Source organism: Achromobacter sp. SX5, assembly GCF_056711425.1.
The window spans coordinates 4,211,116-4,268,301 of sequence record NZ_CM160041.1 but is presented as its reverse complement, the minus strand read 5'-3'; the positions used below and the strand labels follow the sequence as shown (position 1 = coordinate 4,268,301).

Genomic DNA, 57,186 nt, shown 5'->3' with positions numbered 1-57,186 from the left:
CCGACGGCAAGCTGGGCATCGAAGAGATGACCGGCGGCACGTTCTCGATCTCCAACGGCGGCGTGTTCGGCTCGATGCTGTCCACCCCCATCATCAACCCGCCGCAATCGGCCATCCTGGGCGTGCACGCCACCAAGGAACGCCCGGTGGTGGAAAACGGCCAGATCGTCATCCGCCCGATGAACTACCTGGCGCTGTCCTACGACCACCGCATCATCGACGGCCGCGAAGCCGTGCTGGGCCTGGTCGCCATGAAGGACGCCCTGGAAGATCCGCAGCGTCTGTTGCTGGACCTGTAATCTCGACGCCCCGGCCCGGCGCCCGCGCGGCGCCCGGGCCCGGCTTGCAGCCGGCCCGCAGGGCGGGGCGTGTTTCACTCCCTTCCTCACCGCGAGAACACTATGTCCCAACAATTTGACGTCGTCGTGATCGGCGCCGGCCCCGGCGGCTACATCGCCGCCATCCGCGCGGCCCAACTCGGCATGTCGGTGGCCTGCATCGACGCCTGGCAGAACGGCCAGGGCGGCCCGGCTCCCGGCGGCACCTGCACCAACGTCGGTTGCATCCCCTCCAAGGCGCTGCTGCAGTCGTCCGAGCACTTCGAACAGGCCAACCACCACTTCGCCGAACACGGCATTGAGCTCAAGGGCGTCAGCCTCAAGCTCGACACGCTGATCGGCCGCAAGAACACGGTGGTCAAGCAGAACAACGACGGCATCCTGTACCTGTTCAAGAAGAACAAGGTCACCTTCTTCCACGGCAAGGGCGCCTTCGCCGGCCAGGTCGACGGCGGCTGGTCGATCAAGGTCACCGGCACCACCGAGGCCGACCTGGTCGCCAAGCACGTCGTGGTCGCCACCGGCTCCTCGGCGCGCGAGCTGCCGGGCCTGCCGTTCGACGAAAAGGTCGTGCTGTCCAACGACGGCGCGCTGGCCATCGGCGCCGTGCCCAAGACGCTGGGCGTGATCGGCGCCGGCGTGATCGGCCTCGAAATGGGCAGCGTGTGGCGCCGCCTGGGCTCCGAAGTCACCATCCTGGAAGCGATGCCGGAATTCCTGGCCGCCGCCGACCAGCAAGTGGCCAAGGAAGCCCTCAAGGCCTTCACCAAGCAGGGCCTGAACATCCAGATGGGCGTCAAGATCGGCGAGATCAAGGCCACCGCCAAGTCGGTGACCGTGCCCTACGTCGACGCCAAGGGCGCCGAGCAGAAGCTGGTGGTCGACAAGCTGATCGTCTCGATCGGCCGCGTGCCGTACACCGGCGGCCTGAACGCCGAAGCCGTGGGCCTGAAGCTCGACGAGCGCGGCTTCGTCGCCGTCGACGGCGACTGCAAGACCAACCTGCCCAACGTCTGGGCGGTGGGCGACGTGGTGCGCGGCCCGATGCTGGCGCACAAGGCCGAAGAAGAAGGCGTGGCGGTTGCCGAGCGCATCGCCGGCCAGCACGGCCACGTCAACTTCGACACCGTGCCGTGGGTGATCTACACCTCGCCGGAAATCGCCTGGGTCGGCAAGACCGAGCAGCAGCTCAAGAAGGAAGGCCGCGAGTACAAGGCCGGCAGCTTCCCGTTCCTGGCCAACGGCCGCGCCCGCGCGCTGGGCGACACCACCGGCTTCGCCAAGGTGATCGCCGACGCCAAGACCGATGAAGTCCTGGGCGTGCACATCGTCGGCCCGATGGCCTCGGAACTGATCTCGGAAGCCGTGACCATCATGGAATTCCGCGGCGCCGCCGAAGACATCGCGCGCATCTGCCATGCGCACCCGACGCTGTCGGAAGCCGTCAAGGAAGCCGCCCTGGCGGTGGACAAGCGCGCGCTGAACTTCTGATCGGCGCGCAGCCGATGCAAGACGAGGGCGGGTTCTCGGATCCGCCCTTTTTTCATGTTGCTTCTTAACCGCTTTCCCACATGAACGTCAGCGAATACTACGAACACGCCTTGGCCGAGCGCGGCTACAAGCCCGACGCCGCCCAGAAGAAGGCGATCGACCGGCTGCAGCGCTATTACGACGACTGGGTCAGGTTCAAGTCGATGCGCTCGAACGCGCTGAAGAAACTGCTGAACCGGCCGGACGTGCCGCGCGGCGTCTACCTGTGGGGCGGAGTGGGGCGGGGCAAGAGCTTCCTGATGGACGCCTTCTACGCCACCGTTCCGGTGGTGCGCAAGACCCGCCTGCACTTCCACGAATTCATGCGCGGCGTGCACCGCGAGCTGGAAGAAGTCAAAGGCATGCAGGACCCGCTCGACGAAGTGGCCCGCCGCCTGGCCAAGCGCTACCGCCTCATCTGCTTCGACGAGTTCCACGTCTCCGACGTGGCCGACGCGATGATCCTGTACCGCCTGCTGCTCAAGCTGTTCGAGTACGGCACCTCGTTCGTGATGACCTCCAACTACGAACCGTCCACGCTGTACCCCGACGGCCTGCATCGCGACCGCATACTGCCCGCCATCGCGCTGATCGAATCGCGCATGGACGTGCTGAACGTGGACGCCGGCATCGACTACCGCCGCCGTTCGCTGGAGCAGGTGCAGTGCTACCACACGCCGCTGGACGAACACGCCCGGCAGGCGCTGCAAAAGGCCTTCGACACGCTGGCCGACACGCCGCCGCAGGAACCGGTGCTGCACATCGAGCACCGCGAGATCCGCGCGCTGGCGCTGGCCGGCACCGTGGTGTGGTTCGACTTCGCCACGCTCTGCGGCGGCCCGCGCTCGCAGAACGACTACCTCGAACTGGCCAACCGCTTCCACGCGGTGATCCTGTCCGGCGTGCCCAAGATGGGGCCGCGCCAGGCCTCCGAGGCGCGCCGCTTCACCTGGCTGATCGACGTGTTCTATGACCACCGGGTCAAGCTCATCATGTCCGCCGAATGCGAGCCCGAGGAGATCTACACCGAAGGCGCGCTGGCCAACGAATTCCATCGCACGGTCTCGCGCATCCTCGAAATGCAGTCGCGCGAATATCTGGAATCGGAGCGCCGGTTGACGGTGTCGCTCTAGGGGAGGGCGGGGGGCGCCGCCTGACGGGTTTCCCAACGCCACATCGTAGTGAGAATGGTTATAATTCACGGCTCTGATTGAGCAAACCCGGCCTGGCCGGTCGTGAATCAAACCCATCTTGGCGTCCATACCCCAGTGAAAGCTCCCGCTGCCGGCGCAGGCATGATGCGCTACCGATTTGCCGTATTGTCCCGGGCCGCGGCCGCCATCCTGGGCGGTTATCTGCTGGCCTCGGCCGCGGCGGCCTGCCTGGCCGTGTGGCTGCCGCTGCAGCGCGCCGACGCCGTGGTCACGGCCCAGATGCTGTCTTTCGTGTTCTACACCTGCGGCGTGATCTGGGTTTTCGCCACGCGCAATGCGTGGCGCGCCTGGGCGGGCCTGCTGGCGCCGGCCGCGCTGCTCGGCGCGCTATTCCTGGCCGGGCGCGCGATGGGGGCGGCATGAAGGCGGCCAAGGCGCCGGGCCAGGAGGGCCTGCGCCAGGCCATGTCGTGGCTGCACACCTGGTCGGGGCTGATCTTCGGCTGGGCGCTGTTCGCGATGTTCCTGACCGGCACCCTGGCGTTCTTCCGCCCCGAGATCACGCGCTGGATGCAGCCCGAGATCGACGCGCAGCCGGTGCCGGCGGTCCAGGCGGTGGCCCTGGGGCAGCGCTACCTCGAGCAGCACGCGCCCGACGCCACGCGCTGGTTCATCACGCCGCCGTCGCGGCGCGAGCCGACGGTCCAGCTGCTGTACCAGCAGCCCAAGCCCAAGCCGGGCACGCGCGGTTTCGTGCGCGTCAAGCTCGACCCGGCCACCGGGCAGGCGGTGAGCGCGCGCGAGACGCGCGGCGGGGATTTCTTCTACCGCTTTCATTTCGAACTCGAAATGGCGTTTCCGTGGGGGCGCTGGCTGGCCAGCATCGCCGGCATGTTCATGCTGGTGGCCATCATCAGCGGCATCATCACCCACAAGAAGATTTTCGCCGATTTCTTCACCTTCCGGCCGCGCAAGGGCGGCCAGCGCGCCTGGATGGACGGGCACAACGCGCTGTCGGTGCTGGGGCTGCCGTTTCACCTGATGATCACCTTCAGCGGCCTGGTGCTGTTCATGACCATGCTGATGCCGGCCGGCATCCAGGCCGTCTACGAAAACCCGCGCCAGTACACCGACGAAGTCTTCAAGTCGTTCAAGATCACGCCGGCGCGCAATGCGCCCGCGCCGCTGGCCGAACTGGCGCCGCTGGTCGAGCAGGCCCAGCGCCATTGGCAGGGCCGGGTCGGCCGCGTGATCGTCAATCACCCCGGCGACGCCGGCGCGACCATCACGCTGGTGCGCGACGCCGCCGACGGCGTGTCGTTCGGCCGGCTGGCGCCCTATGTGCGGCTCGACGGCGTGAGCGGCCAGCGGCTCGAAGGCGAGGACGACCTCAGCGCCGCGGTGCGCACCGCGGGCGTGGTGACCGGCCTGCACCTGGGCCTTTTCGCCGAGCCCCTGCTGCGCTGGCTTTACTTCCTGGTCAGCCTGGCCGGCACCGGCATGGTCGGTTCGGGCCTGGTGCTGTGGATCGCCAAGCGCCGCCAGAAGGCGCGTCCCGGCGCGCGCGAGGCGTTTTCGCTGCGGCTGGTGGACGCGCTCAACGCCGGCACCGTCGCCGGCCTGTTCCTGGCGGTCGCGGCCTTCTTCTGGGCCAACCGCCTGCTGCCCGCCGACCTGCCCGGCCGCCAGCTCTGGGAAGTGCGCGCCTTCTTCGCCGGCTGGGGCCTGTCGCTGGCCTATGCCTTCCTGCTGCCGCGGCGCAAGTGGCGCGACCTGCTGGCCGCCGCCGCCACCGCGCTGGCGCTGGTGCCGGTGCTCAACGCGCTGACGACCTCGCGCCACCTGGGCGCGTCGCTGCCCGCCGGCGACTGGGTCATGGCGGGTTTCGACCTGACCTGCCTGGCCGCAGCCCTGCTGCTGGCCTGGATGGCCCGCAGAGCGGCACGCGCCGGCGCGGCGCAGTCCGCCAGGCGCGCTCCGGCGCCGGCCGCTCCGACCCAACAGGCGCCGGCCCTCGGCGCCTACGAAGCAAGAGGTGATACGCCATGACGCTAGCCGCCTTCTGCCTGGCCTACGCCGGATTCTCCGCCTTGTGCCTGGGCATGGACCGCCACTACGAAGACCTCTTCAACCGCGCGCTGACGCGGCGCCATCGCGTGCCGCTGCGGCTGTTCGGCTGGGCCGCGCTGGCCCTGTCGCTGTGCGCGTCTGCGGCGGTCTGGGGCTGGAGCTACGGTACGGTCGAATGGATAGGCATACTCAGCATCGCCGGCCTGCTGCTGATCTGGTTCCTCACCTTCCGCCCGCGCGCCGCGCTGACCGCCGGCGGCCTGTGCGCGCTGGCCGCGCCGGTGCTGGCCGTACTGTAGCGGCGGCGGGCGCGGCGCCCGTCCGGCACGTTACACTGGGCGTTTTCCCCCAACGCCTTTTCGCCTCATGAATACCCGCGTCCTCACCGGCATCACCACCTCTGGAACTCCCCACCTCGGCAATTACGCGGGCGCGATCCGTCCCGCCGTCCAGGCCAGCACCCAGCCCGGCGTGGACGCATTCTTCTTCATGGCGGACTACCACGCGCTGATCAAATGCGACGATCCCGTCCGCGTGGCGCGTTCGCGCCTGGAGATCGCCGCCACCTGGCTGGCGGTGGGGCTGGACCACGAGCGCGTGACCTTCTACCGCCAGTCCGACATCCCCGAGATTCCCGAGCTGACCTGGATGCTCAACTGCGTCACGGCCAAGGGCCTGATGAACCGGGCGCACGCCTACAAGGCCGCGGTGGACCAGAACGAGGCCAAGGGCGTGGAGCCGGATGACGGCGTCACGATGGGGCTGTTCTCGTATCCGGTGCTGATGGCCGCGGACATCGTCATGTTCAACGCCAACAAGGTGCCGGTGGGCCGCGACCAGATCCAGCACCTGGAGATGGCGCGCGACATCGCGCAGCGCTTCAACCATCTGTACGGCCGCGATTACTTCACGCTGCCGGAAGTGGTGATCGAGGAAGAAGTGGCGACGCTGCCGGGCCTGGACGGCCGCAAGATGTCCAAGAGCTACAACAACACCATTCCGCTGTTCGAGGGCGGCGCCAGCGCGCTGCGCGCCTCGGTGATGCGCATCGTGACCGATTCGCGCCAGCCCGGCGAGCCCAAGGACGCCGAGAACTCGCACCTCTACACCATCTACCGCGCCTTCGCCACGCCGCAGCAGTCCGCCGCCTTCCGCAAGCAGCTCGAAGAAGGAATGGGCTGGGGCGACGCCAAGCAGGCGCTCTACGACCATCTGGAGAACCTGCTCGCGCCCATGCGCGAGAAGTACTTCGACCTGATGGCCAACCCCGGCCGCATCGAAGACATCCTGCAGGCCGGCGCCGCCAAGGCGCGCAAGCTGTCCACGCCGTTCATGCAGGAACTGCGCCAGGCCGTGGGCCTGCGCAACCTGCAGGTGGCCAGCGCCGCGCAGGGCGCGCCGGCCAAGAAGGAAAAGGGCAAGGGCGCGCGCTTCGTCAGCTTCCGCGACGAGGACGGCGGCTTCCGCTTCCGCCTGCTGGCCGCCGACGGCGAGGAACTGCTGCTGTCGCAGCGCTTCGCCGATCCGAAGGAAGCCGGCGCCTTGATGCGCCGCCTGCAATCGGAGCCGGCCGACGCGGTGCTGCAGGCCGACGGGCAGGGCTATGCCGCCGTGATCGACGGCGTGGCCGTGGCGGCCGCGCCGGCCGGCGCGCAGGCCGAAGCGCTCGAGCGCGCACGCGCGGCGCTGGCTTCGATGGCCCAGGAATAGGCGATGGCCGGCAGGTCCGGCCCACGAATAAAAAATCGGCGCGATTGCGCCGATTTTTTTTGCAGGCCGGGAACGGGACTCAGCGCTTGAGCTTGGCGAAGGCGTCGGCCATGGCGCTGTTCATCATGCCGCCGCCGGCGCCGCCACGACCGCCATCGCCTTGCGGACGGCGGCCGGCGCCGGCGCCCTTGGGCGCATCGCCGCTGCGGCGGGCAGGGGCCGCGGTGTCGTTCAGGCGCATCGTCAGCGCGACCCGCTTGCGCGCCACGTCCACTTCCAGCACCTTAACGCTGACCGTCTGGCCCACGCGCACCACGTCGCGCGGGTCCTTCACGAACTTCTCGGCCAGGGCCGAGATGTGGACCAGGCCGTCCTGATGCACGCCGATGTCGACGAAGGCGCCGAAGTTGGCGACGTTGGTCACCACGCCTTCCAGGATCATGCCCGGATACAGGTCGTTCAGGGTTTCCACGCCTTCCTTGAACTGCGCGGTCTTGAACTCGGGACGCGGGTCGCGGCCGGGCTTTTCCAGTTCGGCGAAGATGTCGCGCACCGTCGGCAGGCCGAAGCGCTCGTCGGTGAAGTCCGAAGGCGACACGCCCTTGAGCGCGTCGCGCTGGCCGATGATCTGTTTGACCTCTGCCTTGATCTTGGCGACGATGCGCTCGACCACCGGATAGGCTTCCGGGTGCACCGACGAGGCGTCCAGCGGGTTCTCGCCGTTCGGGATGCGCAGGAAGCCGGCGGCCTGCTCGAATGCCTTGTCGCCGAAGCGCGGCACCTTGCGCAGCACTTCGCGGGTGGGGAAGGCGCCGTTCTCGTTGCGCCAGGCCACGATGTTCTTGGCCAGCAGCGAGTTCAGCCCGGACACGCGCGCCAGCAGCGCGGCCGACGCGGTGTTCACGTCCACGCCCACGGCGTTCACGCAGTCCTCGACCACGGCGTCCAGCGAGCGCGCCAGCTCGCGCTGGTTGACGTCGTGCTGGTACTGGCCCACGCCGATGGCCTTGGGATCGATCTTGACCAGCTCGGCCAGCGGGTCCTGCAGGCGGCGCGCGATCGACACGGCGCCGCGCAGCGTCACGTCGAGGTCGGGGAATTCCTGCGCCGCGGTTTCCGAGGCGGAATAGACCGACGCGCCGGCCTCGGAGACCACCACGCGGGTGACCTTGAGGTCGGGGAAGCGTTCCATCATGTCGCCGACCAGCTTTTCGCTCTCGCGCGAGGCGGTGCCGTTGCCGATGGCGATCAGGTCGACGTTGTGGCGCGCGACCAGCGCGGCCAGCGTGTTGATGGTGCCGTCGCGGTCGCGGCGCGGCTCGAACGGGTAGACGGTGGTGGTGTCCACGACCTTGCCGGTGACGTCGATGACCGCGACCTTGCAGCCGGTGCGGATGCCGGGGTCCAGGCCCAGCACGGCCTTGGGGCCGGCCGGCGCGGCCAGCAGCAGGTCCTTGAGGTTGGCGGCGAACACGCGGATGGCCTCGGCTTCGGCGCTTTCGCGCAGGCGGCCGATCAGCTCGCTTTCGAACGCCGTCAGCAGCTTGACGCGCCAGGTCCAGCGGCAGACTTCGCCCAGCCAGCGCGCGCGCGGCGAGGCGTCCAGCGCGAACAGGCCGTTGCCCAGCTTGAGAAAGCCGGCGATGCGGGCCACGCAGGGATGCGGCAGCTGCGCTTCGAGTTCGGCTTCCAGGCCCAGGCGCAGTTCCAGCACGCCTTGCTGGCGGCCGCGCAGCAGCGCCAGGATGCGGTGCGAGGGCAGGGTGCGCAGCGGTTCGCTGAAGTCGAACCAGTCGCGGAAATTGGCGCCCTCGGCTTCCTTGCCTTCGACCATCTTGGAATAGAGCAGGCCGGTGGACCACAGGTGTTCGCGCAGGTCGGCCAGCAGGTCTGCGTTTTCCGCGTAGCGCTCGGCCAGGATGTCGCGCGCGCCGTCGAGCGCGGCCTTGGCGTCGTTGATCGAGGCCTCGGGGTTCAGGTATTGGGCGGCCAGCGCGGCGGGATCGCAGGCCGGATCGGCCAGGATGGCGTCGGCCAGCGGTTCCAGGCCGGCTTCGCGCGCGATCTGGGCGCGGGTGCGGCGCTTGGGCTTGTACGGCGCGTACAGGTCTTCCAGGCGCTGCTTGGTGTCGGCGGCGCTGATTTCCTGCTGCAGTTCGGGCGTGAGCTTGCCCTGCTGCGAAATCGATTCGAGGATCGCGCCGCGGCGCTCTTCGAGTTCGCGCAGATATCCCAGGCGGACTTCCAGGTTGCGCAGCACGGTATCGTCCAGGCCGCCGGTGGCTTCCTTGCGGTAGCGGGCGATGAAGGGCACGGTGGCGCCGTCGTCCAGCAATTCCACCGCCGCGGCGATCTGGGAGGCGCGCGCGCCGAGTTCGGTGGCGAGTTGCGCGACGATGCGGGCGTTGTCGACGCCGGCGGCGACGTTCGTGATAGTGGAAGTTTCAGACATCTCTATACGACGACAAAAAGGGAAAACAAGGGGCGGATTGTGCCATAAGCCGCTGTTACAAAACGTGCCAGAGCGGACCGATATGTCCCTCTTGCGGCGCGCCGAAGTCCGGAAGCGGATGCGGCAGCAGGTATCATTTGGTCCTTTCCCACATAAAGTTGTCTGGCGCCCGAACCGCAACCGGCACCGGCGAGACTGTTCTGATGCTGGACCTGGATATTTCCGAATTCTTCGACGAGGACGGCCCTCTGGCCACGGCCTTGCCCGGCTACAAGCCGCGCCCCGCGCAAGTGGAGCTGTCCCAGGCCATCGGCCAGGCCATCCAGGATCGCGCCACGCTGGTGGCCGAGGCCGGCACCGGCATCGGCAAGACCTGGGCCTACCTTGTACCCGCCTTCATCCAGGGCGGCAAGGTGCTGATCTCCACCGGTACCCGCACCCTGCAGGACCAGCTTTTCTCGCGCGACCTGCCGCGTGTGCGCGCCGCGCTGGCCGCGCCGGTGACGGCCGCGCTGCTCAAGGGCCGCGGCAACTACGTCTGCCATTACCACCTCGACCGCCTGCAGGGCGACGAGCGCGCGCTCAAGTCGCGCAGCGAAATCCAGCAGCTGCGCCAGATTCAGGTGTTCGCCGGCATCTCCAAGACCGGCGATCGCAGCGACCTGGCGCAGGTGCCCGAAGACGCCGACATCTGGCAGCGCGTCACCTCCACGCGCGAGAACTGCCTGGGCCAGGAATGCCCGCGCATCCGCGACTGCTTCGTGGTCAAGGCCCGCCGCCAGGCGCAGGAAGCCGACGTCGTGGTCGTCAACCACGCGCTGTTCATGGCCGACCTGGTGCTGCGCGAAGAGGGCGTGACCGACCTGCTGCCCGAAGCCGACACCGTCATCTTCGACGAAGCGCATCAGTTGCCCGACACCGCCACGCGTTTTCTGGGCAGCAGCGTGTCCACCCACCAGCTGATGGACTTCGGCCGCGCCATGGAGGCCGCGGGCCTGGCCTACGCGCGCGAAGCGGCCAAATGGAGCGACGTCAGCCGCCACCTGGAGACGGCCGCGCGCGAGCTGCGCCTGGTCTGCGCGCCGCTGGACCGCATGCCCGGGCGCAAGGCCACCTTCGAGGCCATTCCCAATGCCGACGAGTTCGACGCCGCGCTGCACATGCTGCGCGAGGCCGTCGACGGCGCGGCGCAGGCCCTGGCCGCGGTGTCCGAAAAACATCCCGACCTGATGGCCGCGGCCCGCAGCGGCGCCGAGATTTCCGCGCGCCTCAAGCGCTGGGCCACGCCCGGCCGCACGGGCGCGGAGCCGGCCGACGAAGGCTGGGGCCGCGACGACCTGGCGCCCGAACCGGTGGCGCAATCCGTGGCCGGAGACGGCCTGCCCACGCCGGCCGCCATCCTGGCCGGGGCCGCGGCCGCCGCGCAGCAATGGACCGGCCCGGCCGTGCGCTGGGTCGAGCACGGGCAGCACCATGTGCGCCTGCATTCCGCGCCCTTGTCGGTGGCGCAGGCCTTCTCCAAGTACCGCAAGCCCGGCCAGGCCTGGATCATGACGTCGGCCACCTTGTCGGTGAACGGCGAGTTCACGCACTTCACCAGCCAGCTGGGCCTGGACCAGGCGCGCACCGGCAAATGGGAATCGCCGTTCAACTATCCCGAGCAGGCCTTGCTGTTCGTGCCCCGCGGCATGCCCGAGCCGCAGTCCCCGCAGTTCCTGGACCGTTTCGTGCAGACGCTGATGCCGCTCCTGGAGGCCAGCCCGGGCGGTACGCTGGTGCTGTGCACGACGCTGCGCGCGGTGGACAAGGTCGCGAACCTGCTGGCCGATGAATTCGACGACGCCGGCCACGACTGGCCCCTGCTCAAGCAGGGCGATGGCACGCGCCGCGACCTGCTGGACCGCTTCTGCCGGCTCCAGCATCCGGTGCTGGTGGGCAGCGCCAGCTTCTGGGAAGGCATCGACCTGCCCGGCGACGTGTTGACCCTGGTGGCGATCGACAAGCTGCCGTTCGCCCCGCCCGACGATCCGGTGATCGAGGCGCGGCTGCGCGCCTGCCGCGCGCAGGGCGGCAATCCGTTCTCGGAATACCAGTTGCCCGAGGCCGCGATCTCGCTCAAGCAGGGCGCGGGCCGGCTGATCCGTACCGAATCGGATTGGGGGGTGTTGATGGTGGGCGACGGCCGTCTGGTCGAAAAACCCTACGGCAAGCGTCTGTGGCGCGGGTTGCCGCCGTTTGCGCGGACCCGGGAATTGGAAGAGGTGCTGGCGTTTTATCGGCGCAAGGCCGAGGGCGGGTAGCGCGCGGCCCATCGGCCGCGCGCGGAAATCAGATCAATCGAACGGATTCCACCAGCTCCGGTCCGCCTTCAGGCCCTTGGTGCGGAACTCGCTGTTGGGGAAGTTCTTTTCGTAGACGCGCTGCGAGTCGTTCTTCAGTTCGGTCATGCCGAGCTTGTCGTAGGACTCGACCATCAGGTAGAGCGCTTCCTCGGTGGCCGGCACGCCTTCGAAGTCGGTGATGACGGTCTGTGCGCGGTTGGCCGCGGCCACGTAGGCGCCGCGCTCGTAGTAGTAGCGCGCGACGTGCACTTCGTTCATGGCGATGGTGTTGACCAGCCAGGCCACGCGCTTTTCCGCGTCCACCGTGTACTTGCTGTCCGGATAGCGCTTGATCAGTTCGTTGAAGGCGTCATAGGACGCGCGCAGGCCCTTGGGGTCGCGCTCGGACGGGTCCTGGCCGGTGATGTTGCTCATGAAGGCGCTGGCCGGCGTGAAGTTGATCAGGCCTTTCAGGTACAGCGCGTAGTCGGTGCCCGGATGGTTGGGATAGAGCTGCTGGAAGCGGTCGATGGCGGCCAGGGCCTGTTCGTTTTCGCCGTCCTTCCAGTTGACGTAGGCCAGCTCCAGCAGGGCCTGCTGGGCATAGACGCCGAAGGGGTAGCGGCTTTCGATGGCGGTCAGGCGTTCGCGGGCTTCTTTCCAGCCGCCCGAGGACATTTCGGCCTTGGCGTCGGCGTAGAGCTGCTCGGCGCTCCAGTTTGCGGTCTTGTCGTACTTGCTGTTGGACGAGCCGCAACCGGCGATCGCGATGACGGCAACCAGCGCGATGACCACGCGCAAGATCGGCCCGCTGCGGGAGGCGGGGTTCGAGGGAGCTGCGGAGTGGTGAATCACGAGAATCCTATCCTTGGTGTTAGCATGGCAGGCTGATTATATGATTTGTCTCCATGTCTGATACAGCCGCCGGCGCCGATCTCGTTTCCGACGATGACTTCCTGGGTATTCCGGACGGAAATCCGGAGCAGAATCCCAGGGGAGAACCACAACTTGTAACCGTGCCTGACGGCACGCGGGCCGACCGGCTCGACAAGGTGCTGGCGGGGCTGATGCCCGATCATTCCCGCAGCCGGCTGCAGGGCTGGATCGAAGCCGGCAACGTCCACGTCAACGGCGCGCCCGGCAAGGTCCGGCAGACGGTCGGCCCGGGCGACGAGATCGCCGTGTGGCCGCAGCCCGCGCCCGAGGCGCTGGCCTTCTCGCCCGAACCGGTGGAATTCGGCGTGGTCGCCGAAAGCCCGGACTGGATCGTGGTGAACAAGCCCGCGGGGCTGGTCACGCATCCCGGCGCGGGCAACTGGAGCGGCACCCTGCTCAACGGCCTGCTGCACCGCTATCCCGAACTGGCACAGGTGGCGCGCGCCGGCATCGTGCACCGGCTGGACAAGGACACCTCCGGCCTGATGGTCGTGGCCCGCAACGAAACCGCGCAAACCCATCTGGTGCGCCAGCTGCAGGCGCGCAGCATGGGCCGCGAATACGTGGCGCTGGCGCATGGCTGGCTGGCCGCGGCCGGAAAGGTCGATCGCCCGATCGGGCGCGATGCGCGCGTGCCGGTGCGCATGAGCGTGGAGCGGCCGGTGGCGCCCAAGCCCGCCGTGACCCATTATGCGCCGGCGCGCCGCGGGCAGGTCGAGCCCGGCGGGCGCGTCACCGAAGTGGTGTGCCGCCTGGAAACCGGCCGCACCCACCAGATCCGGGTGCACCTGGCCAGCCTGGGGCACCCGCTGCTGGCCGATACCATTTACGGCGGCAAGCTCATCGCGGGCGCGCAGCGGCAGATGCTGCATGCGCGCGCGCTGCATTTCGAAGATCCGGGCGGCCGTGGCGAAGTCGAATTCACCGCCGCGGCGCCCGCCGACATGACCCAGGTACAGGAAAGCATCGCATGGAACGCGTAGTGGCAGGCCTGCCGGTGGTGACCGGCCCGCAGTGGGCGGGCGTGAACTATTTCTGCACGACGCGCGCCGGCGGCGCCGGCGTCGCGCCGCACGACACGCTGAACCTGGGCCGGCGCGCCGGCGACGATCCCGACACCGTCGCGGAGAACCGGCGCCGGGTGCGCGCGGCCGTGCCGGACGAGCCGCTGTGGCTGCGCCAGGTCCACGGCAGCGAGGTGGTGGATGCGGATCGCGCGGACCTGCCCGAGGAGCCGGCGGTCGACGCCAGCGTCACCGCGCGTCCCGGCCGGGTGCTGGCCGTCATGGTGGCCGACTGCCTGCCCGTGGTGATCGCCGACGCGCAGGGCACGGTGCTGGGCGCGGCGCATGCCGGCTGGCGCGGCCTGTCGGGCGGCGTGCTCGAAAACACGCTGGCGGCCATGCGCGCCAAGGCGCCGCAGGCCGCCGGCTGGCGCGCCTGGGTGGGGCCGGGCATCGGCCCGCAGGCGTTCGAAGTGGGCCAGGACGTGCTGGACGCCTTCGTCGCGCAGGCCGAGGACGCGCAGCGCTACTTCACGCCGCGGCCCGAGCGGCCGGGAAAATGGCTGGCTGACCTCGCCGGTCTGGCCGATTTCCGCCTGCGCCGCGCCGGTGTAGAAGAAGTGCACCTGAGCGGCCTGTGCACCGTGGCTCAAGCGGACCGGTTCTTTTCCTACCGGCGCGATGGAGAAACCGGCAGAATGGCCTTATTGGCCTGGCTCCAGCGGAATTCTTGATCTTTCGCAAGAAGACCGTTTGGGTTTGCGGTCTGCGCGGCAGCTCTCCTTGTATACCCGCATTGACAGGCCCTGACCCGGAATGCAACATCAATCGCGTAGTTTCGATAACAAGGTGTCGAAGTGAATGCCAATCTCTCCGCCGCAGGGCCCATTCCGGTGAGCGTGGCACCGGAAGCACTGGCCGACATACAGGCCGAATTCTCTCGCGAATGGCAACGCCTTTGCGATGATGCACGCCGCGGCGCGCTCGCCCCGCCGCCGGACCGCCGTTTCGCGGGCCAGGCCTGGGCCGCCAATCACTCGCACCTGCTGCTGGCGCACACCTATCTGTTGTCGGCTCGCGCCATGTCGCGCATGGTCGACGCCGCGCAGGTCAGCGAACCCTTGCGCGAGCGGCTGCGCTTTTCCATCATGCAGTGGGTCGACGCGCTGTCGCCGTCGAACTTCCTGGCGCTGAATCCGGACGCGCAGCAATCCATCGTCGAAAGCGCCGGCCGCGCGCTGAACGAAGGCCTGGCCAATCTGCTGGGCGACGTCAAGAAAGGCCGCATCACGCAGACCGACGAGACCAAGTTCGAGATCGGTCGCAACGTGGCGGTGACGCCCGGCGAGGTCGTGTACGAGAATCCGCTCTTCCAGCTGATCCAGTACGCGCCGTCCACCGCCACCGTGCACGAGCGCCCGCTGGTCATCGTGCCGCCCAACATCAACAAGTTCTATATCCTCGACCTGCAGCCCGAGAACTCCTTCGTGCGGCATGCCGTGGAGCAGGGTTTCACGGTCTTCCTGATCTCGTGGCGCAATCCGGTCGCCAGCGACACCGACGGCGTGGACCGCGCCACCTGGTCCGACTACCTGGACAACGCGGTGCTGCAGGCGCTGCGGGTGGCCAGCGACATCACCGGCCAGCCGCAGGTCAACGCACTGGGTTTCTGCGTGGGCGGCACGATGCTGGCCTCGGCGCTGGCGCTGGCCGAAGCGCGCGGCGAGCATCCGGTGGCCTCGCTGACGCTGCTGACGTCGCTGCTGGACTTCCACAACACGGGCGTGCTGAACGTGTTCGTCGACGAGGCCCACGCGCTTTTGCGCGACCATCAGCTGGGCAAGGGCGGGCTGATGCCGGGGCGCGAGCTGGCCACCACCTTTTCGTTCCTGCGGCCCAACGAACTGGTCTGGAACTACGTGGTCGGCAACTATCTGAAGGGCCAGACGCCGCCGGCCTTCGACCTGCTGTTCTGGAACGGCGACAGCACCAATCTGCCCGGTCCCTTCTTCTCCTGGTACTTCCGCAACACCTACCTCGAAAACAATCTGAAGGTGCCCGGCGGCGCGCAGGCCGCGGGCCTGCCGCTGGACCTGACGCGCCTGCAGATGCCGGCATACATCTTCGGCTCGCGCGAGGACCACATCGTGCCCTGGGTCTCGGCCTATGCGTCCACCCAGGTGCTGCGCGGTCCGCAGCGTTTCGTGCTGGGGGCTTCCGGGCATATCGCCGGCGTGGTCAATCCGCCGGCCAAGAAACGCCGCAGCTACTGGGTGGCGGACGAACTCGAACAATCGGGCCATTACCTGCCCGGCGATCCCAACGCCTGGCTGGCGCAGGCGGTGGAGCAGCCAGGCAGCTGGTGGCCGGACTGGACCCATTGGCTGGCCGGCCATTCCGGCAAGCAGGTCAAGGCGCGAACCAAGTTGGGCAACGCCAGGCACCGGCCGATCGAACCGGCGCCTGGCAGGTATGTGAAGGTCCGGGCAGCCTGAAACCGCGGATTGCGGTAGGCCCGGGGCAGTAAATCAATCAACGAGGCGTCCGTCGCACACAGGAGGAAATCCAATGAGCGGAAAACTGGCTTACGTTACAGGCGGGATGGGCGGGATCGGCACCTCAATTTGCCAGCGCCTGGCCAAAGATGGCTTTCGCGTGGTGGCAGGCTGCGGCCCCAGCCGCAATTACCAGCAGTGGCTGGACGAACAGGCAGCGCAGGGCTATACGTTCTACGCGTCCGTGGGCAATGTGTCCGACTGGGACTCCACGGTGGAGGCCTTCGAGCGGGTCAAGCGCGACCTCGGTCCGGTCGACGTGCTGGTCAACAACGCCGGCATCACGCGCGACGGCTTGTTCCGCAAGATGAGCGCCGACGACTGGCGCGCCGTCATCGACACCAACCTCAACAGTCTTTTCAACGTGACCAAGCAGGTGATCGACGACATGGTCGAACGCCAGTGGGGCCGTATCGTCAACATCAGCTCGGTCAACGGCCAGAAGGGGCAGTTCGGCCAGACCAACTATTCCACGGCCAAGGCCGGCATCCACGGCTTCACCATGGCGCTGGCGCAGGAAGTGGCCAGCAAGGGCGTCACGGTGAACACCGTGTCGCCCGGCTACATCGGCACCGACATGGTCCGCGCCATCCGTCCCGACGTGCTGGAAAAGATCGTCGCCACCATTCCGGTGCGCCGCCTCGGCACCCCGGAGGAAATCGCGTCGATCACGTCGTGGCTGGCCTCGGATGAGTCGGGCTTCTCGACCGGAGCGGACTTCTCGCTCAACGGCGGCCTGCACATGGGCTGACGCACACGGGCCGCCGGCAGGCGGCCCCATGGCGCCGGACGGTCTCGGGGAGTGGGCCGTCCGGCATTACACTAACCTTATTCTAAGTCTTAGAGATCGCCCGATCCGGGGACAACCATGACGCAAGCACAAACCGGCGCCAGCCTGCGCCTGATTAAAAAGTACCCCAACCGTCGCCTGTACGACACCCGGACCAGCACCTACATCACGCTCGCCGATGTCAAGCAACTGGTCCTGGCCAACGAGGAGTTCCAGGTCGTCGACGCCAAGAGCAGCGAAGACCTGACCCGCTCCATCCTGCTGCAGATCATTCTCGAAGAGGAAAGCGGCGGCATGCCCATGTTCTCCTCGAACATGCTGTCGCAGATCATCCGTTTCTACGGCCACGCCATGCAGGGCATCATGGGTTCGTACCTGGAGAAGAACATCCAGGCCTTCATGGAAATCCAGCAGCGCATGGCCGAGCAGTCCAAGGGCCTGTACGGCAGCCAGTTCGGACCCGAGGCCTGGGCCCAGTTCATGAACGTGCAGACGCCCATGCTGCAGAACATGATGAACAACTACATCGACCAGAGCAAAAACCTGTTCGTGCAAATGCAGGACCAGATGCAGGACCAGACGCGCGCAATGTTCTCGACCTTCCCGTTCACGCCGGGCGGCACGCAGGGCCCGGGCCGCAAGTAGCCGCGCCGTCGCGCCACACCTTGAATGTGCACGCCCCTGCGGGGGCGTTTTGTTTTGCCGGCCGCCGCGCCGGGCCGCGAAGCGCGCTTGACCAAACGCAACGATCTCGGAATTTTCCCAGGCGCAGGTTCAGGGATATGTCAGTTGTTTTGGTTACATTAATGAAAACGGTTCTTGTTTATGTTTTTGAGCCGCCACTTCATTCGTGTCTCGAGGATTATGCACATGTTCAAGAAAGCCTTGGCCCTGGCCATCGTCGCGCTGAGTGCTTCCGCCGCGCATGCGGCCGAATACCCCATCGGCAAGCCGGTGGAGAAGGGCGGCATGGAAATCGGCGCCGTGTACCTGCAGCCGATCGAAATGGACCCGCCCGGAATGATGCGTCCGGCGAAGGATTCGGACGTCCACCTCGAGGCCGACATCCACGCCACCGCCGGCAACAAGACCGGTTTTCCCGAGGGCGAGTGGGTGCCTTACCTGGTCGTGAAGTACGAGATCCAGAAGGTCGGCAGCGACAAGATCCAGAAGGGCACCTTCATGCCCATGGTCGCCAACGACGGCCCGCACTATGGCGAAAACATCAAGCTGGAAGGTCCGGGCAAGTACAAGCTGAAGTACTCGATCCTGCCGCCGACGGCAGACAAGATGAGCCACTTCGGCCGCCACATCGACAAGGAAACCGGCGTGGGTCCGTGGTTCGAGCCGTTCGACCTGGAATATGAATTCGTCTTTGCCGGCACCGGCAAGAAGGGCGGCTACTGATCGTGAAACGCCTGCTCCGCGTCGCCGCCGCATTGCTGATCGGCCTGGCCGGCCTGGCCGGCACGGCGCCCGCGCGGGCGGCCGACCTGCCCACCTTCACCCTGAAGTTCAAGCCCGACGGCACGTTCGAGCCCGCCACGCTGGAAGTGCCGGCGGGCCGTTTCAAGATCGAACTCATCAACGAAAGCAACGAGCCGGTGGAATTCGAAAGCATTCCGCTGCGCAAGGAAAAAGTCCTGGGCCCGGGGGTGAAATCCTTCGTGGTGATCACCATTTCGCGCCCGGGCGAATATCCGTTCTTTGACGACTTTCACCAGAGCGTGAAAGGCACCCTGGTCGTCAAACCCAAGGAATAACGCGGTACCTATACATGGAACAGGTTCTATTCATCGTCTGGCGTGAAAGCGTCGAAGCCATGCTGGTGGTGGGCATTCTGTACACCTGGCTGCGCTCCACGCCGGAAGGCAAGCGCGGGCTGAACTACCTGTGGGGCGGCGTGGCCGGCGGCCTGGCCCTGGCCGTGGCGCTGGCGCTGGTGCTGCTGGGCGTGTCGTCCTGGCTCAGCGACGAAGGCCAGGAATGGTTCCAGGCCATCATGTCGCTGGCCGCCTGCGCGCTGGTGGTGCAGATGGTGGTGTGGATGAAGAAGCACGGCCGCACGCTCAAGGGCGAACTCGAAGGCGGCGCGCGGGCGTCCATCGCCAACGACAACTGGTGGGGCCTGTTCGTGCTGGTGGCCATCGCCGTGGCCCGCGAAGGCAGCGAAACCGTGGTGTTCCTGTACGGCACCGTGTCGGCCGGCAGCGACGGCAGCAGCATGCTGATGCTGGCGCTGGCCGGCGTCGCCGGCTTCGCGATGGCGCTGCTGACCTTCTGGCTGCTGCAGCTGGGCGGCAAGCTCATCACCTGGCGCCGCTTTTTCCGCGTGACCGAAATCCTGCTGCTGCTGCTGGCCGGCTCGCTGCTGGTCGGCGGCCTGGACCACCTGATTTCCCTGGACGTGCTGCCCACGCTGGTCGATCCGGTCTGGGACAGCTCCTGGCTGCTGGACGACAGCACCGGCCTGGGCAAGGTGCTGGCCGACTTCGCCGGCTACCGCGCCTATCCCGCCCTGATCTCGGTGCTGTTGTGGGCGGCGTACTGGCTCGCCGTCTGGGCGCTGCTGCGCTGGGCCGATGCAAAGCCCGGCCGGGCGGCGTCGGCGGCCCGCAGCGCGTCCTGACCCGGAGCCGCACCGGACCGAACACTCGAAGGCTAGACCATGGCTGCTGCACTCGGGAGGGCGACCTCCCGTATCGCCGATTTCCTCCGCGACCATGCCCCGCTGCTGCGCAAGCTGCAGTGGGGCATCGTCGCGATATACGCATTCCTGCTGATCGTGCCCGTGCTGCTGCCGCTGCCGGACAACGCGTCATCGGTGTTCAACAACCTGACCATCGTCGCGCAGTTCGCGTTCTGGGGCGTGTGGTGGCCGTTCGTGCTCATCTCCATGCCGATCCTCGGCCGCGCCTGGTGCGGCTGGCTGTGCCCCGAGGGCATGCTGACCGAATGGGCCAGCGAACGCGGCAAGGGGCTGGCGATTCCCAAATGGATACGCTGGGGCGGCTGGCCGTTCGTGGCGTTCGCGCTGACCACCATCTACGGCCAGCTCGTCAGCGTGTACCAGTATCCGCTGGCGGTGCTGGCGGTGCTGGGCGGTTCCACGGCGGCCGCCATGGTGGTCGGCTGGCGCTATGGCCGCAGCAAGCGGGTCTGGTGCAAATACCTGTGCCCGGTCAACGGCGTGTTCAACCTGCTGGCCAAGCTGGCGCCGTGGCACTTCAAGGTCGATGAAGAAAAATGGCGCCATCCCGTCATCCGCATCGAACCCATCAACTGCGCGCCGCTGGTGCCGCTGCGCCACATGAAGGGCGCGGGCGATTGCCACGTCTGTGGACGCTGCAGCGGCTACCGCGGCGCGATCCAGCTGACCCCGCGTTCGCCCGAAGAGGAAATCGTCCGCGTCGCCTCGGGCGATCCCTGGCAGACGGCGCTGCTGTGCTTCGGCATGATGGGCATCGCCATGGGCGCCTTCCTCTGGACCGCCAGCCCCTGGTACGTGACCGCCAAGCAATGGGCGGCCACCTGGCTGGTCGAGCACGACATCATGTGGCCGCTGCTGGACAACGCGCCCTGGTTCATCCTGACCCATTACCCCGAAGTCAACGACAGCTTTTCGTGGCTGGACGGCGCGGGCATCTTGCTGTTCGTCTTCGGCGCCGCGATCAGCGTCGGCGGCGCGGCCTTCCTGTCGCTGTGGATCGCCGACCGCCTGGCCCCGGCCGCGCCCGAGCCGGGCGAAACCGCGGGGCGCTGGGGCCGTCCGGGCCTGCACAAGCTGGCCCAGGCCCTGATCCCGTCGGCCGGCATCGGCGTGTTCCTGGGCCTGTCGGCCACCACCATCAACCTGCTCAAGCACGAGGGCGTGGAGGCTGCGTGGGCCGCGCCGGTGCGCTTCACGCTGTTGAGCCTGGCGGTGCTGTGGACGCTGCGCCTGTATGCGCGCCTGCTCAAGCCGCGCGCGGCCAGCGCCTGGCGCAAGGGCCTGGCCTGGCTGACGCTGGCGGCCGGGCTGGCGCCGTTCTGCATCGCCTGGGTGCTGTTCTTCGCGATCTGGTAGCCGGCCCCGGGGGGCTGCGATAAAGTGGAGGGCCGCTTCCACGACATCGCCTGCTCCCATGGCTTCATACGCTTTCCGCCTGCTCAATGTTTTTGCCGCCACCACGTTCGGCGGCAACCAGTTGTGCGTCTTCGAAGACGCGCGCGGCATGGACGACGCCACCATGCTCAATCTGGCGGCGCAATTCAACCTGTCCGAAACCACGTTCATCCTGCCGTCGCAGCGCGCCGATGCGCGCGTGCGCATCTTCACGCCGGGCTACGAAATGAAATTCGCCGGCCATCCCACCATCGGCACTTCGCAAGTGGTGCGCGACCTGTTCAAGACCGGCGATGCGCTGACACTGGAATTCACGGCCGGCGTCGTGCCGGTGACCGCGCAAGGCGACGCCTGGACCTTCACCGCGCCCTGTCCCGACGGCGTGCGCACCGCGCCGCCGACGCTGGGCCGGGCAGAGATCGCCGGCCTGGCCGGGCTGGACGAGTCGGACCTGCTGGACGACCCGATCTGGGTGGACACCGGCGCGGACCAGCTGCTGGCGCCGCTGGCCAGCGTGGACGCGGTGCGCCGCGCCGCGCCCGACGCCTCGCGGCTCGAGCGCTGGCAGGCCAACAGCCTGGATCGCAAGATCCTGTACGTGTTCGCCTTCGACGGAGACCGCAGGCAGGACGGCCGGCAGGTCGTGGTGGCCCGCTACTTCTACGCCAAGCCCGGCGGCGGCGTGAACGAGGACGCCGGCACCGGCTCGGCCTGCGCCAACCTGGGCGGCTGGCTGCGCCATCGCGGCCATGCCTTGCCCGCCAGCATCCTGGTGGAGCAGGGCGACCAGATGGGCCGCCCATGCCGGCTGCTGCTGGACGTCCAGGCCGACGGCCGCATCCAGGTGGGCGGGCGCGCGCTGGAGATCGGGCGGGGTGTCGTGGATATCTGATCGCGCGGTTGTCTTCCAGCGCCGGTTGCACTACCGTGGAACCAGACCATGTAGGGAGACCGCCCGATGAAACCGTCTGAAGCCCTGGACTCGAACCGCATCGTGATCCGGCGTGTGGTCGAATCCCATCGAGCCCGCAATGCCAGGGTTTTCGGTTCCGTGCTGTACGGCCTGGATACCGAAGGCAGTGATTTGGACATACTCGTCGACCCGACAGCGGAAACGACGCTGATGGACGTGGCCGCCATTCAAGTGGAATTGCAACGTCTGCTCGGCGTGTCGGTCGACGTGCTGACGCCCAAGGCTTTGCCCGATGCGTTTCGCAACCGGATTCTCTCCGAAGCCGTGCCGGTATGACGCAAGCGCAGCGCATCCCCGACTACCTCGCGCATATTCTGGAGGCGATCGATCGCATCCATCGTTATACGTCCGACATGGATGAAGCCTCGTTCCTGGCCAATGAGCTGGTGCAGGACGCTGTCATTCGCAATATTGAGAGATTCAGAGCGACTTACCCGCCTTGCGCAAGCAGATCCATGGCGTGCAGGCCGATATCGCTCCCAACCCAGGCATGAAGTCCTGACGAAGCATTCACTGATCCGGGGCCCAAAGGCTTTGGGTCCGCGCATGGAACCGCAAAGAAAACGGCGCCCGCATATCGATGCAGGCGCCGTTTGCCGCTTCGGGCGCAGCCCGAAGCCATCTTGCCTTAACGCTTGTTCTTGGCAGGGTCGACCTTGACGTTGTTCATCACCTGCTTGACGCCTTCGACTCCGCGCGTGACGGTGGCGGCGTGATCGGCTTCGGCGGCGGTGCCGACGGTGCCGGTCAGGGTGACGACGCCGTTATTCGTTTCCACGGCGATGTCGAGCGCGCTCAGCTGCTTGTCGGCCACGAAGGCTGCCTTGACCTTGGTGGTCACGGTGGCGTCGGACGCATATTCACCCACGGACTGTTTCGGCTTGCCGTCGTCGGCGGCAAAGGCGATGGAAGTGAAGGCGGCGCCCGTGCCCAGTGCGGCGGCGGCGATCAGCTTGCGTAGTTCCATAGTCGTGCTCCTTGTTGATATGGTTGGGCGCGTTCGAGGCGCAACAGTGGTCGGAATGCCTTGGGTACGGGTTCTATTTCTTGCGGAATGCGCCGCCCAGGATGGACAGCAGCGCCAGTACCAGGAAGACGAAGAACAGGATCTTGGCGATGCCCGCGGCGCCGGCGGCGATGCCGCCGAAACCCAGGACAGCCGCGATGATGGCGATGACGAAGAAAACGACGGCGTAGTGCAACATGTCAGCTTCTCCTGGTGGGGTGAGGGATCAGGGATTGCGGTCGAAGAAGTCGCGGACTTCCTTCTCGGCTTCTTCCCGGGTCTTGCCGTAGCGTTCCTGGATCAGGCCCGCCAGGCGTTCGGCGTTGCCTTCGGTGCGGGTCAGCTCGTCATCGGTGAGTTCGCCCCAGGCCGCTTTCGCCTTGCCCGTCAGTTGTTTCCATTTGCCCGCGATGATGTCGTTATTCATGGTGACCTCTCCGTTTGCATGCGGCGGCGGGGTTTGCGGCCTACAAACCTTGCCCCCGCGGTTGAGTGGGACACTGATCAGTCGGCCTGTCTGGCGGATGCCGCCGGCGCAGGCCATGTGTTCAACGTACGGGGGGCCGGCAAGCGCTGTCAAACGCGGCTGTGGGCAAATGTAACGGCGCCGCGAGGGCGGCTTCGCGGAATTTCCGGCGGCAGGGGTTGCAGGCGCACTAGGGGCGTACGTTACATTCTGGCAACGTCTTGTCCGCTTTTGTGGGGAGGCTGGTAACGGGATCTACGGGCGGAGCCGGGCGCCGCGGCAGGGTATAGTCGTGGCGGAATCCGCGCGGGCGGAATGAAAGAGGAGCAGGGATGACGCAACGACTTTGCAGTGCGATCTTGTTGGCGCTGGCCGCGATGGCGGCGACGGGATGCGCGCAGGTGACGGACCGCTACCAGGCCAATGCGCCGGCGGCGGCCGCCGCCGGCTGAGCCGGGCCGCAAGCGGCCATGCATGAAAAAGGGGCGCCCGCGGGCGCCCCGTTGCATTGCGCCGACGCGCCGCTTCAGGCTTGCGCGATGCGGCCGGCGATATGCGCCAGCGCCTCTTCCACCTGGTCCACCAGGATCAGGCACAGGTCGCCCGGCGTCAGGCGCGCGAGCGCGGTGTCGATGGCCAGGAACTCGCCGTAGATCTCATCGACGCGCTTGCTGCGCGTGGCGTTGGCCAGGCCCTGCTGCAGCAGCGCCAGCACCTCGCCGTCGGCGCGGCCGCGCTGGCACTGGTCCTGATAGAGCACCACCTCGTCGAAGGCCTCGCCCAGGATCTCGGTCTGCATGCGGATGTCTTCGTCGCGCCGGTCGCCGGCGCCACTGATGACGACCGAGCGGCGCTTGGCCGGCATGGCGTCCACCGCGCGCACCAGCGCCAGGATGGCGTCGGGGTTGTGGCCGTAGTCCGCGATCACCGTGGCGCCGCGGTAGTCGAACACGTTGAAGCGTCCGGGCGCGGTCTGGGCGTCGTTGACGAAGCTGGCCAGGCCGCGGCGGATCACGTCCTCGCTCAGGCCCAGCGCCCAGGCCGCGGCGACCGAGGCCATGGCGTTCTCGACCTGGAAGCTGATCGTGCCGTTGCGCGTGAGCGGAATCGCCGCCAGCGGATAGCGCGTCTCCGCCGCGCCCTGCGCGGCCACGATCGCGTCGCCGTCGCGGTACACGGCGCGCAGGCCCTGCGCGCGGTGCGTGGCCATCACCGGATGGTTGCGGTCCTCGGCGAAGTAGGTGATGGAGCCCGGGCAGCTCGCGGCCATTTCGGCCACGATGGGGTCGGCCGCGTTCAGCACGGCGGTGCCGTCGGGATGCACGTGCTGCACGATCACGCGCTTGACCACGGCCAGGTCCTCGACGGTGCTGATGTAGCCCAGGCCCAGGTGGTCGCCCATGCCGATGTTGGTGACCACGGCGACGTTGCAGCGGTCGAAGGCCAGGCCTTCGCGCAGGATGCCGCCACGCGCGGTCTCGAACACGGCCGCGTCCACGTCGGGATGCATCAGCACGCTGCGGGCGCTGCGCGGGCCGCTGCAGTCGCCGGTGTCGATGCGCAGATTGTCCACATAGACGCCGTCGGAATTGGTCATGCCGACCCGGTTGCCGGCCACGCCCAGGATGTGCGCGGTCAGGCGCACCGTGGTGGTCTTGCCGTTGGTGCCGGCCACCGCCACCACCGGGATGCGGCCGTCGTCGCCGTCGGCGTACATGTTCGCGATGATGGCCTCGCCCACCGCGCGGCCCTTGCCGAACGAGGGGTTCAGGTGCATGCGCAGGCCGGGCGCGGCGTTGACTTCGACCACGCCGCCGTGCTGGTCCTCGAGCGGATACAGCACGCTTTCGGCCACCACGTCCACGCCGCAGATGTCCAGCCCGATCATGCGGGCCGCGGACACCGCGCGCGCCGCCATCTCGGGATGCACTTCGTCGGTCACGTCCGTGGCCGTGCCGCCGGTGCTCAGGTTGGCGTTGTTGCGCAGCAGGATCAGGGTGCCGGCCGGCGGCACGGAATCGGCCTCGAAGCCCTGCTTCTTCAGCGTGGCCAGGGCGATGTCGTCGAAGCGGATCTTGGTCAGCGAGGTCGCGTGGCCGTCGCCGCGCAGCGGGTCGGCGTTGACCTGGTCGACCAGCTGGCGGATGGTGTGCTGGCCGTCGCCGGTGACCTGCGGCGGGTCGCGGCGCGAGGCCGCCACCAGCGAGCCGCCCACCACCAGCAGGCGGAAGTCATGGCCCGGGATGTAGCGTTCGACGATGACCTCGGCGCTGATCTCCTCGGCCGCCTCGAACGCCTGGATCACGCGCTCGCGGGTCTCGATATTGACCGCCACGCCGCGTCCCTGGCTGCCGTCGCGCGGCTTGACCACGACCGGGCCGCCCAGCTCCTGCGCCGCGGCCCAGGCGTCTTCGGCGGTGGTGACCGAGCGTCCCATCGGCACCGGCACGCCGGCGGCGTCCAGCAGCATCTTGGTCAGGTCCTTGTCCTGCGCGATGGATTCGGAGATGGCGCTGGTCCTGTCGGTTTCCGCGGCCTGGATGCGGCGCTGCTTGCTGCCCCAGCCGAACTGCACCATGCTGCCCTGCGTCAGGCGGCGGTAGGGAATATTGCGCGCGACCGCGGCGTTGACGATGGAGCCGGTGCTGGGGCCCAGGCGCACGTCTTCGTCCAGCTCGCGCAGGCGCTTGAGGGCGTCGGCCAGGTCGAACGGCGCGTCGTCCAGCGCGGCGCGCACCAGCGTCTGCGCCAGCTCCATGGCCAGCCGGCCGACTTCCTCCTCGCTGTATTCCACCACCACCTGGAACACGCCGGGCTCGATGGTGGAGGCGACGCGGCCGAACGTGACCGGGCAGCCGGCGTGGGCCTGCAGCGTCAGCGCGACGATCTGCAGCACGTGGGCGATGGACACCGCGCCCTGGTGGCCTTCGGGGCGCAGCACCCCGGTCTGCGGCAGCCGCGCGCGCAGGCGCGCTTCGAACTCGGGCAGGTTGTCGATGGAGCACTCGGCGTCGGCGCAGGAGACGATGGCCTCGATCGCCGTGTTCTTGCTCCACAGATTGGGACCGCGCAAGGCTCGGATACGGGAAACTTCCATGGCAGGTATTCCTGTCTAGCTCGCGCGCGCCCGCGCGATGCGCAGGGCGCGCGCGGATATTGTCAGTATTGCTGAATCCAGCGGCGGACCAGGTCGATGGTGGGGCCGGAGAACGCCTCGTCCGATTGCAGCAGGATGAAGTCGCCCGCGACGATGCCCTTGAGCAGGCTGTCGATCGCCTTGCCGTGGTCGGGCTCGTCCAGCACTTCCTGCACCCGCGAACCCTGCGCCAGGCCCTGGCGCAGCAGCGCGCGCGCCTGGCCCGGCGGGCGCTTGCTCCGCACCGTGAGGTCGTCGTAGAGCACCACGCGGTCGAAGGCGTCGCCCAGCAGCCTGCCTTGTTCGACCAGGTCCTGATCGCGCCGGTCGGCGCCGGCCGAATAGGCGGCGGCGCGGCGCGCCGACGGGAACTGGTCGATGGCGGCGATCAGCGGGCGCAGGGCCGAGGCGTTGTGCACGTCGTCGACCACCACGGTGCTGCCGTTGCGCTCGAACAGCGTGAACTGCCAGGGCGCGTCGGCCTGGTCGATGTCGAAGGTCTCGATGCCGGCGCGGATCAGTTCGACCGGAATGTCCAGCGCCCAGGCCGCGCCGACCGCGGCCAGCACGTTCTCGACCTGGAAGGCCACGCGCCCGCCGTGGGTCAGCGGAATGGCGGCCACGGCGGCCAGATTTTCCTCGCGCGCGCCTTGCGCCAGCACGATGGCGCCGTCGCGCACGAACACGGCGCGGCCATCCTGGGCCAGGTGCGCGGCGATGGCGGGCAGGGCGGGGTCGATGCCGAAGAAGATCACCGCGCCGTCGCACAGCTCGGCCATCTCCACCACTTGCGGATCGCGCGCGTTGAGCACCGCCGCGCCGCCGGGCAGCACCACGTCGACCTGGGTGCGGAACACATTGAACATGCGCTCCGTGTCGTTGATGTCGAAGTCGCCCAGGTGGTCGGCGTCGTCGATATTGGTGACCACGCCGACCTGGCAGCGGTCGTAGGAAAGGCCCTGGCCCAGGATCACGCCGCTGTCGTTCTCGATGACGGCGGCGTCCAGGTTGCGGTTCATCAGCAGGCGCGTGCCGGAATCGAAATCGGCGCGGTCGCCTTTCTGCACCAGGCGGCGGTCGAGGTACAGGCCCTCGCTGCAGGCCAGGCCGGTGCGCTTGCCCGACAGGTGCAGCAGTCGCGCCACCAGGCGCGCCACCACGGTCTTGCCGTTGGTGCCGGTCACGCCCACGATGGGGATGCGGCCGCTGTCGCCCTCGGGGAACAGGTGGTCGACGATGGCGCGGCCCACCGGGCGCGGCGCGCCGTCGGCCGGCTTCAGGTGCATCAGCAGGCCGGGGCCGGCATTGACCTCGACGATGGCGCCGCGCTGCTCGTCCAGCGGGCGCGAGATGTCTTCGGCCACCAGGTCCACGCCGGCGATGTCCAGGCCGACGATGCGCGCGGCCAGGGTCACGGTGGCGGCGACGCTGGGATGCACGCGGTCGGTCACGTCGAAGGCGACGTTGCCGCTGCGCTGCACCAGCACGCGCTGGCCTTCGGCCGGCACGCCGTCCTCGGACAGGCCCTGGCGCGCGATCTCCAGGCGCGCCGCCGAATCCAGGCGCACCGGATTCAGCGGGTGGTTTTCGGTGCGGCCGCGGCGCGGGTCGGTATTGATCTGGCTGTCGATCAGCTCGGCGATGGTGGACTTGCCGTCGCCCGTCACCCAGGCCGGCTCGCCGGCGGCGGCGGCCACCATGCGGTCGCCGACCACCAGCAGGCGGTGCTCGTTGCCCAGCACGAAGCGTTCGACGATCACGCCGCTGCCTTCGTCCACCGCCACGCGGTAGGCCGATTCCACTTCCTCGCGCGTGACCAGGTTGGTGAATACGCCGCGGCCGTGGTTGCCGTCATAGGGTTTCACGACCACCGGCAGGCCGATGTCCTCGGCCGCCGCCCAGGCGTCTTCCGCGCTGTCGACCAGGCGGCCTTCGGGCACCGGCACGCCGCAGGTGGACAGCAGCTCCTTGGTCAGGTCCTTGTCGCGCGAGATGCCTTCGGCGATGGCGCCGGTGCGGTCGGTCTCGGCCGTCCAGATGCGGCGCTGCGCCGAGCCGTAGCCGAACTGCACCAGGTTGCCCTCGAACAGGCGGATGTACGGGATGTCGCGGTCGTCGGCGGCGTCCACGATACAGGCGGTGCTGGGACCCAGGCAGTGCTGGTCGATCAGGCCGCGCAGCTTGGAGACGGCGGCGGGCACGTCGTAGGGGCGGTCTTCGATGGCAGCCATGACCAGGTCGCGCGCCTCTTGCAGCGCGGCGCGGGTGACCTGTTCCTGCCAGGCGCGCACGACCACCTTGTAGACGCCGCGGGTGGAGGTTTCGCGGGCCTTGCCGAAGCCGCCGCGCAGCCCCGCGAGGTTCTGCAGCTCCAGCGTCACGTGCTCCAGGATGTGGCCCGGCCAGGTGCCTTCGCGCACGCGGGACAGGAACCCGCCCCGCACGCCCGGGCTGCAGCGGTGCTCGATCAGCGTGGGCAGCCATGCGGTCAGGCGTTCGTAGAAGCCGGGAATCGTGTTGGAGGGATAGTCCTCCAACTCTCCGATATCCACCCATGCTTCCAGAACCGGGCGATACGTCCAAATGTTCGGGCCGCGCAAAGCCACGACATCGAGAAATTCAATGTCTTTCTTTTTCATGTTTTAATTTGCTGAAGAAGCAGGTTGGCACGCGCGGACGCCCCTATGCTAGACCGCGAATTTATTGGGGTTGCGCCTTTAGAATAATGCCAACGAGTCGGGGGATCCCAGATATTCCTAATTAGAAAAATCGGCTGATACTATACGACGCCTTCAGGGCGTTAACTCGTTGTGTTGTAAGGAAGGGACACGTTTCCCGCCCCTCCCGGTGGCGAACCGGTGGCCTCGTAGGGCAGAGTCCTGGCCCGGTATGCGCTTCAATGAAAAAAACACACCTGTTTTCCGGCTTGGCCGCTGCCGTTCCTGCCCGCTGGCAGGATGAAATCCGCGCCGAACTGGCCGATGGCGAGAGCCTGCTCGCCTGGGTCGAGACCGATCTGGACGCCCGTCTGCAATTCCGGCCCGGCCTGGTCGCCGCCACCGACCGACGCCTGCTGGCCCGTCGCGCCGACGGCGCCGGCTGGGAATCCTGGGCCTATGGCCCCGGGCTGAAGCTGGGCCTGAGCGACCACGCCGGCGCCGCGCTGCTGGAGCTGCACGACGACGCCGCCCGCCTGGGCGCGTGGCGCTTCACCCTGGCCCGCAACCCGGCCGCGCTGCGCCTGCTGGCGCAGTTCGAGGCCCAGCAGGCCATCCGCCTGTCCGGCCGCCCCGCCGAGGAGCCGGCCGAACGCACCTGTACGATCTGCAACAACGCCATTCCCGCGGGGGCGCAGGAGTGCCCCACGTGCAAGCAGGAACAGGCGGCGCCGTCCTCCACCTGGGCGCTGCTGCGCCTGTGGCGTTTCGCGCGGCCCTACCGCGGCCCGCTGCTGGCCGGTTTCCTGCTGACGCTGATGGGCACGGCGGCCACCCTGGTGCCGCCGTACCTGACCATGCCGCTGATGGACGACGTGCTGATCCCGTTCCAGAACGGCGCGCCCATCGACTACGGCAAGGTCCGCCTGTACCTGGGCGGCCTGCTGGCGTCGGCCTTCCTGGCCTGGGGGCTGGGCTGGGCTCGTACCTACATCCTGGCCTGGGTCAGCGAGCGCATCGGCGCCGACCTGCGCACCACCACCTACGAACACCTGCAGCAGCTTTCGCTGGAATACTTCGGCGGCAAGCGCACCGGCGACCTGATCTCGCGCATCGGCAGCGAGACCGACCGGATCTGCGTGTTCCTGTCGCTGCACCTGCTGGACTTCGCCACCGACATTCTGATGATCGTCATGACGGCGGTGATCCTGGTGTCGATCAATCCCTGGCTGGCGCTGGTCACGCTGGTGCCGCTGCCCTTCATCATCTGGATGATCCACGCGGTGCGCGACCGGCTGCGCCACGGCTTCGAGAAGGTCGACCGCATCTGGTCGGAAATCACCAACGTGCTGGCCGACACCATACCCGGCATCCGCGTGGTCAAGGCCTTCGCCCAGGAAAAGCGCGAGGTCGCGCGTTTCCGCGAGGCCAACAACCGCAACCTGGAAGTCAACGACCGGGTCAACACCACCTGGTCGCTGTTCTCGCCCACGGTCACGCTGCTGACCGAAGTCGGCCTGCTGGTGGTGTGGATCTTCGGCATCTGGCAGGTGTCGCAAAAGCAGATCACCGTCGGCGTGCTGGCCGCGTTCCTCGCGTACATCGGCCGCTTCTACACGCGCCTGGATTCGATGAGCCGCATCGTGTCGGTCACGCAGAAGGCGGCCGCCGGCGCCAAGCGCATCTTCGACATCCTGGACCACGTCTCCAGCGTTCCGGAGCCGCAGAATCCGGCCCGGCTGCCGCACATCGACGGCCGCATCGAACTGCGCGACGTGGGCTTTCGCTACGGCAACCGCCAGGTCATCCGCGGCCTGAACCTGAACATCGAGCCGGGCGAGATGATAGGCCTGGTCGGCCACAGCGGTTCGGGCAAGAGCACGCTGATCAACCTGATCTGCCGCTTCTACGACGTGTCGGAAGGCGCGGTGCTGGTCGACGGCGCCGACATCCGTTCGGTGCGCGTGGCCGACTACCGGCGCAACATCGGCCTGGTGCTGCAGGAGCCTTTCCTGTTCTTCGGCACCATCGCCGAGAACATCGCCTACGGCAAGCCCGAGGCCACGCGCGACGAGATCGTGGCCGCGGCGCGCGCCGCGCACGCGCACGAGTTCATCCTGCGGCTGCCGCACGGCTACGACTCGCTGGTGGGCGAGCGCGGCCAGGCGCTGTCGGGCGGCGAGCGCCAGCGCATCTCGATCGCGCGCGCGCTGCTGATCGACCCGCGCATCCTGATCCTGGACGAGGCCACCTCGTCGGTCGACACCACCACCGAAAAGGAAATCCAGAAGGCGCTCGACAACCTGGTGCGCGGACGCACCACGATCGCCATCGCCCACCGCCTGAGCACGCTGCGCAAGGCCGACCGGCTGGTGGTGCTGGACCGCGGCCAGATCGTGGAGCAGGGGCCGCACGAGGAACTCATGGCGCGCGAGGGCGCCTACTACCGGCTCTATCAGGCGCAGGCGCGCCAGGCCGAGGCCGACGCCCAGGCGTCGGGCAGTGAAGACATGGCCGCCGTGGCCTGACGCCAACCGGGATGACCGCCATGACCCTGCCGCCGTTTCAATTGCGCCGCAACGCCTTCGGGCGCCTGGAGTTCCAGTCCGCCGAGGGCGACGTCCACGAGGGCGTCATCCCGGTGCGCGCCTTCCCGATCAGCGAGGCCGGCCGCGGCCTGTCGCTGGTGACCGGCGAAGGCCGCGAACTGCTCTGGATCGAACAGCTGTCCGACCTGCCCGCCTGCGCGCGCGCGTTGGTCGAAGAAGAGTTGCAGCGCCGGGAATTCATGCCCGAGATCCGCAAGCTGGCCAGCGTGTCCAGCTTCGCCACGCCCAGCGTCTGGAAGGTCGAAACCGACCGCGGGCCGACCTCGTTCACGCTGCGCGGCGAAGAGGACATCCGGCGCCTGAGCCCGCAGACCCTGCTGATCGCCGACAGCCACGGCATCTTCTATCTGGTGCGCGACATCCAGTCGCTGGACAAGCACAGCCGCAAGCTGCTGGACCGGTTTCTGTAGGATGGGTGCAGCGCGAGAATTCTTGAGCAAGAACTCCAACATCCAACGCGCGAAACCCATCAGGCGGCGCAGCCGCCGTTTTTCGTGGCAAGAGCCAAACGCGGGCCGATGGGTTACGCGCGTTCGGCAGTCGATTCCTTGGGCCGGATCTCTCGCGCTGCACCCATCCTACGTCCACGCCATCCACCTCAACCCACCCGCTTGAACGGCGTGTGCGTTTCCAGTTCTCCAAGATAATCCGCCACCGCAACCGTCTCTTCGTCCAGAAAGCCCCGTATCGCGTCGGCGAAGCCGGGGTGGGCGACCCAGTGGGCCGACCAGGTGGGGGTCGGCAGCAGGCCGCGCGCCATCTTGTGCTCGCCCTGCGCGCCGCCCTCGAAGCGGGCGATGCCGTTCGCGATGCAATAGGCGATCGACTGCATGTAGCAGGTCTCGAAATGTAGCCCCGGCACGTACTCGGTCGCGCCCCAGTAGCGGCCGTAGAGCGCGTCGCCGCCGGCCAGGTTGAGCGCGGCCGCCACCGGTACGCCGTCGCGCTGGGCCAGGATCAGCACGAAGGCCTCGGGCTGTTCGCGATGCGCGCGTTCGAAGAATTCGCGGCTCAGGTAGGGCGGATTGCCGTGGCTGAAGTAGGTGCGGCAGTAGCACTCGTAGAAAAAGCCGAGTTCGGCCGCGCCGATCTGCTCGCCGCGCAGCCAGCGGTAGTCCAGGCCGGCGGCGGCGACCTTCTTGCGGTCCTGCCGGATTTTCTTGCGCTTGTCGTGGCTCATCGCGGCCAGGAAGGCCTCGAAGTCCGCATAGCCCGGGTTGGTCCAGTGGAACTGCACGCTTTCGCGCACCATGAAGCCGGCCGCGCGCAGCGCGCGCAGGTCGCCGTCGTCCGGAAACAGCAGGTGCAGCGAGGACACGCCGATTTCTTCGGCGAAGGCGACCAGCCCGCGCACCAGCGTGTCGCGGTCCTCGTCGGTGCGCGCCAGCAGCCGCGGGCCGGTCACGGGCGTGAACGGAATGGCCGACAGCAGCTTGGGGTAGTAGCGCATGCCGTGGCGCTGGAAGGCGTCGGCCCAGGCGTAGTCGAACACGTACTCGCCGCGGGAATGCGATTTGAGGTAGAGCGGCGCGGCCGCGGCCAGCGCGTCGTCCCGCCACAGCGCCAGGTAGTGGGGCGCCCAGCCGGTTCGGGGCGCGGCGCAGCCGGTCTCGTGCAGCGCGTGCAGGAAGGCGTGGCGCAGGAAGGGCTGGTCGCCCGCCAGGGCATCCCACTGTCCGGCGTCGATGCGGGCCAGGTCGGTTTCTATGGTCAGGCGCAGGGAATCCATAGGCGGATGATAAAGTCTCCGTGCTTGCACGGCGTTGAAGCCGTGGCGTTTTTTGGCGAGGCGTCGTTTTCCGGCGCGGGATGGAGTATGGATATCAAGACGGCGCCGCCGGCTGGCGGCAATGGGCGCGATTGCCTGCGCGGACAGGCCCTGGCGGCGCTGGCCGCCACGGCGTGGCAGGACAAGCTGGCCGCGGTGCGCGCCATTTCGGACGCCGCAACGCTGGACTGCGACGCGGTGTTCACGCCCGACGCCGCGCTGCCGGGCCGCCCGGCGCGGCCGCCGCTGGTTGCGCCGTCCGAAGTCAGGCAGCGTTCCATGGCCACGCAGGAAGGGCGCGCGGCGCTGCTGCACGCCCTGGCCCATATCGAGTTCAACGCGATCAACCTGGCGCTGGACATCATGTGGCGCTTCGAAGGCATGCCCGAAGCCTTCTATCGCGACTGGCTGCGCGTGGCGCGCGAAGAGGCGTATCACTTCGACCTGCTCAGGCAGCGCCTGGAGGCCCTGGGCCACGCCTACGGCGATTTCCCCGCCCACAACGGCCTGTGGGAAATGGCGGAGCGCACGCGCGACGATCTGCTGGCGCGCCTGGCGCTGGTGCCGCGCACGCTGGAGGCGCGCGGCCTGGACGCCTCGCCGCTGATCCGCGACAAGCTGGCCGGGGCCGGCGACCGCGAAAGCGCGGCCATCGTCGACATCATTCTGGCCGACGAGATCGGCCACGTCGCCATCGGCAACGCCTGGTACAAGCGCCTGTGCGAACAATCGGGCCAGGACCCCGTCGCCTGTTACGCGGAACTGGCCAGGCGCCACGGCGCGCCGCGCCTGCGCGGGCCGTTCAACCTGGAGGCGCGCCGCGCCGCCGGCTTCGACGACGCCGAGCTCGCGGCGCTGCAGGAGGGCTGAACCCATGCGCAAGCGTATCCCTGCCCACGCCTTGCTGGCCTGCGCCGCGCTGGCGCTGCCGGCTTTCGCGGCCCAGGCCGCCGAGCCCTTCGCGGCCTGCCTGGCGCAGCTGCGCGGGCCGGCCCTCAAGGCCGGCGTGTCGGGCGCGACCTTCGACACCCATACCGCGGGCCTGGCGCCCGACATGGCGGTGATCGGCCTGCTCGACGCGCAGCCCGAATTCAAGACGCCCATCTGGGACTACATGGCCGGACTGGTCGACGACGAACGCGTGGCCGACGGCCAGGCGGCGATGGCGCGCTGGCAGGCCGAGCTGCAGCGGGCCGCCTCGCGCTATGGCGTGGACCCGGCCACCGTGGCCGCCGTCTGGGGCGTGGAAAGCAATTACGGCCGCACGCTGGGCGGACGGCCGCTGCTGGTCTCGCTGTCGACGCTGTCCTGCTTCGGCCGCCGCCAGGCCTATTTCCGCGGCGAGTTCTATGCCACCCTGAAAATCATCCAGGACGAGGGCATGGCGCCGGAACGCCTGACGGGGTCCTGGGCCGGCGCCTTCGGCCAGACCCAGTTCATGCCGTCCACCTACCTGCGGCTGGCGGTGGATTTCGACGGCGACGGCCGCCGCGACCTGGTCGACAGCGTGCCGGACGCGCTGGCCTCGACCGCCAATTTCCTCAAGCGCGCGGGCTGGAACCCGGCCCTGGACTGGGGCTACGAGGTCCGGCTGCCCGCCGGCCTGGACGCCGGCGTGTCCGGCCGCAAGAACAAGCGCCCGATGTCCTATTGGGCGCAGCGCGGCGTGGCGCGCGCGGACGGCCGGCCCTTGCCGGCGGGCGACGCGCCGGCCGGCCTGCTGCTGCCGGCGGGACGCAACGGTCCGGCCTTTCTGGTCACGCGCAATTTCGACGCCCTGTATTCCTACAACGCCGCCGAAAGCTACGCGCTCGCCATTGCCCATTTGTCGGACCGGCTGCGCGGCGGCGGGCCGCTGGTCCAGGCCTGGCCGACCGACGACCCGGGCCTGTCGCGGGCCCAGCGCCGCGAACTGCAGCGCCTGCTGATCGCGCGGGGCCATGACGTGGGCGAGCCCGACGGCATGATAGGCGCGCGCACCCGGGCCGCCTTGCAGGCGGCGCAGCGCGAGCTGGGCCTGCCCGCGGACGGGCGCGCCGGCCTGAAGTCGCTGCAGGCGCTGCGGGCGGGCCAGCCCAAGGCGGTCGACTGAAACGGCCGGCAACGACAAGCTTTGCAAAGATCTGCAACCGCGAGCGCCGGATGACGCCCGCCGCGCCGGACTCGGGCCTATACTGGTTTTCCGATTTTTCTGGAGCACGATGATGAGCCTATTGGATACCTTGGCCTCGATGGCCGGCGGCAATCAGCAAGGGGGCTCGGCGTCGCTGTTGCCCGCGCTGATCGAGCAGTTGAACAACTACCCGGGCGGACTGGCGGGGCTGATCGCCGCCTTCCAGAAGGGCGGCCTGAGCGAGATCGTTTCCTCCTGGGTAAGCACCGGCCAGAACCTGCCGGTCAGCGCCGACCAGCTGGGCTCGGTGCTGGACCCTGGCGTGGTCAATGAGCTGGCCGCCAAGACCGGTCAGGACACGAATTCGGTGCTGGGCTCGCTGGCCTCGCTGCTGCCGCAGCTGGTGGACCAGGCCACGCCCGACGGCGCGGTGCCGGCCAGCCCGCAGTTCAACCCGGCCGACCTGCTGGCCTCGCTGTCGGGCATGTTCGGCAACCGCGCGGGCTGATTCCCATCGCCCGGCAGTCCCAGCCCGCATCTTCCGGCCGGCGGCGCCTGTTGTGCGGCCTGGGCCTGGCGGCGGCCGCCGCCGGCCTGCCCGCATGCGCGCCCGCCTGGTCGCCGCAAAGCACGTTCTGGCAGTTGTGGCCCAGCCACCTGGACCTGGCGCCGCAGGCATGGCGCGAACGCATCGCCGCCATGCACGGGCTGGGTTTCCGCGAGATCGTCATCCAATGGGTGGGCGCCAGCGGCGGACCCCGGCCGTGGCAGCTGCCGGCCGCCACGCTGGGGCTGATCTTCGACGAGGCCGAGCGCCTGGGCATGGGCCTGCAGCTGGGCCTGCCCTACGACGAGCGCTGGTGGCGGCAGCTGGGCGATCCCGACGACGCGGCGCTGGCCGCATTCCTGCAGGCGGCGGGCGCGGCCGCGCTGGACTATGCCGGTTCCTCGCCCTGGCCGCGGCGCGCGGCGTTTCGCGGCTGGTACATCCCTTACGAAATCGAGCAGCACAGCTGGGCCGCGCCGCAGCGCCGCCAGCGCCTGCGCGAATGGCTGGCCGGCCTGTGCGCGCCGCTGGCGCAGCAGGCCGGCGCGGCCCTGCCGATCTCCACCTATCACAGCAAGCTGCCCGGGCCGTTGAGCCTGGCGGACCTGTGGAGCGAGCTGCTGGACGCGGCGCCGCTGCATCCCATGCTGCAGGACGGCGTGGGCGTGGCGGGCATGGCCGCCTACGATGCGCTGGAGCCGCTGCACCGCATGCTGCTGGCGCGGCGCGCGCCGTTCGACCTGATCGTGGAACTGTTCGAGGAACTGCCCTCGGAACGGCAGGACGGCACCACCTTCCGCGCGCGCTCGGCCGACGCCGCGCGCGTCCGCAGGCAGCTGCGCATCGCGCGCGGCTATCGCGCGCAGCGCGTGGCCGCCTTCGCCGCCGATCCCTGGCTCATCGGACCCACGCCCGAGGCCGAGCGCCTCAGGCGGCAATGGCCGCCGTAGCGCCGCGGCGCGTCAATACGACAGCGTCATGTTCATGAACCAGCCCTTGGCGCGGTCGCTCGCGCCGCCGCCGATGCTGGCCCGGTACTGCACGCCCAGGTCCAGGTAGGAGCGCGGCGCGTTGTAGTGGTCTTCGCGGAACCAGTAGCGCACGTTGAAGCCCGGGCCCACGCCCAGCGACCAGGAACTGTCGTGATTGGACAGGACCACGGACTGGCTGCCATAGAGCGGCATGTCGTCCAGTTTGGCTACGTCTTTCTGCCACAGCCAGTCCGCGCCCACCACCGCATAGGGGAACAGCACCAGCTTGTCGCTGATGGCGGTCGCGCGGAAGCTGCGGCCCACGCGCAGCTCGCCGGACAGGAAAGCCTGCTCGCGCTTGAGGCGGCCGGAGGCGCTGCCCAGTTCCTGCTGGCGGTTGCCGCGCGAGTCCACCGAATAGGCGGTATAGCGCGCGCTGTTGTCGTCCCAGGCATAGCCGGCCTGCGCGTAGCCCTCGATGGTTAGCCAGCTGGGCGTGTCCACGCGCAGTTCGCGGCCCTGGTAATAGCCATAGGTGACGTAGGTCATCCATCCGCCGGCGTTGCCGTTGAGCTTGTAGCGCGCCACCGCGCTCTGGTCGTCCAGGCCGGGGTATTGCTGGTGGAAGGCCTTTTGCGCATTGCACTGGACCGAGCTGGATTCGGGATAGGCATAGCCCTGGCGCGTGGCCGAACCCAGGTAGAAGCGGCGTTCGATGCCGAAGGTCACGCCGGTGTCGGCCAGCAGGTAGCGCAGGCCCAGCGCGCCGATGGTGCTGGGGATGCCCGAGGCCGTGCGGTTGTCGCGGAAGCGCTCTTCGTCGTCGCGTTCGTCCGGCGTGCGCTCGCCGGTGCAGGGGTCGACGTTCTGGCGCGATTCGTAGGTGCTGCCGCTGTCGTGCAGCGTGTTGGAGCTGCGCGCATAGGCTTCCAGCATGCCCCAGCGGTTGTTCAGTTCGGGCGGGCGCCAGAAGATCTCGGCGGTGCTGAACACCACGTCGCCGGGCGTATTGATGGCGGCCCCGCCCAGGCTGGAGCTGGCCGGCCGCGCGCCGCGGTACGAGGCCGAGAACGACGCGCCCCATTCGCGCGACAGGTTGGCGATGGCGCTGCGCGTGTTGTAGCGCTCCAGCGGGTTCAGCCCCAGCTGGCCGGCGTCGTCCTGGTCTATCGCCTGCTTGAGGGTATCGGTGGCGGCGCGGTTGTCTCCCATCGCCGATTGCGCATAGGCCTGGTCCAGGATGAGGCGGGGCGGGGCCTTGCCGGTGGCGCGCGCGGCGGCGAAATCGTCCGCCGCGCCGGCCGGCTGGCCCAGGCGCTGGCGCACGTAGCCGCGTTGCGCCAGCAGTTCGGCCGAATCCGGCTGGCGGGCGATCTCGTCGTCCAGCCGGGCGCGCGCCTCGGCGGCCTGGGCCGGATTGCCCGCGGCCAGCGTGGTCGTCAGCAGACGGGCGTAATCCGGATTGCCGGGCGCCTGCGCCACGGCCTCGCGGGCCTGCGCGATGGCCTGCTGGTATTCGCCACGGTCGTAGGCGGCATAGGCGCCGGCGGCGGCCTCGCTGCCCGGGGCGGGAGCCGGCGGCATCCGGCTGGCGGCGATCTGCCGCTGCAAGTCCTGCTTGCGCGCGCGCAGCGCGGCCTTGTTGGGCGCGCCCAGCGCCAGCGCGCTGTCGACGGCGCGGCCGGCGGCTTCGAACTGCTGCTGCGCGCCCAGCGATTCCACCCACAGCAACGCCCATTCTCCCTGCGACGGCACGGCGCGGAAGGCGCGCTCGGCGCCGGCGGCGGCCGCGGCGTAATCGTGGCGCGCATAGTCCGCGTAGGCGCGCGCAGCCACGGGATAGGCGCGCTGGTAGGCGGTCCTGGGCGCCGCTTGCGCGGGCTGCTGCGCGGATTGCGGCGCGGGCGTGCGCACGGCGGCGGCCGGCGCGGCCCGCAGGCCGGCCAGGGCCTGGCGCAGTTCGGGCGTGCCCAGGCCGTCGGCGATCGCGCGGTCGGCGGCGCGCGCCGCCTCCTGGCGCTTGCCCTGCTTCTCCAGCGCGTAGACCAGGAGCAGCCGCAGCCGCGCCACGTCGGGCCGCAGCCGGATGGCGTTCTCCGCCATGACCTGGGCGGTTTCGTAGCGGCCGGCGTCGTACTGTTTGTAGGCCTGGTCGGCGAGCTGGTAGGCGTCGCCGTCGAGCGGCCGTTCGGCGGCGCCGGCCGCCGCCGCGCACGTCAGCAGGGCGGCGATCGCCAGCGAGCGGGAAAGAATAGTCATGGCGAAGACGGCTTGTGGGAGGGCGGGTCGGCCGGGGCGCCTTGCTGGAACGAGAGCGCTTCGTGCAAGGTATGCGGGTCCAGCGAGCCCTGTTCCATCAGGATCTCCCCGAGCGGGCGTTTCTCGCGCGACTGGATCTCCAGCGCGCGTTCCAGCGCGGCGTGGTCGATGGCCTGCCACGACAGCAGCAGGTCGCCCAGGCGCTGGCGCTGCTGGCTCAGCTGGTCGGTGGACGGGAAGTCGTGCATGGTCTTGTCCCACGCCAGGCGCTTGCCGGTGATCAGATGGCCGATGAACAGCCGCCACGCGCGCGCCGCCGCCATGGCGTTGATGAAGTTGCCCACGATCATCCGCGGCATGGAAAGCAGGGCGTGCTCCCAGCCGTACATGCGGTTGACGAAATAGGCGCGCTGCACGACCCGCAGCAGCAGCGCGACGGCGTTGACCCACATCAGCGTGACCAGCCAGCCGTCCGGCCGGAAGTACGAGGGGTAATACACCGTCCACCAGCCGTAGCGGTCGGCCAGGTAGAACAGGAAGAAATTGGCCAGCAGCAGGTAGGCCAGGATCGCGATGAACGAGGTGACCAGCCCCTTGCGGTCGCGAAACAGCAGGTACTTGGTGGCCAGCGTGCCGGTCCAGCCCACCTGCTGCCAGCCCTGCAGCCCGATGCCCAGCGTCCAGCGCGCCTTCTGCCGGTAGGCGGTGCGGAAGGTGTTGGGGAAATACTCGCGCACGCCCAGCGGCATCGAGATGGCCGAGACTTTCTCGGGGCCCAGGCCGAACCACGAGCGCCGGCGGGCGACGTACTCCACTTCGAACTTGCCGAAAATCTGGCGCATGCCGCGCTGCGCCAGGCGCGCGCCGATGTCGTAGTCCTCGGTCAGCGTGTCGGTGTTGAAGGGCTGGTTCTGGGTTTCCGCCGCCAGTTCGGTCAGGGCCCGGCGCGAAAAGCAGGTGCCCACGCCGGCCGAGGGCACCATCTTCGACAGGCTTTCGCGCACCACCAGGTCCTTGGTGTGCCATTCCGCGAATTCGTCCATGTAGGTGCCGGCGACCAGCTCGTACCAGTGCCGTTCCAGCGAGGTGACCGGCAGCTGGATGAAGTCGATGCGCGGCAGCAGGTAGTTGTAGTACTTCAGTTCCAGCGGGTGCAGCACGTCCTCGCTGTCGTGCAGGATCACGCCGGCGAAGGGCACCGGCTGGCGGCCGTCCTGCGCGAAGATCGCCTGCACGATCCAGTTCAGGCAGTCGGCCTTGCAGGTCGGGCCGTCGTGCGGCACTTCCACCCGTATCAGCTGGCGGTAGCGGCGCCGCATGCGCTCGACTTCCTTGATGGTGCGCTCGTCGTTCTGGTAGGTGCCGGCGAAGATCATGTAGTTCTTGTATTCCAGCGTGGAAACCATGGTCTCCAGCATGGACGCGATCACGTCGTACTCCAGCCATGCCGGCACCATGATGGCCAGCGGCTGCTCGGGCTTGGCGCGCAGCTGTTCGGCGGTCAGCGGCGCGTAGCGGCGCTTGACCGTCAGCGCGCGGCGTGCCTGCCGCAGCCAGTACCAGGCGTCGATGAACAGGTCGTCCAGGCTCGACAGCAGGATGATCACGCCGACCGCCGCGGTCACGATTTCCAGGCCGCGGTAGTAGTCGGCGATGAGGTAGGGCCAGTAAAGCGAGGACATGGCGCCGCCTCCGGATTACTTGGGGCCCTTGTTCCTGCGATTGATCCGCATCGCGGCGATCAGGATCAGCAGCAGCACCAGCAGTCCGACGCTCAGCGCCGGCACGCCCCACGACAGATAGCGGCGCCATTCGAAGAACGCGCTGTCGCCCGCGCCCGGCGCCTGGCCGGCGCCGGGATTGGCGCTGTCGATCCAGGCCAGCGGGCCGGCTGCGCCGATGATGGCGATGTCGCCGCGGTTGAGCACGAAAGGCGTGTCCAGGCCCGGCTCCGGGCCCAGCGCGTGCCACAGCACGCCGTCCTGGCCGCCCGCGCTCACGACCTCGGCGGTGCTGAGCTTGTCCAGGCCCGAGATGTCCAGCCAGGTCGCGCGCTTGCCGGCGACCGTGAGCTGCTTGCGGTCGGCGACCTTGACCTGCGGCTGGGCGCCGTCCAGCGCCACTTCCATCGCCACGAAGGGACGCCCCGGCCTGGCGGCCTGGCCGGCCGGCGCGACCGACAGCGCCGCGCGCGAGGCCGACAGCCCGCTGGCCGCGGCGATGCCGATCACGCGCTTGAGGCTCGCGGGGGCGTCGGCCAGATAGGCGTCGGGCACGATCAGTTCGGGATGGCCCGCCAGCAGCGGCAGCAGGCCGATGAAGCTGCCGTCGGGCCGGGCGCGGCCGGGCTTCACATGGCTGGTGGGCAGCACGTTGACGGGATAGCCCTGCGGCGTCTCGTTGCAGTCCACCGAGACAGGCTGGCGCTGGAACGTCACGCGCACGGTGTTGGCCACGCCCAGCGCATAGCCGGGCACGCGCGCCGTCAGGCGTTCGGGCTTGCCGTCGGCGTCCATCTGCCTGGCGCCCAGCAGGATGCCGTTCCAGAACACCGAGGCCACCGGCCGGGTGGACGAAGCGCCGGGCGCGGCGGCCAGGTCCAGCACCAGTTCTTCGGGCATGCCGCCGTCGGCCGACACGGCGGCCAGCGGAAAGCTGAGGTTCCAGTCTCCGCGCGCCACCACGTCGAAGCTGGCCGACGAGCCGCCCAGCGTGCTCAGACGCAGGCCGCCGTGGTCCAGCGCCTGCGGCGGGGTGGCCGCCTGCACCTGGACCTGGCGGGTCACCAGGATGCGGCGCCAGGCGTTGTCGAACGCGCCCGCGCCTTGTGCGCCGGCATCGGCGGCCACCGCGATGGCGGGCTGGCGCCCCAGCGGCAGCACGCGGATCTCGCGGGATTGCAGCGCCTGGTCGGCCAGCGGCATGCGCCGCGCGCGCCACGTCTTGTAGGCCTGGGCCGCGTCGGCGTCCGAGTCGAACTGCGCCTGCAAGGCGTCGAGCGCCTCTTTGTAGCGGGCGCGCAAGGCGGCGTCGGCGATCACCACGTCGCCGCTGACCGCGGGCGCGCCCATCACCAGCAGCGCGCCGATTTCGGCGGGGTTGGCGAGCTTGTGCTTGTCGCCGCCGGCCAGCGCGGCGAAGGCCGCGACCTGCCCCAGCCCGGCCGGGACCTGCAGGCCGCGCGTGTCGACCTCGTCTCCCACGGACGGGAAGCCGCGGACCGCCACGCGCTTGCCGCTGCGTTCCATCGCCACGCCCAGGCGCCAGGCGCTGTCGAACGCCTGCTGCTCCAGCCGCGCGCCCGACACCATCAGCACCGGCCGGGCGGGCAGCATGCCCCAGGCTTCGTCCAGGCTGTCGATGGCCGAAGCGTCGTAGCGGTAGCTCAGCCGCGTGCGCGGCGAGATCGTCAGGGCGTTGGCGGTGGCGCGGTTGCTCTCGCACTGGCGCAGGCCGATGTCCGATTGCCAGTCCACGCTCAACCGCAGAAAGCCGGTCTCGCGGCTGCGGCGCTCCACCTTCAGGCTGCGCGCGGCCGAGCCTTCCCCGTCGGCGATGCGCTGCGCGGTCTGCGGCACGCCGTCCACCCACAACACCATGCTGGCGCGGCCCGGCTCGCCCTTGGCGTAGCGCGCGTCGAATTCGAGCGCGGCGTCGGCGATGGGCGCGCTGCGCGGCACCGGCAGATAGAACTCCTGGCGCGCGTCGCTGTTGCTGAGCACCACCGGCTCGCGTATGCCCAGATCCTCCAGGCTGACCTCCCGCGCGACCCAGTCGTCGGTCTGGCGCCGCAAGGCGTCGCCGGCGGGACTGGCCAGGGCGCCCAGGGGAAGCAGCAGCCCGGCGGCCATCAGGGCGCGGCGGAGAAGGCGGGCGGAGGAGTGCGGGGCGTGAGACATGAGGGCTCCGGGCAGGGGAGGTATCGCGGGAACAGGGACTAGCCGGCGGCCGGGCCGTAGGGATCGAATTCGGCGACGGCGCGGCCGCACAGCGCATCGACGATGCGCCGGCTCGCGCGGCCGTCGCCATAGGGATTGATGCGGCGCGAGTAGGCCGCGTGCAGCTCGGGATCGTCGAGCAGCCGGCTCACTTCGGCGAGGATGCGCTGCGTGTCGGTGCCGACCAGCGCCACCGTGCCCGCGCGCACCGCTTCCGGACGTTCGGTGACCTCGCACATCACCAGCACCGGCTTGCCCAGGTAGGGCGCCTCTTCCTGCACGCCGCCGGAATCGGTCAGGATCAGATAGGCGCGCTGCATGAACCACACGAAATCCAGGTAGTCCAGCGGTTCGATCAGATGCACGTTCCCCAGGCCGCCGAGTTCTTTCATGACCACGTTGCGCACCTGCGGATTCAGGTGCACCGGATAGACGATCTGCAGGTCGTCGCGCCGCGCCAGTCCCGCCAGCGCCGCGCAGATGTTGCGAAAGCCCTCGCCAAAGCTCTCGCGCCGATGGCCGGTGACCAGCAGCAGGCGGCGCGACGGGTCGAGCCAGGCGTAGCGCGCGGCCAGCTCGCGCGCCAGCGGCCCGGGCGCGGCCAGCTTGGCGCAGGTCGCGGCCAGCGCGTCGATGACGGTATTGCCGGTCACGGTGATCCGCCCCGCCAGGTTTTCGCGCAGCAGATTGCCGCGCGATTCGGCGGTGGGGGCGAACAGCCAGTCGCCGACCGCGTCGACCACGCGCCGGTTCATTTCCTCGGGGAAGGGCAGCGCCAGGTTGCCGGTGCGCAGGCCCGCTTCGACGTGGCCGATGCGCGCGCGCCGGTGGAAGGCGGCCAGCGCGCAGGCCGAGGCCGTGCTGGTGTCGCCATGGACCAGCACGCAGTCCGGCCGTTCGGCCTCGAGCACGCCGTCGACGCGGCTGATCAGGCGCGCATACAGTCCGTTGAGCGTCTGGTTCGGCACCATGATGTCCAGGTCGTGCTGCGCATGCAGCTCGAACAGCGCCAGCACCTGGTCCAGCATCTCGCGGTGCTGGCCGGTCACGCAGACGACGCTGTCGATCCGGGGTTCGCTTTGCAGCGCCGCGACCAGCGGCGCCATCTTGATCGCCTCGGGGCGCGTGCCGAATATGGACAGGACTTTCATCGCGGGCGGCCCCCAACCGGTGGCATTTACTCGCGAGAATTATCGATTGAAAGCATTGGTAATACGTGACGGAATATTTCCTTTCGATAAACACGCAAGGAAATATGTCGTCACATTCGCGATGCCGCCGGGCGGCGAACGGGGGATGGCACGAGGGAACAGGGCGATCCTCGCACGGGAAAGCGCGTCCGCCGGGGCACTACCGCCTGTTACGTTGTCGTCCGTCCGCAACAGCCGCGAGGCGCGGCCGGCTCACGATGCGCGCCACAGCGTGACGCGATTACGCCCGTCCTGCTTGGATGCATACAGCGCCTGGTCGGCGCGTTCGATCACGGCCTGCGGCGCGGCGCCGTCGCGGGGCCACAGGGCCACGCCGATCGACACGGTCACCGCGCCCACGCCTTCGGGCATGGGCCGGGCGGCGACCGCGGCGCGCAGGCGTTCGGCGACTTCCGCGGCCTGTTCGGGCCGGTCGGTGGGCAGCAGGGCGATGAACTCTTCGCCGCCGGTGCGAAACGGCCGGTCAGGGCCGCGCAGTCCCTCGCGCATCGCCTGCGCCAGCGCGATCAGCACCTGGTCGCCGACCGCGTGGCCATGGGTGTCGTTGATGCGCTTGAAGTGATCCAGGTCCAGCGCGATGACGGCGAACGGCTCCTGCTTGTCCTCGTAGTCCGCCAGCGCCTCGTCCAGCGCGCGGCGGTTCATCAGGCCGGTCATCGGGTCGGTCAGGGTTTCGCGGTTGAGGCGACCCACCTCGCGCCGGTGCTGGGCCAGCGTGGTCTTGACGGCTTCGCGCAGCGTGTCGGCTTCGGCGTACCAGGCCGGCAGCCGGTCCAGGTCGCGGCCCTCGTCCTGGCCGCGCACCAGCGCGCGGCTCAGGCGCGACAGCGGCGACGCCACCGCGTAGGCCAGCGCGCACACCAGCGCCAGCGTCAGCACGAAGGCCGGCACCGCGAAGCGCAACGATTCCGCCAGCAGGGCGCGCAGCGGCGAAAGCACGTGGTCCAGCGTGCGCTGCGTGACGATGGCCCAGCGTCCTTGCGCCAGCGGCGCGTAGCCGGTCAGCACCGTCTCGCCGGCCGCGTCCTGCAGCGGCGCGGCGCCGGCCTCGCGTATGGGCGCCAGCCGGGCCAGCACCAGCGCGCTGCGGGCGCTTTGACGGCGATACAGCACGTCGCCCGCCTGGTTGACCAGGAACACCGAGGTGCCGTCGGCCGGCACCTGGCCGCTGATCACGCGGTCCATGCCGCTGCCTGCGTCGAGCGCCACCGCCATGGCCACATAGCCGGCCGCGCCGCCGCCGCGCATCACCGGCTCCACCACGACCAGCGCCGCGCCGGCCGGACGCAGCCATATCCATTGGCCCGCGCGCAATTCGTCCACGCCCAGCTCGGCCAGGCGCCGCACGCCGCCGGCGGTGCCGTCGATGACGCGGCCTTCGGCGTCGGCCAGCCAGACCGCGTGCACGGCGTCGGCCTGGCTGGCCAGGCGCTGCAGTTCGGCGCGCGCGGCGGGCGCATCGTTTTCCAGAAGCGCTAGCTGGCGCGCGCCCGCGCGCAGCTGCAGATGCACGGCGTCGACATAGACGTCGATGACCTGCGCGAGCTTTTCGGCATAGACGCGGTTGGACGCCAGCGAGTTCGCCAGCACCTGCGCCTTCTGCACCTGGTACCCGGAATACAGCGCGTTGCCGAAGCCCACGCACACGCCCAGGACCGCCAGCAAGGTGAGCACGGCCAGCAGGCCGATCTTGCGCTTGCCGCCGGATGCCGCGCCACGCCGTTCGATCATCGTCGCTCCCGCACAGAATGTGCATCGTGGAAAGAAAGGGGCGCGGCCATCGCGCGGCGCCGTTGCATTTGTAGCATTGGCCGTTGTATTACGCGAAATCTTGTGTACGATTTATGCAAACAACGCACACATTTGCACGACCTCATTGCCTGACTGATCCCGCGTTACCGCGCGGCCATCCATTCCACACGTCTGGAGCGCATGTCATGATGAAGTTAGACCGCGGTGCAGCTGTTTTTCCCGATATCCAAACACGTTCCCGCGCGCCCAAGAGACGGCTGGCGCAGGCGGCGTTGACCACGCTGGCGTTTTCGCTGGCCGGCGGCGCGTGGTCGGCCGAGCAGGCCAAGCCCGCGGAGGCCGCGACCAGGGACGCCAACGCGGCCCTGCTCAAGGAACTGCCGTTCGACGACAAGACCTCGTTCGACCTGGCGCACAAGGGTTTCATCGCGCCGCTGCCGGCCACCGTCATCAAGGGCGCGCAGGGCAACCTGATATGGGACCCGGCCAAGTACGACTTCATCAAGGAAGGCGCGCCGGCGCCGGACACCGTCAATCCCAGCCTGTGGCGCCAGTCCCAGCTGCTGAACATCTCGGGCCTGTTCCAGGTCACCGACGGCATCTACCAGGTGCGCAACTACGATCTGTCGAACATGACGATCGTCGAGGGCAAGGAAGGCCTGACGATCATGGACCCGCTCATTTCGGCGGAGACCGCCAAGGCCGCCCTGGACCTCTATTACCAGCACCGCCCCAGGAAGCCCGTGGTGGCGGTGATCTACACCCATAGCCACGTCGACCACTATGGCGGCGTGCGCGGCGTGGTGGACGAGGCCGACGTCAAGGCCGGCAAGGTCAAGATCTATGCGCCGCTGGGCTTTCTGGAACACGCCGTCGCCGAGAACGTGATGGCCGGCAACGCCATGAGCCGCCGCGCTTCCTACATGTACGGCAACCTGCTGGCGCCCAGCGTCACCGGACAGGTCGGCGCGGGCCTGGGCACGACCACCTCGGCCGGGACCGTCACGCTGATTCCGCCTACGGACATCATCGAAAAGACCGGCGAGACGCGCACCATCGACGGCCTGACTTACGAATTCCTCTATGCGCCCGGCAGCGAAGCGCCGGCCGAGATGCTCTACTACATCAAGGAAAAGAAGGCGCTGAATACGGCCGAGGATTCCACCCATACGCTGCACAACACGTATTCGCTGCGCGGCGCCAAGATCCGCGATCCGCTGGCCTGGTCCAAGTACCTGAACCAGGCGCTCGCGCTGTGGGGCGACGACGTCGAAGTCATGTACGCCATGCACCACTGGCCGGTGTGGGGCAAGAAGGAAGTCCAGGAACAGCTCGGCATGCAGCGCGATATGTACCGCTACATCAACGACGAGACCTTGCGCCTGGCCAACATGGGCTACAACAAGGAAGAAATCGCCGAGAAGGTCAAGCTGCCCGAGTCCATCGCCACCAAGTTCTCGAACCGCGGCTACTACGGCTCCGTGAACCATGACGTGCGCGCCACCTACGTGCTGTATCTCGGCTGGTTCAACGGCAATCCCGCCACGCTGCACACCCTGCCCATCGAAGAGTCTTCCAAGCGCTACGTCGACATGATGGGCGGCGTGCCGGCCATCCTGAAGAAGGCGCGCGAGTACTACAAGCGCGGCGACTACCGCTGGGTGGCCGAAGTCGTGAACTACGCGGTCTTCGCCGATCCGAACAACCAGGAGGCCAGGAACCTGCAGGCCGACGCGCTCGAACAGATGGGCTACCAGGCCGAGAGCGGGCCGTGGCGCAACTTCTACCTGACCGGCGCCAAGGAACTGCGCGAGGGCGTGCAGAAGCTGCCGACGCCGGACACCGCCAGCGCGGACACGGTGCGCGCGATGACGCTGGACATGCTGTTCGACTATTTCGCGGTGCGCCTGAACCGTGACAAGGCGGCGGGCAAGCACGTGGTGCTGAACCTGGACTTCACCGACACCAGGCAGAAGTACACGCTGGAGATGGTCAACAGCGTGCTCAACCATACCGAGGGCAAGCAGGCCAAGGAGCCCACGGCCAGCATGACGCTCAGCCGCGACACGCTCAACCGCATGATGCTCAAGGAAACCACGCTCAAGGACGCCATCGCCAAGGGCGACGTGCAGGTCAGCGGCGACCAGCAGAAGATCACCGACATGTTCGCCGCGCTCGACAACTTCGAGTTCTGGTTCAACATCGTCACGCCGTGACGCGCTGAAGCGCCCGGCGCCGCCGCATCCGCGCGGCGGCGCCGGTTCTTGTTCCAGATCATATCGGCCCGGATTTCCCCGGGGCGTCTGCTACGCCCCTGCGTGATACCATCTGCGCTCATCGGGAAATACGAATGCATACAGCTATCAACGCCAACAGACGGTGGGTCGCGCTTGCGGCAGCGCTGCTGTTCGTGTTCCAGGCGTTGATCGCATCTTCCTCGATGGCCTCGCCGGGCCCCGCGCCAGGCAGGACCGCCACCACCATCGTCTGCACGGCCAGCGGGCCGCGCGTCGTCTCCCTCGATATCTCCGGCGCCACCCAGGACGCCAGCCAGCACAGCGGCTCCCTGCCGCATTGCTGCGTCGCCGGCTGCGCCATGCTGTCCGGCGCCACGCTGCCCGAGCTTTTCGTGCTGGCATGGCTGTTGCCCGAGGCCGCGCCCGTCCTGCCGCGCCCGAGCGTCGCGGTCCATTTCTCCAGCGCGCTGGCGCGGCTGCCGCAGAAATCGCGCGCCCCGCCGCCGTCCGCCTGACCGTCTTCCTGCGCCTTCGATGCGTTGCGTGCGCGGCCGCCGGCCGCGCGCGCAGGCACGCACGCGCGCCGACCTGATTCCCGACACCGCGCAGCGGCGCCGCTTTGGCGCGGCCGTCGCACGCGGGTGTCCGACAAGAATTCCGATAGAGCCCGACATGTACAAGAAAGACGAACTCCTGCGCACGGCCGGCCTGGCCGCCGCGCTGGCCGCCCTGTTCCCGGCAGGCGCGCAGGCCGCCGACGCCAACGCCGCTCCCACCATGGACACGGTGGTTATCACCGGCGTGGCGCCCAGCGCGCCGCTGACCTTCACCACCGATCCGAAAATCCCGCGCCAGCCGCTGCCGGCCAGCGACGGCACCGACTATCTCAAGACCATTCCCGGCTTCTCGGCCATACGTAACGGCGGGACCAACGGCGATCCGGTGCTGCGCGGCATGTTCGGCTCGCGCCTGAACCTGCTGACCAACGGCGCCTCCATGCCCGGCGCCTGCCCCGCCCGCATGGACGCGCCCAGCTCCTATATCTCTCCGGAGAACTTCGACCAGCTCACCGTCATCAAGGGACCGCAGACGGTGCTGTGGGGGCCGGGCGCGTCGGCCGGCACCATCAAGTTCGACCGCGACACGCCGCGCTTCACCGGCGCCGGCGTGCGATTCGACGGCAGCCTGCTGGGCGGGTCGTTCGGCCGCAACGACCAGGCGGCCGACCTGACCGTGGGCAACGAAAAGGTCTACACCCGCTTCACGGCCAACCATTCCCACTCGCAGGACTACAAGGACGGCGACGGCAATACGGTGCCGTCGCGCTGGGACAAATGGAACGCCGACGTCACGCTGGGCTTCACGCCCGACGCCGACACGCTGTACGAACTGACCGCCGGCACCGGCGACGGCGAGGCGCGCTATGCCGGGCGCGGCATGGACGGCGCGCAGTTCAAGCGCGAGACCTTCGGCCTGCGCTTCGAGAAGCGCAACATCGGGACCGTGTTCGATCGGGTCGAGGCGCAGCTCTACTACAACTACGCCGACCACGTGATGGATAACTACACGCTGCGCTCGCCCGACCCGATGAGTTCGATGCCCATGCGCATGGCTTCCGACGTGGACCGCGCCACCTGGGGCGGGCGCTTCGCCGGCACCTGGAACCTGTCCGCCGACGTGGAGCTGGTGACCGGCATGGATTTCCAGCAGAGCCGCCATCGCTACCGCAACGGCATGGGCGCGATGTCGTACCGCAGCCAGTCGTGGATCAAGGACGCCGACTTCTCCAATACCGGGCTGTTCGGCGAACTGACCTGGCGCGCCGCGCCCGGCAGCCGCGTCATCGGCGGCGCGCGCGTGGACTGGGCCTCGGCCAAGGACTTCCGCCAGACCACGGGTTCGATGATGCCCATGCCCAATCCCACCGCGGACGAGCGCCGCCGCGACACGCTGCCCAGCGGTTTCCTGCGCTACGAGCATGACCTCGAAGCCGTGCCCGCCACCGTCTACGTAGGCCTGGGACACGTGGAGCGCTTCCCCGACTACTGGGAGCTGTTCTCGCCCAACCGCGGGCCGGCCGGTTCCGTCAACGCCTTCGACGGCGTGCGGCCCGAGAAGACGACGCAGCTGGACTTCGGCGCGCAATACCGTACCGATGACCTGGACGCCTGGGTGTCGGGCTATGCGGGCTACGTCGACGACTTCATTCTGTTCAACTACACCTCGGGCGGCATGATGGGGCCGTCGTCCCAGGCCACCAACGTGAACGCCAGGATCGCCGGCGGCGAGCTGGGCGCGTCCTACCGGGTCGCGCCCAGCTGGAAACTCGGCGCCACGCTGGCCTATGCCTGGGGGCAGAACCGCAGCGACGGCAGGCCGCTGCCGCAGATGCCGCCGCTGGAAGCCCGGCTCAGCGCCGCCTATGACGACGGCACCTGGTCGGCCGGCGCGCTGTGGCGCATCGTGGCGGCGCAGAAGCGCTACGCCTTGAACGAAGGCAACGTGGTCGGCAAGGACTTCGGCCCCAGCGCGGGTTTCGGCGTGCTGTCCATCAATGGCGGCTACGCGGTCAACAAGCAGGTGCAGTTGTCGGTGGGCGTGGACAATCTGTTCGACAAGACCTATAGCGAGCACCTGAACCTGGCCGGCAACGCCGGTTTCGGCTATGCCGCCAACACGGCGGTCAACGAGCCGGGCCGCACGTTCTGGGCGCGCCTGAGCTTCAAGTACTGAGGCCCGCGGGCCCGTGTCGTCGCCGCGCCAGCTGGAAAAGTTGCTACGATACGGGCTCATTGCCGCAACGGACGGCGCAGCGCGTTCAGACCGTCAAAACGTCGTGGGGAGTATCCGCCTTGCCCGCCGTTCCTGCCCGCATCCTGCCGACCATCGTCCTGTCGCAATTCGCCGCCACCTCGCTGTGGTTCGCCGGCAATGCGGTAATGCCCGACCTCAGCCGCAGCGCCGGCCTGCCGGAATCGGCGGTCGGCGACGTCACCATTGCCGTGCAGCTCGGCTTCATCGCCGGCACCCTGGTCTTCGCCTGGCTGGCGCTTGCCGACCGCTATTCGCCGCGCAGGCTGTTCTTTCTGTCCACGCTTGCCGGCGCGGCGGCCAACGCCGCGACGCTGGCCGCCGGCGGCGAATTGCTGCCGCTGCTGGCGGCGCGCTTCGCCACCGGCTTTTTCCTGGCGGGCATGTATCCGGTGGGCATGAAGATCGCTTCGGGCTGGTACGACCGCGACCTCGGGCTGGCGCTGGGCTGGCTGGTCGGCGCGCTGGTGCTGGGCACGGCGCTGCCCCACCTGATCCGCGGCCTGGGCGGCGACCTGCCGTGGCAGGGCGTCATCCTGTCGGTGTCGGCGATCGCCGTGGCCGGCGGCCTGGCGATCCTGCTGCTGGTGCCAGACGGTCCGCATCTGCGCGCCGGCGCGAAATTCGACCCGGCCGCCTTCGTCGAGATCTTCCGATCGCCGGACTTCCGCGCCTCGGCTTTCGGCTATTTCGGCCACATGTGGGAGCTGTACGCGTTCTACGCCTTTCTGCCGGTGCTGCTGGCCGCGCGCCTGGGCGGCGACGGCGCGGCGGTATCGGTATGGAGCTTTGCGGCCATCGGCGCGGGCTTCCTGGGCTGTACGCTGGGCGGCTATCTGTCGCGCCGGATCGGCAGCGCGCGCGTCGCGTTCATGCAGCTGGGGGCGTCCGGCCTGTGCTGCCTGGTCTCGCCGCTGGCCTTCGCGGCGCCGCTGCCGGTGTTCCTCGGATTCCTGTTGTTCTGGGGCGTGGTCATCGTCGGCGATTCGCCGCAGTTCTCGACGCTGAATGCGCGTTTCGCCCCCCCGGCGCTGGTCGGGTCGGCACTGACCATCGCCAACTGCATCGGCTTTTCGATCACCATCGCCGCCATCGCGCTGCTGGCCCGCCTGATAGATGCCGTCGGCCCGCAGTATGTCTTCCTGATCCTGGCGCCCGGGCCGGCGCTGGGACTGGCGGCGTTGAAACGGCTGGCCGTCCGGCCGGCGTGAAGCGCATTCTGCTTACATATTTATCGGTTTTGCCTCTACGCCAAAAGATTGGACCCGCTCTAGAATCGGTGCAGTCTTTCGGTTGAGAGGAGTCATCCATGAAACGTCGTCCCGCACTCAAGCATGTTGCCGCCGCCATTCTGTGCTGCGCCTTCGCGGCCGGCCAGGTCCTGGCCGCGCCGCCCGACGGCAAGGGCAAGCCGGACAACGCCGGGCAAGGGCAGGGCAAAGGCAATAGCGGCAAGGGCAATAGCGGCAAGGGCAATAGCGGCAAGGGCAATAACGGCAAGGGCAATAGCGGCAAGGACAATAACGGCCACGGCAATTCGTCGGGAGGCGGAAACAAGGGCGGCGGCGACGTCACGCTGCGCCACGCCGGCATCACGATCACCACCGCCCGCGGGTATGCGCAGGAATACGGGCTGTCCGGCTACAGTTCGCTGCCGCCGGGCGTGCGCAAGAATCTGGCTCGCGGCAAACCGCTGCCTCCGGGAATCGCCAAGAAAATGGTGCCCGGACCGATGCTGGCGCGCCTGCCTGTTTATCCCGGCTATGAATGGCGGGTGGCCGGTTCCGACCTGATTCTGGTGGCCGTGGCCACCGCCATCGTGGCCGACGTGCTGTTCGACGTTTTCGACTGAATTCGACATTCCGGATACTAAAAAGTAATCAAGCTGTCCGGATTCTGTCGGGAGGACATCCGTAGAATCTGCAATGACGGTTCCGGAATGCCGATGCGGCTGTTGTCGAGTTCAACCGCGTCGGCATTTGCGGGAATCGTTCAGGGCGTGACCTCCATCCTCCGCGAAGGGATGAGGCATTCCGGCCGCGCATACCATGCAGGATCATGGTATGCGCGGTTTTTTTACGGCCGCGCGCGGCGCCAAGCCGGTTTATCGGAAACCTGCGCAGCGATGACCAAAAAGTAATTTCCCGGTCGACATTTAGCCAGAACCCGATATTTAGAATTTGTTTTACCCCTTGGTTGAACGCCCACTGATGGAGTAAAGCATGAAGACGACTACTAAATATCTGGCCGCCGCACTGGCTTTGATCGCCGCGCAGTCCGTATATGCCGGCGCCTCCAATTCCGACAAAACCTTTGCGCAGAAAGGCGAACTTACCCGCGCCGAAGTGCTGGCCGATCTGGCGATATGGAAGCGCGCGGGCATGGATAAATTCTGGCGCGGAAACAATACGCCGGATATTTACAGCCGCGAATATCGCACCGCCCAGGCCGAGTATCTGCGCATGCGCAGCGGCCCCGAATACCAGCAGGAACTGCAGCGGCGCACGCAGTAACTTCAATACCGGCCCAGCCGCGCGCAACGTAGGCCGTTGCGCCGCAGCCATTCGGCCATTTCCGGCCGCTTCCATACCTCGAATTCCGCCTGGCGCTGGGCCGCCCGCGCATCCTGCGCGCCCGGTCCGGCCGGGTGGCAGACCAGCAGGTCGCCGTCGCAGGCATTGTCCAGCCAGCGCTGCAGCAGTCCCGCATAGCGGCGCGCGCCGCCGCGCATGTCATAAATGCCGTGCATGCGACGGTTGATCGGCCAGTTTTCCCGGCGCGCGGCGCGTTCGACGCCGCGGGCGCCAAGCGCGCCGATCAGCCGGGCCCTGGCGCAATCCGCCATCGGGATGCCGTGTTGCGATCCGGCTGCGGTGTGGCGCAGCCAGGGCCTGGGGCCGTTCCCATAGTGCCGGCGCAGCGCGCCCAGCAGCGCCGGCAGCACGGCCGGCAGTTGGTGGACCTGCCGGTAGCCGCCGATATGGTCCGGCGCGCGGCCCAGCACCCGCTCGAAAGTTTCCAGCTGCGCCCGCAGCTGCCGCTCGATCCAGGCGGAATCCAGGCGGCCCGAGCAGGCCCGCGCCAGCAGTTTTCCCGGCGCCAGCACCTCGGGCTGGGCGGTCGATCCGAAGCGCTCCGTGAGATTGAAATGCAGCCCGACGTCCAGGCCGGCGTCGCGCAGCGCCGGCCCGTGAGCGGCGAAGGAGGGCCCATGCGCCAGGCAGCTGACCGCGCTGAGCCGGTTCAGCCCCGCCAGTTCCAATATGCCGACATCGACGCCGGCGTTCAGGCCGAAGTCGTCGCCGCAGAATACGATGCGCCGCTGCATGGTGGCCCGGTCCGCTTCAATCGGCGCCGGATGCCGGCTGCCGGGCGGCGGCGCCCGTCAACTCGTACAGCGTGAAACGGCGGCTGGAATAGCGCGCCTGCGCGCTTATGCCGGGCTGCTGCAGCAACGGCCAGGACTTGCCGCGCGGCACGGCCACCAGCATGCGGCGCGCAGGCCCGGGCGCGGCGATTGCCGCGTCCTGCCAGGAAAGAAGCCGCGTGGCGCCGCGCGAATAGAAGCGGGCGGAAAACGGCTCCGAGCCGACGAAGTAAAGCGTCTCGCCCGGCGCGAGAATCCGGCCGGCCGCCGCGATCAGGCCTTTTTCGGACTTGAACCGCTGCTCGTCGTAGATACCCAGCACGCCCAGCGTGACGGCCGCCGCCGGAATCAGCAGCAGGGCCGCCGTCAGCGCATGGCCGGCCAGCCGCGCGCGCCCCGCGGGCTGGACGCGCGCCAGCCAGAGGCCCAGGCCCAGCGCCGCGGCGGGCAGGCTGGGCAGCACATAGGTCCACAGGATATTGCCCGAAAGCGTGAACAGCCCGGGCGCGGCCAGCGCCCACAGGATCAGCAGCTTGACCGCCGGTTCGCGCAGGCGGTTCGTTGCGGCCTGGCGCGCGCGGCGGCTGAAGGCCAACGCGGCGATGGCGGCCACGCACAGCAGGCTCCAGGGCGCGCCGGCCGCCAGCCAGTCCAGCCAGATCGCGCCCCACGGACGGGCATGCGCCGAACCGTAGCGGTCGCCCGCCCAGCCCGAATCCACGAAGCGCATGAAGTGTTCGCCCACCAGGAAGTAGTTCAGGAAACCCGGCGTCTTCAGTTCGGCCGCGACGTACCAGGGCAGGCTCAGGGCCAGCATCAAGCCCAGCCCGCCCAGCCAGGGCAGGGCGGCCAGCCTGGCGCGCGCCTCGCGCGACCAGAGCGCCCAGGCGGCGCACACGCCGCCGACCAGCGCCAGCGCGAGCGGGCCCTTGGCCAGCAGGCCGATGGCCAGCCCCACGAAGAAGCCATAGCGCCAGAATGCGTTCAGGCGCGGCGGCGGCACCAGCAGCGCCAGCATCGGCAGCGCCACGCCCAGCGCCAGGAACGGATCGGTCAGCACGGCGCCGGCGCAGAGCAGCGGCAGCAGCATCGTCGCCAGCACCAGGGTGGACCAGCGCGCCGTCTGGCGGCCGAAGCCGGCGAGGGCGGCGGCGTAGACCAGGCCGGCCACCAGCGCCATGACCGCGAACGTGGGCAGCCGCAGCGCGAATTCGCTCAGGCCGAACAGCTCGATGCTCAGGGCCTGGGCCCAGAAGGCCAGCGGCGGCTTGCCCCAGAACGGCACGCCCGGCTCGAACCATGGCGTGATCCAGTCGTCCGAAGCCGCCATCAGGCGCGCGATCTCCGCGTAGCGCGGCTCCGAGGTGTCGGCCAGCGGAATTGCGGCCATCGCGAACAGGCGGGCCACGATGACGAGACCCAGGACGATCAGGAAGCGCTTATTGCCGATGGGCATCGAGGATCTCCACGTTGGCGCGCATGCTGCCGGACGCCGCGGCGGGTTCGATCACCTCGCGCACCAGATAGACGGGGCGCTGCTTGGATTCCATGTACGTCTTGCCCAGGTACTCGCCCAGCAGGCCGATGGTCAGCAGCTGGATGCCGCTGAGCACGGTGATCATGGCCATCAGCGAGGGATAGCCCGGCACCGTGTCGCCGTACAGCAGCGTCTTCAGGACGATGGCCACGCCGAAGCCGCCGCCCAGCAGCGCGATCACCGCGCCAATGGCCGTGGCCCAGCGCAGCGGCGTGGTCGAGAAAGAGGTAATGCCCTCCATCGCCAGGCCGAACAGGGAAAAGTAATTCCACTTGGTGGCGCCGGCCGCGCGCGGGGCGCGGTCGTAGTCGATCACCGTGGTGGGCATGCCGACCCATGCGTACAGGCCCTTCATGTAGCGGCAGCGCTCCGGCAGGCTGAGCAGAGCGTCGACGGCGCGCCGGCTCATCAGGCGGAAGTCGCCGGTGTCGGCGGGAATCGTGGAACGGCTCAGGCGGCTCAACAACCGGTAAAAGGCATAGGCCGAGAGCCGTTTGAGCAGGCCTTCTCCCTGCCGCGAGCGGCGCCGCATGGACACCACGTCGGCGCCCGCGCGCCAGGCTTCCATCATTGCCGGGATGAGCTCGGGCGGGTCCTGCAGATCGGCGTCGAGCACGATCACCGCGGCGCCGCGCGCATGCGCCAGGCCGGCCGACATGGCGGCCTCCTTGCCGAAGTTGCGGCTCAGGCGCACGATGCGCAGCGTCGGATCGTGGCGCGCCGCCGCCGTCAGCAGGGCGACGCTGGCGTCGGTGCTGCCGTCGTCCACGAAAACGAGTTCATACGGATACCCCTGGTCCTGCAGCAGGGGCCGCAGGCGTTCCAGGCACAACGGCAGCACTTCCTGCTCATTGAGAAACGGAA

At 68.6% G+C, this 57,186-nt stretch carries 48 protein-coding genes (2 of these 48 cut by a window edge); 32 read left to right on the top strand and 16 right to left on the bottom strand.

Annotated features, from left to right (window positions below; genetic code table 11):
• The 7 genes from odhB to AC1M14_RS19955 form a co-directional block, all read left to right on the top strand.
• Positions 1-299 carry the final stretch of a 2-oxoglutarate dehydrogenase complex dihydrolipoyllysine-residue succinyltransferase gene (gene odhB / locus AC1M14_RS19985; RefSeq protein WP_479730322.1) on the top strand. Its footprint begins 925 nt before the window's first position, so 299 of the gene's 1,224 nt are visible here — the last part of the coding sequence; its start codon lies beyond the left edge, outside the window; its stop codon occupies positions 297-299.
• Positions 300-401: 102 nt separating this feature from the next.
• On the top strand, positions 402-1,829 hold the full coding sequence (gene lpdA / locus AC1M14_RS19980; protein ID WP_102774501.1) for a dihydrolipoyl dehydrogenase: 1,428 nt from the start codon (positions 402-404) through the stop codon (positions 1,827-1,829).
• A gap of 80 nt (positions 1,830-1,909) precedes the next feature.
• Positions 1,910-3,001, top strand: coding sequence for a cell division protein ZapE (zapE, locus tag AC1M14_RS19975; protein ID WP_102774503.1), 1,092 nt, complete (start codon positions 1,910-1,912; stop codon positions 2,999-3,001).
• 162 nt (positions 3,002-3,163) lie between these two features.
• Positions 3,164-3,445 (top strand): DUF3649 domain-containing protein, encoded by a 282-nt coding sequence (locus AC1M14_RS19970; protein WP_102774504.1) that lies wholly within the window; start codon positions 3,164-3,166, stop codon positions 3,443-3,445.
• Positions 3,442-5,070, top strand: coding sequence for a PepSY-associated TM helix domain-containing protein (locus AC1M14_RS19965; protein ID WP_102774505.1), 1,629 nt, complete (start codon positions 3,442-3,444; stop codon positions 5,068-5,070). The genes AC1M14_RS19970 and AC1M14_RS19965 overlap by 4 nt, the downstream gene beginning before the upstream one ends.
• Entirely contained in the window at positions 5,067-5,390 is a 324-nt protein-coding gene (locus tag AC1M14_RS19960) for a DUF3325 domain-containing protein (protein ID WP_102774506.1), read from the top strand. Before AC1M14_RS19965 ends, AC1M14_RS19960 begins: the two co-directional genes overlap by 4 nt.
• Positions 5,391-5,457: 67 nt before the next feature.
• Positions 5,458-6,801, top strand: coding sequence for a tryptophan--tRNA ligase (locus AC1M14_RS19955; protein ID WP_102774507.1), 1,344 nt, complete (start codon positions 5,458-5,460; stop codon positions 6,799-6,801).
• 79 nt (positions 6,802-6,880) lie between these two features.
• Here the strand turns inward: AC1M14_RS19955 and tex are convergent, their stop codons facing one another.
• Positions 6,881-9,253 (bottom strand): RNA-binding transcriptional accessory protein Tex, encoded by a 2,373-nt coding sequence (tex, locus tag AC1M14_RS19950; RefSeq protein ID WP_111826636.1) that lies wholly within the window; start codon positions 9,251-9,253, stop codon positions 6,881-6,883.
• A gap of 203 nt (positions 9,254-9,456) precedes the next feature.
• On the opposite strand from tex, the gene yoaA reads away from it, so the two are divergent.
• Positions 9,457-11,553: a DNA repair helicase YoaA gene (yoaA, locus tag AC1M14_RS19945; RefSeq protein ID WP_479730321.1), complete on the top strand. Its 2,097-nt coding sequence runs from the start codon at positions 9,457-9,459 to the stop codon at positions 11,551-11,553.
• A gap of 33 nt (positions 11,554-11,586) precedes the next feature.
• Here yoaA and AC1M14_RS19940 read toward each other — a convergent pair whose 3' ends face one another.
• Positions 11,587-12,375, bottom strand: a complete 789-nt coding sequence (locus AC1M14_RS19940) for an outer membrane protein assembly factor BamD (RefSeq protein WP_102774510.1) — start codon at positions 12,373-12,375, stop codon at positions 11,587-11,589.
• A 107-nt stretch (positions 12,376-12,482) separates the two neighbouring features.
• Between AC1M14_RS19940 and AC1M14_RS19935 the strand changes: the two genes are divergently transcribed.
• The 12 genes from AC1M14_RS19935 (at position 12,483) to AC1M14_RS19880 (ending at position 22,431) form a co-directional block, all read left to right on the top strand.
• Complete coding sequence (locus AC1M14_RS19935; protein WP_102774511.1) at positions 12,483-13,493, top strand: RluA family pseudouridine synthase; 1,011 nt, start codon at positions 12,483-12,485, stop codon at positions 13,491-13,493.
• A complete protein-coding gene (gene pgeF, locus AC1M14_RS19930) occupies positions 13,481-14,248 on the top strand; it encodes a peptidoglycan editing factor PgeF (RefSeq protein WP_479730320.1) in 768 nt (255 codons plus the stop codon). Before AC1M14_RS19935 ends, pgeF begins: the two co-directional genes overlap by 13 nt.
• 123 nt (positions 14,249-14,371) lie before the next feature.
• Positions 14,372-16,009, top strand: a complete 1,638-nt coding sequence (gene phaC, locus AC1M14_RS19925; RefSeq protein ID WP_102774513.1) for a class I poly(R)-hydroxyalkanoic acid synthase — start codon at positions 14,372-14,374, stop codon at positions 16,007-16,009.
• Between the two features lie 73 nt (positions 16,010-16,082).
• A complete protein-coding gene (gene phbB, locus AC1M14_RS19920; protein WP_102774514.1) occupies positions 16,083-16,820 on the top strand; it encodes an acetoacetyl-CoA reductase in 738 nt (245 codons plus the stop codon).
• 117 nt (positions 16,821-16,937) lie between these two features.
• Complete coding sequence (phaR, locus tag AC1M14_RS19915) at positions 16,938-17,504, top strand: polyhydroxyalkanoate synthesis repressor PhaR (protein WP_042792481.1); 567 nt, start codon at positions 16,938-16,940, stop codon at positions 17,502-17,504.
• Positions 17,505-17,729: 225 nt separating this feature from the next.
• The gene (locus tag AC1M14_RS19910; protein WP_102774515.1) at positions 17,730-18,266 is read left to right on the top strand and encodes an iron transporter; all 537 of its coding nucleotides are present in this window, start codon (positions 17,730-17,732) and stop codon (positions 18,264-18,266) included.
• On the top strand, positions 18,263-18,622 hold the full coding sequence (locus AC1M14_RS19905; RefSeq protein WP_440130656.1) for a cupredoxin domain-containing protein: 360 nt from the start codon (positions 18,263-18,265) through the stop codon (positions 18,620-18,622). Before AC1M14_RS19910 ends, AC1M14_RS19905 begins: the two co-directional genes overlap by 4 nt.
• 14 nt (positions 18,623-18,636) lie before the next feature.
• Positions 18,637-19,488 (top strand): FTR1 family iron permease, encoded by an 852-nt coding sequence (locus AC1M14_RS19900; RefSeq protein ID WP_102774516.1) that lies wholly within the window; start codon positions 18,637-18,639, stop codon positions 19,486-19,488.
• A 39-nt stretch (positions 19,489-19,527) separates the two neighbouring features.
• A complete protein-coding gene (locus AC1M14_RS19895) occupies positions 19,528-20,925 on the top strand; it encodes a 4Fe-4S binding protein (RefSeq protein ID WP_102774517.1) in 1,398 nt (465 codons plus the stop codon).
• A gap of 58 nt (positions 20,926-20,983) precedes the next feature.
• The gene (locus AC1M14_RS19890; protein WP_479730319.1) at positions 20,984-21,856 is read left to right on the top strand and encodes a PhzF family phenazine biosynthesis protein; all 873 of its coding nucleotides are present in this window, start codon (positions 20,984-20,986) and stop codon (positions 21,854-21,856) included.
• Between the two features lie 66 nt (positions 21,857-21,922).
• Entirely contained in the window at positions 21,923-22,213 is a 291-nt protein-coding gene (locus AC1M14_RS19885; RefSeq protein WP_102774519.1) for a nucleotidyltransferase family protein, read from the top strand.
• Positions 22,210-22,431: a HepT-like ribonuclease domain-containing protein gene (locus AC1M14_RS19880; protein WP_102774520.1), complete on the top strand. Its 222-nt coding sequence runs from the start codon at positions 22,210-22,212 to the stop codon at positions 22,429-22,431. The genes AC1M14_RS19885 and AC1M14_RS19880 overlap by 4 nt, the downstream gene beginning before the upstream one ends.
• Before the next feature lie 134 nt (positions 22,432-22,565).
• Here the strand turns inward: AC1M14_RS19880 and AC1M14_RS19875 are convergent, their stop codons facing one another.
• The 5 genes from AC1M14_RS19875 to cphA (AC1M14_RS19855) form a co-directional block, all read right to left on the bottom strand.
• Entirely contained in the window at positions 22,566-22,904 is a 339-nt protein-coding gene (locus tag AC1M14_RS19875) for a BON domain-containing protein (protein WP_102774521.1), read from the bottom strand.
• Positions 22,905-22,977: 73 nt separating this feature from the next.
• On the bottom strand, positions 22,978-23,142 hold the full coding sequence (locus tag AC1M14_RS19870) for a DUF1328 domain-containing protein (RefSeq protein WP_006389411.1): 165 nt from the start codon (positions 23,140-23,142) through the stop codon (positions 22,978-22,980).
• Between the two features lie 27 nt (positions 23,143-23,169).
• Complete coding sequence (locus AC1M14_RS19865) at positions 23,170-23,370, bottom strand: CsbD family protein (protein WP_042792487.1); 201 nt, start codon at positions 23,368-23,370, stop codon at positions 23,170-23,172.
• Positions 23,371-23,935: 565 nt separating this feature from the next.
• Positions 23,936-26,506, bottom strand: coding sequence for a cyanophycin synthetase (cphA, locus tag AC1M14_RS19860; protein WP_102774522.1), 2,571 nt, complete (start codon positions 26,504-26,506; stop codon positions 23,936-23,938).
• Positions 26,507-26,568: 62 nt separating this feature from the next.
• Positions 26,569-29,184, bottom strand: coding sequence for a cyanophycin synthetase (gene cphA, locus AC1M14_RS19855; protein ID WP_479730318.1), 2,616 nt, complete (start codon positions 29,182-29,184; stop codon positions 26,569-26,571).
• A 260-nt stretch (positions 29,185-29,444) separates the two neighbouring features.
• On the opposite strand from cphA (AC1M14_RS19855), the gene AC1M14_RS19850 reads away from it, so the two are divergent.
• Together AC1M14_RS19850 and AC1M14_RS19845 are read left to right on the top strand one after the other, a co-directional pair.
• The gene (locus AC1M14_RS19850; RefSeq protein WP_479730317.1) at positions 29,445-31,730 is read left to right on the top strand and encodes a cyanophycin metabolism-associated ABC transporter; all 2,286 of its coding nucleotides are present in this window, start codon (positions 29,445-29,447) and stop codon (positions 31,728-31,730) included.
• Positions 31,731-31,750: 20 nt separating this feature from the next.
• Positions 31,751-32,221, top strand: coding sequence for a cyanophycin metabolism-associated DUF1854 family protein (locus AC1M14_RS19845; protein WP_479731823.1), 471 nt, complete (start codon positions 31,751-31,753; stop codon positions 32,219-32,221).
• Between the two features lie 188 nt (positions 32,222-32,409).
• On the opposite strand, the gene AC1M14_RS19840 is transcribed toward AC1M14_RS19845, so the two are convergent.
• Positions 32,410-33,540: a GNAT family N-acetyltransferase gene (locus AC1M14_RS19840; protein ID WP_479730316.1), complete on the bottom strand. Its 1,131-nt coding sequence runs from the start codon at positions 33,538-33,540 to the stop codon at positions 32,410-32,412.
• Between the two features lie 87 nt (positions 33,541-33,627).
• On the opposite strand from AC1M14_RS19840, the gene AC1M14_RS19835 reads away from it, so the two are divergent.
• The 4 genes from AC1M14_RS19835 (at position 33,628) to AC1M14_RS19820 (ending at position 37,189) form a co-directional block, all read left to right on the top strand.
• A complete protein-coding gene (locus tag AC1M14_RS19835) occupies positions 33,628-34,449 on the top strand; it encodes a ferritin-like domain-containing protein (RefSeq protein WP_209164952.1) in 822 nt (273 codons plus the stop codon).
• A gap of 4 nt (positions 34,450-34,453) precedes the next feature.
• Positions 34,454-35,671 carry a lytic murein transglycosylase gene (locus tag AC1M14_RS19830; RefSeq protein ID WP_111826645.1) on the top strand — a complete coding sequence of 406 codons (1,218 nt, stop codon included), beginning with the start codon at positions 34,454-34,456 and terminating at the stop codon, positions 35,669-35,671.
• 112 nt (positions 35,672-35,783) lie between these two features.
• On the top strand, positions 35,784-36,200 hold the full coding sequence (locus AC1M14_RS19825) for a YidB family protein (protein WP_111826646.1): 417 nt from the start codon (positions 35,784-35,786) through the stop codon (positions 36,198-36,200).
• A 50-nt stretch (positions 36,201-36,250) separates the two neighbouring features.
• The gene (locus AC1M14_RS19820) at positions 36,251-37,189 is read left to right on the top strand and encodes a DUF4434 domain-containing protein (RefSeq protein ID WP_246842515.1); all 939 of its coding nucleotides are present in this window, start codon (positions 36,251-36,253) and stop codon (positions 37,187-37,189) included.
• Positions 37,190-37,201: 12 nt separating this feature from the next.
• Here the strand turns inward: AC1M14_RS19820 and AC1M14_RS19815 are convergent, their stop codons facing one another.
• The 5 genes from AC1M14_RS19815 to AC1M14_RS19795 form a co-directional block, all read right to left on the bottom strand.
• Positions 37,202-39,469 (bottom strand): NfrA family protein, encoded by a 2,268-nt coding sequence (locus AC1M14_RS19815; RefSeq protein WP_479730315.1) that lies wholly within the window; start codon positions 39,467-39,469, stop codon positions 37,202-37,204.
• Positions 39,466-41,151 (bottom strand): glycosyl transferase family protein, encoded by a 1,686-nt coding sequence (locus AC1M14_RS19810; protein ID WP_479730314.1) that lies wholly within the window; start codon positions 41,149-41,151, stop codon positions 39,466-39,468. Before AC1M14_RS19810 ends, AC1M14_RS19815 begins: the two co-directional genes overlap by 4 nt.
• Positions 41,152-41,166: 15 nt before the next feature.
• A complete protein-coding gene (locus AC1M14_RS19805) occupies positions 41,167-43,368 on the bottom strand; it encodes a cellulose biosynthesis cyclic di-GMP-binding regulatory protein BcsB (RefSeq protein WP_479730313.1) in 2,202 nt (733 codons plus the stop codon).
• A gap of 38 nt (positions 43,369-43,406) precedes the next feature.
• Entirely contained in the window at positions 43,407-44,558 is a 1,152-nt protein-coding gene (gene wecB, locus AC1M14_RS19800) for a non-hydrolyzing UDP-N-acetylglucosamine 2-epimerase (protein WP_479730312.1), read from the bottom strand.
• A gap of 252 nt (positions 44,559-44,810) precedes the next feature.
• Positions 44,811-46,349: a GGDEF domain-containing protein gene (locus AC1M14_RS19795; RefSeq protein ID WP_479730311.1), complete on the bottom strand. Its 1,539-nt coding sequence runs from the start codon at positions 46,347-46,349 to the stop codon at positions 44,811-44,813.
• 209 nt (positions 46,350-46,558) lie between these two features.
• Here AC1M14_RS19795 and AC1M14_RS19790 point away from each other — a divergent pair, with 209 nt between their 5' ends.
• From AC1M14_RS19790 to AC1M14_RS19765, 6 genes are all read left to right on the top strand, one after another.
• Positions 46,559-48,586 carry an alkyl/aryl-sulfatase gene (locus AC1M14_RS19790; RefSeq protein ID WP_479731822.1) on the top strand — a complete coding sequence of 676 codons (2,028 nt, stop codon included), beginning with the start codon at positions 46,559-46,561 and terminating at the stop codon, positions 48,584-48,586.
• Positions 48,587-48,720: 134 nt separating this feature from the next.
• Positions 48,721-49,122 carry a DUF2946 family protein gene (locus tag AC1M14_RS19785; protein ID WP_209164946.1) on the top strand — a complete coding sequence of 134 codons (402 nt, stop codon included), beginning with the start codon at positions 48,721-48,723 and terminating at the stop codon, positions 49,120-49,122.
• 157 nt (positions 49,123-49,279) lie between these two features.
• Positions 49,280-51,340 carry a TonB-dependent copper receptor gene (locus AC1M14_RS19780; protein ID WP_479730310.1) on the top strand — a complete coding sequence of 687 codons (2,061 nt, stop codon included), beginning with the start codon at positions 49,280-49,282 and terminating at the stop codon, positions 51,338-51,340.
• 119 nt (positions 51,341-51,459) lie between these two features.
• Positions 51,460-52,629: an MFS transporter gene (locus tag AC1M14_RS19775; protein ID WP_111826656.1), complete on the top strand. Its 1,170-nt coding sequence runs from the start codon at positions 51,460-51,462 to the stop codon at positions 52,627-52,629.
• A 98-nt stretch (positions 52,630-52,727) separates the two neighbouring features.
• On the top strand, positions 52,728-53,270 hold the full coding sequence (locus AC1M14_RS19770; RefSeq protein ID WP_479730309.1) for an anti-virulence regulator CigR family protein: 543 nt from the start codon (positions 52,728-52,730) through the stop codon (positions 53,268-53,270).
• A 409-nt stretch (positions 53,271-53,679) separates the two neighbouring features.
• On the top strand, positions 53,680-53,931 hold the full coding sequence (locus tag AC1M14_RS19765; RefSeq protein ID WP_479730308.1) for a DUF4148 domain-containing protein: 252 nt from the start codon (positions 53,680-53,682) through the stop codon (positions 53,929-53,931).
• A gap of 2 nt (positions 53,932-53,933) precedes the next feature.
• On the opposite strand, the gene AC1M14_RS19760 is transcribed toward AC1M14_RS19765, so the two are convergent.
• The 3 genes in view from AC1M14_RS19760 to AC1M14_RS19750 are tightly spaced (at most 16 nt apart) and all read right to left on the bottom strand, a layout consistent with a single transcriptional unit that may run on beyond the window.
• Entirely contained in the window at positions 53,934-54,746 is an 813-nt protein-coding gene (locus AC1M14_RS19760; protein WP_209164942.1) for a ChbG/HpnK family deacetylase, read from the bottom strand.
• Between the two features lie 16 nt (positions 54,747-54,762).
• Positions 54,763-56,241, bottom strand: a complete 1,479-nt coding sequence (locus tag AC1M14_RS19755) for an ArnT family glycosyltransferase (RefSeq protein WP_479730307.1) — start codon at positions 56,239-56,241, stop codon at positions 54,763-54,765.
• A protein-coding gene (locus tag AC1M14_RS19750; protein WP_111826660.1) for a glycosyltransferase family 2 protein crosses the window boundary here: on the bottom strand, positions 56,225-57,186 show its 3' portion. It continues 79 nt past the right edge of the window; 962 of the gene's 1,041 nt are visible here — the last part of the coding sequence; its start codon lies beyond the right edge, outside the window; the stop codon is at positions 56,225-56,227. The genes AC1M14_RS19755 and AC1M14_RS19750 overlap by 17 nt, the downstream gene beginning before the upstream one ends.

Excerpts from the sequence above, each read along its gene's own strand:
- AC1M14_RS19845 (WP_479731823.1), top strand. The coding sequence starts at position 31,751 with ATGACCCTGCCGCCGTTTCAATTGCGCCGCAACGCCTTCGGGCGCCTG.
- AC1M14_RS19785 (WP_209164946.1), top strand. The coding sequence starts at position 48,721 with ATGCATACAGCTATCAACGCCAACAGACGGTGGGTCGCGCTTGCGGCA.
- AC1M14_RS19840 (WP_479730316.1), bottom strand. The coding sequence starts at position 33,540 with ATGGATTCCCTGCGCCTGACCATAGAAACCGACCTGGCCCGCATCGAC.
- AC1M14_RS19890 (WP_479730319.1), top strand. The coding sequence starts at position 20,984 with ATGGCTTCATACGCTTTCCGCCTGCTCAATGTTTTTGCCGCCACCACG.
- AC1M14_RS19970 (WP_102774504.1), top strand. The coding sequence starts at position 3,164 with ATGATGCGCTACCGATTTGCCGTATTGTCCCGGGCCGCGGCCGCCATC.
- lpdA (WP_102774501.1), top strand. The coding sequence starts at position 402 with ATGTCCCAACAATTTGACGTCGTCGTGATCGGCGCCGGCCCCGGCGGC.
- AC1M14_RS19900 (WP_102774516.1), top strand. The coding sequence starts at position 18,637 with ATGGAACAGGTTCTATTCATCGTCTGGCGTGAAAGCGTCGAAGCCATG.
- AC1M14_RS19835 (WP_209164952.1), top strand. The coding sequence starts at position 33,628 with ATGGATATCAAGACGGCGCCGCCGGCTGGCGGCAATGGGCGCGATTGC.
- AC1M14_RS19870 (WP_006389411.1), bottom strand. The coding sequence starts at position 23,142 with ATGTTGCACTACGCCGTCGTTTTCTTCGTCATCGCCATCATCGCGGCT.
- AC1M14_RS19830 (WP_111826645.1), top strand. The coding sequence starts at position 34,454 with ATGCGCAAGCGTATCCCTGCCCACGCCTTGCTGGCCTGCGCCGCGCTG.
- phaR (WP_042792481.1), top strand. The coding sequence starts at position 16,938 with ATGACGCAAGCACAAACCGGCGCCAGCCTGCGCCTGATTAAAAAGTAC.
- AC1M14_RS19910 (WP_102774515.1), top strand. The coding sequence starts at position 17,730 with ATGTTCAAGAAAGCCTTGGCCCTGGCCATCGTCGCGCTGAGTGCTTCC.
- AC1M14_RS19885 (WP_102774519.1), top strand. The coding sequence starts at position 21,923 with ATGAAACCGTCTGAAGCCCTGGACTCGAACCGCATCGTGATCCGGCGT.
- zapE (WP_102774503.1), top strand. The coding sequence starts at position 1,910 with ATGAACGTCAGCGAATACTACGAACACGCCTTGGCCGAGCGCGGCTAC.
- AC1M14_RS19895 (WP_102774517.1), top strand. The coding sequence starts at position 19,528 with ATGGCTGCTGCACTCGGGAGGGCGACCTCCCGTATCGCCGATTTCCTC.
- AC1M14_RS19795 (WP_479730311.1), bottom strand. The coding sequence starts at position 46,349 with ATGATCGAACGGCGTGGCGCGGCATCCGGCGGCAAGCGCAAGATCGGC.
- AC1M14_RS19865 (WP_042792487.1), bottom strand. The coding sequence starts at position 23,370 with ATGAATAACGACATCATCGCGGGCAAATGGAAACAACTGACGGGCAAG.
- AC1M14_RS19825 (WP_111826646.1), top strand. The coding sequence starts at position 35,784 with ATGAGCCTATTGGATACCTTGGCCTCGATGGCCGGCGGCAATCAGCAA.
- AC1M14_RS19770 (WP_479730309.1), top strand. The coding sequence starts at position 52,728 with ATGAAACGTCGTCCCGCACTCAAGCATGTTGCCGCCGCCATTCTGTGC.
- yoaA (WP_479730321.1), top strand. The coding sequence starts at position 9,457 with ATGCTGGACCTGGATATTTCCGAATTCTTCGACGAGGACGGCCCTCTG.
- AC1M14_RS19875 (WP_102774521.1), bottom strand. The coding sequence starts at position 22,904 with ATGGAACTACGCAAGCTGATCGCCGCCGCCGCACTGGGCACGGGCGCC.
- AC1M14_RS19805 (WP_479730313.1), bottom strand. The coding sequence starts at position 43,368 with ATGTCTCACGCCCCGCACTCCTCCGCCCGCCTTCTCCGCCGCGCCCTG.
- cphA (WP_479730318.1), bottom strand. The coding sequence starts at position 29,184 with ATGAAAAAGAAAGACATTGAATTTCTCGATGTCGTGGCTTTGCGCGGC.
- tex (WP_111826636.1), bottom strand. The coding sequence starts at position 9,253 with ATGTCTGAAACTTCCACTATCACGAACGTCGCCGCCGGCGTCGACAAC.
- AC1M14_RS19760 (WP_209164942.1), bottom strand. The coding sequence starts at position 54,746 with ATGCAGCGGCGCATCGTATTCTGCGGCGACGACTTCGGCCTGAACGCC.
- AC1M14_RS19955 (WP_102774507.1), top strand. The coding sequence starts at position 5,458 with ATGAATACCCGCGTCCTCACCGGCATCACCACCTCTGGAACTCCCCAC.
- AC1M14_RS19880 (WP_102774520.1), top strand. The coding sequence starts at position 22,210 with ATGACGCAAGCGCAGCGCATCCCCGACTACCTCGCGCATATTCTGGAG.
- cphA (WP_102774522.1), bottom strand. The coding sequence starts at position 26,506 with ATGGAAGTTTCCCGTATCCGAGCCTTGCGCGGTCCCAATCTGTGGAGC.
- AC1M14_RS19755 (WP_479730307.1), bottom strand. The coding sequence starts at position 56,241 with ATGCCCATCGGCAATAAGCGCTTCCTGATCGTCCTGGGTCTCGTCATC.
- AC1M14_RS19850 (WP_479730317.1), top strand. The coding sequence starts at position 29,445 with ATGAAAAAAACACACCTGTTTTCCGGCTTGGCCGCTGCCGTTCCTGCC.
- phbB (WP_102774514.1), top strand. The coding sequence starts at position 16,083 with ATGAGCGGAAAACTGGCTTACGTTACAGGCGGGATGGGCGGGATCGGC.
- AC1M14_RS19780 (WP_479730310.1), top strand. The coding sequence starts at position 49,280 with ATGTACAAGAAAGACGAACTCCTGCGCACGGCCGGCCTGGCCGCCGCG.
- AC1M14_RS19960 (WP_102774506.1), top strand. The coding sequence starts at position 5,067 with ATGACGCTAGCCGCCTTCTGCCTGGCCTACGCCGGATTCTCCGCCTTG.
- pgeF (WP_479730320.1), top strand. The coding sequence starts at position 13,481 with ATGGAACGCGTAGTGGCAGGCCTGCCGGTGGTGACCGGCCCGCAGTGG.
- AC1M14_RS19935 (WP_102774511.1), top strand. The coding sequence starts at position 12,483 with ATGTCTGATACAGCCGCCGGCGCCGATCTCGTTTCCGACGATGACTTC.
- wecB (WP_479730312.1), bottom strand. The coding sequence starts at position 44,558 with ATGAAAGTCCTGTCCATATTCGGCACGCGCCCCGAGGCGATCAAGATG.
- AC1M14_RS19810 (WP_479730314.1), bottom strand. The coding sequence starts at position 41,151 with ATGTCCTCGCTTTACTGGCCCTACCTCATCGCCGACTACTACCGCGGC.
- AC1M14_RS19965 (WP_102774505.1), top strand. The coding sequence starts at position 3,442 with ATGAAGGCGGCCAAGGCGCCGGGCCAGGAGGGCCTGCGCCAGGCCATG.
- AC1M14_RS19815 (WP_479730315.1), bottom strand. The coding sequence starts at position 39,469 with ATGACTATTCTTTCCCGCTCGCTGGCGATCGCCGCCCTGCTGACGTGC.
- AC1M14_RS19790 (WP_479731822.1), top strand. The coding sequence starts at position 46,559 with ATGAAGTTAGACCGCGGTGCAGCTGTTTTTCCCGATATCCAAACACGT.